This is a genomic window from Actinoplanes sp. NPDC019969 (assembly GCF_055562375.1).
The window spans coordinates 110,943-167,052 of sequence record NZ_JBVHFK010000015.1 but is presented as its reverse complement, the minus strand read 5'-3'; the positions used below and the strand labels follow the sequence as shown (position 1 = coordinate 167,052).

General features: G+C 71.4%; 54 protein-coding genes (2 of these 54 only partly in view). 24 read left to right on the top strand and 30 right to left on the bottom strand.

The window, feature by feature from the left end:
• Positions 1–234, bottom strand: partial view of an MFS transporter gene (locus tag ACZ3II_RS37065; protein WP_465524278.1) — the 5' portion only. Its footprint begins 1,167 nt before the window's first position; the window shows 234 of its 1,401 coding nt (coding positions 1–234); it begins with the start codon at positions 232–234; the stop codon falls past the left edge of the window.
• 42 nt (positions 235–276) lie between these two features.
• The gene (locus tag ACZ3II_RS37060; protein WP_465524276.1) at positions 277–702 is read right to left on the bottom strand and encodes a hypothetical protein; all 426 of its coding nucleotides are present in this window, start codon (positions 700–702) and stop codon (positions 277–279) included.
• Between the two features lie 179 nt (positions 703–881).
• Here ACZ3II_RS37060 and ACZ3II_RS37055 point away from each other — a divergent pair, with 179 nt between their 5' ends.
• Positions 882–1,265, top strand: a complete 384-nt coding sequence (locus ACZ3II_RS37055) for a hypothetical protein (RefSeq protein WP_465524274.1) — start codon at positions 882–884, stop codon at positions 1,263–1,265.
• 211 nt (positions 1,266–1,476) lie between these two features.
• Here ACZ3II_RS37055 and ACZ3II_RS37050 read toward each other — a convergent pair whose 3' ends face one another.
• On the bottom strand, positions 1,477–2,031 hold the full coding sequence (locus ACZ3II_RS37050; protein ID WP_465524272.1) for a CGNR zinc finger domain-containing protein: 555 nt from the start codon (positions 2,029–2,031) through the stop codon (positions 1,477–1,479).
• 69 nt (positions 2,032–2,100) lie between these two features.
• On the opposite strand from ACZ3II_RS37050, the gene ACZ3II_RS37045 reads away from it, so the two are divergent.
• A complete protein-coding gene (locus ACZ3II_RS37045; protein WP_465524270.1) occupies positions 2,101–3,051 on the top strand; it encodes an EamA family transporter in 951 nt (316 codons plus the stop codon).
• Between the two features lie 506 nt (positions 3,052–3,557).
• Here ACZ3II_RS37045 and ACZ3II_RS37040 read toward each other — a convergent pair.
• On the bottom strand, positions 3,558–4,178 hold the full coding sequence (locus tag ACZ3II_RS37040; protein WP_465524268.1) for a TetR/AcrR family transcriptional regulator: 621 nt from the start codon (positions 4,176–4,178) through the stop codon (positions 3,558–3,560).
• A 66-nt stretch (positions 4,179–4,244) separates the two neighbouring features.
• Between ACZ3II_RS37040 and ACZ3II_RS37035 the strand changes: the two genes are divergently transcribed.
• From ACZ3II_RS37035 to ACZ3II_RS37025, 3 genes are all read left to right on the top strand, one after another.
• Positions 4,245–4,718 carry a DUF1453 domain-containing protein gene (locus tag ACZ3II_RS37035; protein WP_465524266.1) on the top strand — a complete coding sequence of 158 codons (474 nt, stop codon included), beginning with the start codon at positions 4,245–4,247 and terminating at the stop codon, positions 4,716–4,718.
• Positions 4,719–4,808: 90 nt separating this feature from the next.
• Positions 4,809–6,413 (top strand): AAA family ATPase, encoded by a 1,605-nt coding sequence (locus ACZ3II_RS37030; RefSeq protein WP_465524264.1) that lies wholly within the window; start codon positions 4,809–4,811, stop codon positions 6,411–6,413.
• A 74-nt stretch (positions 6,414–6,487) separates the two neighbouring features.
• A complete protein-coding gene (locus tag ACZ3II_RS37025) occupies positions 6,488–7,126 on the top strand; it encodes a sensor domain-containing protein (RefSeq protein ID WP_465524262.1) in 639 nt (212 codons plus the stop codon).
• Here ACZ3II_RS37025 and ACZ3II_RS37020 read toward each other — a convergent pair.
• The 3 genes from ACZ3II_RS37020 to ACZ3II_RS37010 all read right to left on the bottom strand — a co-directional run bounded on the left by ACZ3II_RS37020 (position 7,123) and on the right by ACZ3II_RS37010 (position 9,361).
• A complete protein-coding gene (locus tag ACZ3II_RS37020) occupies positions 7,123–8,262 on the bottom strand; it encodes an RNA polymerase sigma factor (protein WP_465524370.1) in 1,140 nt (379 codons plus the stop codon). The two genes, ACZ3II_RS37025 and ACZ3II_RS37020, sit on opposite strands and share 4 nt — an antisense overlap.
• A gap of 60 nt (positions 8,263–8,322) precedes the next feature.
• Complete coding sequence (locus ACZ3II_RS37015) at positions 8,323–8,664, bottom strand: YciI family protein (protein WP_465524260.1); 342 nt, start codon at positions 8,662–8,664, stop codon at positions 8,323–8,325.
• Between the two features lie 175 nt (positions 8,665–8,839).
• The gene (locus ACZ3II_RS37010) at positions 8,840–9,361 is read right to left on the bottom strand and encodes a GNAT family N-acetyltransferase (protein ID WP_465524258.1); all 522 of its coding nucleotides are present in this window, start codon (positions 9,359–9,361) and stop codon (positions 8,840–8,842) included.
• A gap of 113 nt (positions 9,362–9,474) precedes the next feature.
• Between ACZ3II_RS37010 and ACZ3II_RS37005 the strand changes: the two genes are divergently transcribed.
• A complete protein-coding gene (locus ACZ3II_RS37005) occupies positions 9,475–10,050 on the top strand; it encodes a hypothetical protein (protein ID WP_465524256.1) in 576 nt (191 codons plus the stop codon).
• A 184-nt stretch (positions 10,051–10,234) separates the two neighbouring features.
• On the opposite strand, the gene ACZ3II_RS37000 is transcribed toward ACZ3II_RS37005, so the two are convergent.
• The 11 genes from ACZ3II_RS37000 to ACZ3II_RS36950 all read right to left on the bottom strand — a co-directional run bounded on the left by ACZ3II_RS37000 (position 10,235) and on the right by ACZ3II_RS36950 (position 22,135).
• The gene (locus tag ACZ3II_RS37000) at positions 10,235–10,717 is read right to left on the bottom strand and encodes a cupin domain-containing protein (protein WP_465524254.1); all 483 of its coding nucleotides are present in this window, start codon (positions 10,715–10,717) and stop codon (positions 10,235–10,237) included.
• 10 nt (positions 10,718–10,727) lie between these two features.
• Entirely contained in the window at positions 10,728–11,768 is a 1,041-nt protein-coding gene (locus tag ACZ3II_RS36995; protein WP_465524252.1) for an NAD(P)-dependent alcohol dehydrogenase, read from the bottom strand.
• A 5-nt stretch (positions 11,769–11,773) separates the two neighbouring features.
• Positions 11,774–12,241, bottom strand: a complete 468-nt coding sequence (locus tag ACZ3II_RS36990; protein WP_465524250.1) for a DUF4334 domain-containing protein — start codon at positions 12,239–12,241, stop codon at positions 11,774–11,776.
• Positions 12,242–12,314: 73 nt separating this feature from the next.
• Positions 12,315–14,477, bottom strand: a complete 2,163-nt coding sequence (locus ACZ3II_RS36985; RefSeq protein WP_465524248.1) for a rhamnogalacturonan lyase — start codon at positions 14,475–14,477, stop codon at positions 12,315–12,317.
• Between the two features lie 140 nt (positions 14,478–14,617).
• Entirely contained in the window at positions 14,618–15,928 is a 1,311-nt protein-coding gene (locus tag ACZ3II_RS36980) for an ABC transporter substrate-binding protein (protein WP_465524246.1), read from the bottom strand.
• A gap of 10 nt (positions 15,929–15,938) precedes the next feature.
• Complete coding sequence (locus ACZ3II_RS36975; RefSeq protein WP_465524244.1) at positions 15,939–16,838, bottom strand: carbohydrate ABC transporter permease; 900 nt, start codon at positions 16,836–16,838, stop codon at positions 15,939–15,941.
• Positions 16,831–17,757 (bottom strand): carbohydrate ABC transporter permease, encoded by a 927-nt coding sequence (locus tag ACZ3II_RS36970; RefSeq protein ID WP_465524242.1) that lies wholly within the window; start codon positions 17,755–17,757, stop codon positions 16,831–16,833. Before ACZ3II_RS36970 ends, ACZ3II_RS36975 begins: the two co-directional genes overlap by 8 nt.
• Before the next feature lie 831 nt (positions 17,758–18,588).
• Positions 18,589–19,620 carry a maleylpyruvate isomerase family mycothiol-dependent enzyme gene (locus ACZ3II_RS36965; protein WP_465524240.1) on the bottom strand — a complete coding sequence of 344 codons (1,032 nt, stop codon included), beginning with the start codon at positions 19,618–19,620 and terminating at the stop codon, positions 18,589–18,591.
• Positions 19,617–20,213, bottom strand: coding sequence for a sigma-70 family RNA polymerase sigma factor (locus ACZ3II_RS36960; RefSeq protein ID WP_465524238.1), 597 nt, complete (start codon positions 20,211–20,213; stop codon positions 19,617–19,619). The genes ACZ3II_RS36965 and ACZ3II_RS36960 overlap by 4 nt, the downstream gene beginning before the upstream one ends.
• A 28-nt stretch (positions 20,214–20,241) precedes the next feature.
• On the bottom strand, positions 20,242–20,670 hold the full coding sequence (locus ACZ3II_RS36955) for a hypothetical protein (protein ID WP_465524236.1): 429 nt from the start codon (positions 20,668–20,670) through the stop codon (positions 20,242–20,244).
• 52 nt (positions 20,671–20,722) lie between these two features.
• Positions 20,723–22,135 carry a DUF4331 domain-containing protein gene (locus ACZ3II_RS36950; RefSeq protein ID WP_465524234.1) on the bottom strand — a complete coding sequence of 471 codons (1,413 nt, stop codon included), beginning with the start codon at positions 22,133–22,135 and terminating at the stop codon, positions 20,723–20,725.
• A 151-nt stretch (positions 22,136–22,286) separates the two neighbouring features.
• Here ACZ3II_RS36950 and ACZ3II_RS36945 point away from each other — a divergent pair, with 151 nt between their 5' ends.
• The gene (locus ACZ3II_RS36945) at positions 22,287–23,558 is read left to right on the top strand and encodes a tetratricopeptide repeat protein (protein WP_465524232.1); all 1,272 of its coding nucleotides are present in this window, start codon (positions 22,287–22,289) and stop codon (positions 23,556–23,558) included.
• A gap of 201 nt (positions 23,559–23,759) precedes the next feature.
• On the opposite strand, the gene ACZ3II_RS36940 is transcribed toward ACZ3II_RS36945, so the two are convergent.
• On the bottom strand, positions 23,760–24,785 hold the full coding sequence (locus ACZ3II_RS36940; RefSeq protein WP_465524230.1) for a hypothetical protein: 1,026 nt from the start codon (positions 24,783–24,785) through the stop codon (positions 23,760–23,762).
• Positions 24,786–24,878: 93 nt separating this feature from the next.
• On the opposite strand from ACZ3II_RS36940, the gene ACZ3II_RS36935 reads away from it, so the two are divergent.
• From ACZ3II_RS36935 to ACZ3II_RS36920, 4 genes are all read left to right on the top strand, one after another.
• Positions 24,879–25,487 carry a TetR/AcrR family transcriptional regulator gene (locus ACZ3II_RS36935; protein WP_465524228.1) on the top strand — a complete coding sequence of 203 codons (609 nt, stop codon included), beginning with the start codon at positions 24,879–24,881 and terminating at the stop codon, positions 25,485–25,487.
• Positions 25,484–25,990 carry a hypothetical protein gene (locus tag ACZ3II_RS36930; protein ID WP_465524226.1) on the top strand — a complete coding sequence of 169 codons (507 nt, stop codon included), beginning with the start codon at positions 25,484–25,486 and terminating at the stop codon, positions 25,988–25,990. The genes ACZ3II_RS36935 and ACZ3II_RS36930 overlap by 4 nt, the downstream gene beginning before the upstream one ends.
• A 68-nt stretch (positions 25,991–26,058) precedes the next feature.
• The gene (gene ligA / locus ACZ3II_RS36925; RefSeq protein WP_465524224.1) at positions 26,059–28,065 is read left to right on the top strand and encodes an NAD-dependent DNA ligase LigA; all 2,007 of its coding nucleotides are present in this window, start codon (positions 26,059–26,061) and stop codon (positions 28,063–28,065) included.
• A gap of 26 nt (positions 28,066–28,091) precedes the next feature.
• A complete protein-coding gene (locus tag ACZ3II_RS36920; RefSeq protein ID WP_465524222.1) occupies positions 28,092–28,673 on the top strand; it encodes a hypothetical protein in 582 nt (193 codons plus the stop codon).
• Between the two features lie 28 nt (positions 28,674–28,701).
• On the opposite strand, the gene ACZ3II_RS36915 is transcribed toward ACZ3II_RS36920, so the two are convergent.
• Entirely contained in the window at positions 28,702–29,685 is a 984-nt protein-coding gene (locus tag ACZ3II_RS36915) for a DUF2867 domain-containing protein (protein WP_465524220.1), read from the bottom strand.
• 54 nt (positions 29,686–29,739) lie between these two features.
• Between ACZ3II_RS36915 and ACZ3II_RS36910 the strand changes: the two genes are divergently transcribed.
• From ACZ3II_RS36910 to ACZ3II_RS36900, 3 genes are all read left to right on the top strand, one after another.
• A complete protein-coding gene (locus ACZ3II_RS36910) occupies positions 29,740–30,336 on the top strand; it encodes a TetR/AcrR family transcriptional regulator (RefSeq protein WP_465524218.1) in 597 nt (198 codons plus the stop codon).
• 82 nt (positions 30,337–30,418) lie between these two features.
• Positions 30,419–30,649, top strand: coding sequence for a hypothetical protein (locus ACZ3II_RS36905; protein ID WP_465524216.1), 231 nt, complete (start codon positions 30,419–30,421; stop codon positions 30,647–30,649).
• A 90-nt stretch (positions 30,650–30,739) separates the two neighbouring features.
• Positions 30,740–31,669, top strand: coding sequence for an aminoglycoside phosphotransferase family protein (locus ACZ3II_RS36900; protein ID WP_465524214.1), 930 nt, complete (start codon positions 30,740–30,742; stop codon positions 31,667–31,669).
• On the opposite strand, the gene ACZ3II_RS36895 is transcribed toward ACZ3II_RS36900, so the two are convergent.
• The 3 genes from ACZ3II_RS36895 to ACZ3II_RS36885 form a co-directional block, all read right to left on the bottom strand.
• Positions 31,658–32,263: a hypothetical protein gene (locus ACZ3II_RS36895; RefSeq protein WP_465524212.1), complete on the bottom strand. Its 606-nt coding sequence runs from the start codon at positions 32,261–32,263 to the stop codon at positions 31,658–31,660. The genes ACZ3II_RS36900 and ACZ3II_RS36895 overlap by 12 nt on opposite strands.
• 11 nt (positions 32,264–32,274) lie before the next feature.
• Positions 32,275–32,763 carry a SigE family RNA polymerase sigma factor gene (locus ACZ3II_RS36890; protein WP_465524210.1) on the bottom strand — a complete coding sequence of 163 codons (489 nt, stop codon included), beginning with the start codon at positions 32,761–32,763 and terminating at the stop codon, positions 32,275–32,277.
• Between the two features lie 113 nt (positions 32,764–32,876).
• The gene (locus tag ACZ3II_RS36885) at positions 32,877–33,929 is read right to left on the bottom strand and encodes an alpha/beta hydrolase (RefSeq protein ID WP_465524208.1); all 1,053 of its coding nucleotides are present in this window, start codon (positions 33,927–33,929) and stop codon (positions 32,877–32,879) included.
• Between the two features lie 142 nt (positions 33,930–34,071).
• Here ACZ3II_RS36885 and ACZ3II_RS36880 point away from each other — a divergent pair, with 142 nt between their 5' ends.
• Together ACZ3II_RS36880 and ACZ3II_RS36875 are read left to right on the top strand one after the other, a co-directional pair.
• Entirely contained in the window at positions 34,072–35,280 is a 1,209-nt protein-coding gene (locus ACZ3II_RS36880) for a sensor histidine kinase (protein ID WP_465524206.1), read from the top strand.
• A 7-nt stretch (positions 35,281–35,287) separates the two neighbouring features.
• A complete protein-coding gene (locus ACZ3II_RS36875; RefSeq protein WP_465524204.1) occupies positions 35,288–35,932 on the top strand; it encodes a response regulator transcription factor in 645 nt (214 codons plus the stop codon).
• 6 nt (positions 35,933–35,938) lie between these two features.
• On the opposite strand, the gene ACZ3II_RS36870 is transcribed toward ACZ3II_RS36875, so the two are convergent.
• The gene (locus tag ACZ3II_RS36870; protein WP_465524202.1) at positions 35,939–37,705 is read right to left on the bottom strand and encodes a hypothetical protein; all 1,767 of its coding nucleotides are present in this window, start codon (positions 37,703–37,705) and stop codon (positions 35,939–35,941) included.
• A gap of 174 nt (positions 37,706–37,879) precedes the next feature.
• On the opposite strand from ACZ3II_RS36870, the gene ACZ3II_RS36865 reads away from it, so the two are divergent.
• A complete protein-coding gene (locus tag ACZ3II_RS36865) occupies positions 37,880–38,701 on the top strand; it encodes an SAM-dependent methyltransferase (RefSeq protein ID WP_465524200.1) in 822 nt (273 codons plus the stop codon).
• A 215-nt stretch (positions 38,702–38,916) separates the two neighbouring features.
• The gene (locus ACZ3II_RS36860) at positions 38,917–40,695 is read left to right on the top strand and encodes a putative bifunctional diguanylate cyclase/phosphodiesterase (RefSeq protein ID WP_465524198.1); all 1,779 of its coding nucleotides are present in this window, start codon (positions 38,917–38,919) and stop codon (positions 40,693–40,695) included.
• A gap of 41 nt (positions 40,696–40,736) precedes the next feature.
• Here ACZ3II_RS36860 and ACZ3II_RS36855 read toward each other — a convergent pair whose 3' ends face one another.
• Both ACZ3II_RS36855 and ACZ3II_RS36850 read right to left on the bottom strand, forming a co-directional pair.
• Positions 40,737–46,148: an ATP-binding protein gene (locus ACZ3II_RS36855; protein WP_465524196.1), complete on the bottom strand. Its 5,412-nt coding sequence runs from the start codon at positions 46,146–46,148 to the stop codon at positions 40,737–40,739.
• A 168-nt stretch (positions 46,149–46,316) separates the two neighbouring features.
• Positions 46,317–46,769 (bottom strand): hypothetical protein, encoded by a 453-nt coding sequence (locus tag ACZ3II_RS36850; RefSeq protein WP_465524194.1) that lies wholly within the window; start codon positions 46,767–46,769, stop codon positions 46,317–46,319.
• 17 nt (positions 46,770–46,786) lie between these two features.
• On the opposite strand from ACZ3II_RS36850, the gene ACZ3II_RS36845 reads away from it, so the two are divergent.
• The gene (locus tag ACZ3II_RS36845) at positions 46,787–47,554 is read left to right on the top strand and encodes a DUF6183 family protein (RefSeq protein WP_465524192.1); all 768 of its coding nucleotides are present in this window, start codon (positions 46,787–46,789) and stop codon (positions 47,552–47,554) included.
• A gap of 171 nt (positions 47,555–47,725) precedes the next feature.
• Here ACZ3II_RS36845 and ACZ3II_RS36840 read toward each other — a convergent pair whose 3' ends face one another.
• The 4 genes from ACZ3II_RS36840 to ACZ3II_RS36825 form a co-directional block, all read right to left on the bottom strand.
• Entirely contained in the window at positions 47,726–48,061 is a 336-nt protein-coding gene (locus ACZ3II_RS36840) for a hypothetical protein (protein WP_465524190.1), read from the bottom strand.
• 9 nt (positions 48,062–48,070) lie between these two features.
• The gene (locus ACZ3II_RS36835) at positions 48,071–48,766 is read right to left on the bottom strand and encodes a GTP pyrophosphokinase (protein WP_465524188.1); all 696 of its coding nucleotides are present in this window, start codon (positions 48,764–48,766) and stop codon (positions 48,071–48,073) included.
• Between the two features lie 143 nt (positions 48,767–48,909).
• Positions 48,910–49,455, bottom strand: a complete 546-nt coding sequence (locus tag ACZ3II_RS36830; protein WP_465524186.1) for an excalibur calcium-binding domain-containing protein — start codon at positions 49,453–49,455, stop codon at positions 48,910–48,912.
• 274 nt (positions 49,456–49,729) lie between these two features.
• Positions 49,730–50,386, bottom strand: coding sequence for a hypothetical protein (locus ACZ3II_RS36825; RefSeq protein WP_465524184.1), 657 nt, complete (start codon positions 50,384–50,386; stop codon positions 49,730–49,732).
• Positions 50,387–50,463: 77 nt separating this feature from the next.
• Between ACZ3II_RS36825 and ACZ3II_RS36820 the strand changes: the two genes are divergently transcribed.
• From ACZ3II_RS36820 to ACZ3II_RS36800, 5 genes are all read left to right on the top strand, one after another.
• On the top strand, positions 50,464–51,615 hold the full coding sequence (locus tag ACZ3II_RS36820) for a hypothetical protein (RefSeq protein ID WP_465524182.1): 1,152 nt from the start codon (positions 50,464–50,466) through the stop codon (positions 51,613–51,615).
• On the top strand, positions 51,615–52,655 hold the full coding sequence (locus ACZ3II_RS36815) for a hypothetical protein (protein WP_465524180.1): 1,041 nt from the start codon (positions 51,615–51,617) through the stop codon (positions 52,653–52,655). Before ACZ3II_RS36820 ends, ACZ3II_RS36815 begins: the two co-directional genes overlap by 1 nt.
• Positions 52,652–54,151, top strand: coding sequence for a hypothetical protein (locus tag ACZ3II_RS36810; RefSeq protein WP_465524178.1), 1,500 nt, complete (start codon positions 52,652–52,654; stop codon positions 54,149–54,151). Before ACZ3II_RS36815 ends, ACZ3II_RS36810 begins: the two co-directional genes overlap by 4 nt.
• 68 nt (positions 54,152–54,219) lie before the next feature.
• A complete protein-coding gene (locus tag ACZ3II_RS36805) occupies positions 54,220–55,398 on the top strand; it encodes a delta-60 repeat domain-containing protein (RefSeq protein ID WP_465524176.1) in 1,179 nt (392 codons plus the stop codon).
• A gap of 45 nt (positions 55,399–55,443) precedes the next feature.
• Positions 55,444–56,110, top strand: partial view of a polysaccharide deacetylase family protein gene (locus ACZ3II_RS36800; RefSeq protein ID WP_465524174.1) — the 5' portion only. The gene runs 176 nt beyond the window's last position; only the first 667 of its 843 coding nucleotides appear in the window; it begins with the start codon at positions 55,444–55,446; the stop codon falls past the right edge of the window.

Sequence of the window (56,110 nt, the reverse complement as noted above, 5' to 3'; positions counted from 1 at the left end):
CCCGCCGACGAACAGCCACTTGCGGCCGTGCGCGTCACCGAGCCGCCCGGCCGGCACCATGGCCAGCCCGAACGTCAGCGAATACCCCGCGATGATCCACTGCAGGGTGGACGGCCCGGCGCCGAGTTCGGTGCGCAGCGCGGGGATCGCGGTATTGAGACTGGCCTGGTCGATCAGGGTGGTGAACGCGGCGGCGAGACAGACGGCGAGGGCGACAGCGTTCCGGCGGGGCACGGACAGACCCTATCGAGTACGGGCCGTCCCGGACCGTGGTCCTTACCACTGCCCGGACGTACGCCGCCTCCGGCAGGCCGACGGGATCGCGCAGGCGGCGGCACACCCGGCGAACAGCAGGAACATCAGGATCGGCGGCAGATAGCCGAAGACCAGCAGCGGATCGCCCCACCCGGCGGCGAGCGCCCGGTCCTCCACCTCCATCGGCAGATAGATCTGCGGGATCAGGGCGGCGATCACGAACCCGGGACTCGCCGTCGGGAAGAACCACGACGCCAGGCCCACCGGCACCGCGAGCAGGAACCCGGCGGCCCACCACCGCTCGTCGCCGAACTCGGTGTGGTACGAGGTGGGGCCGGCCCGGGTGACCCCGCTCGCGGTCCGCAACGACATGGCGACCAGCGCGGCCGACAGCGCGAAGACGGCCAGAGCAGCGGCGATCGCACCCGGCCGGGCCCAGGATCTCATCCCAGCATGATCATCAATCGGCGTGGCCGTGTCCATGGTCCCCCGTCACCGGCCCCGTACGTCTACCATCCGCGCATGCGTCTCGTCCCCTCCTTCCCGATCGCCGGCCGCCGCACCGGCGAGGAGTTCCCGACCCCGGCCCGTTCGCTGCCGGGCACCCTGTTCACGGCGGGCCGGCGATGAGCCGCAAGGGGGGACTGCTGACCGGCGGCGCCGGCCTCATCGCGGTGTTCCTGGTCGCCGGGATCGTCACCCCCGCCGTCGTCGTCGCCTCGGACGCGACGACGACGCTGCTCCTGTTCGCCCTGGTGGCGTCCATCCCGCTCGGCGTCGCCGGCTTCTCGGCCCTGTCCGCGATCCGCTGGGAACGGCGCGGAGTCAAGACCGCCCCACTGCTGCGCGCGGTACGGGCGTGGGCATTCACCGGCATCGCCCTGTCAGCCGTGGGAGCAGCCGTCGCCTGGGCCGTGACCGCGGGTGGCGTAGGACTCATCCTGACCTGCTGCACCCTGGCCGGCGCAGTGCTGATCGCCGTCCTCGACCGACTCCCGGAACCAGCCTGACCACCCACCGCGGTCCGCCTTACGGGCTCATCCACCCGCACCGCCCGCCTTATGAACCGGCCCGGCAGTCGTCAGCCTCGCGAACCCCGCCGCGGCGGGCCGGATCGGTTGTTGCCCGCTTCGGGCCTGGCTGCGGCGTGCCGGATCGGCCCGGTTGCCTCGCGGGCCCGGAACGGGGCGCCCGACCGGCTGCCGGAGCGGGCGTGACCGGTCAGCCGGGATCTGTCTTGCGGGCCCGGAACGCGATCATGTTGACCCGGTTGCCGCAGCGCACCGAGCAGAACCGTTTGGATCCGTTGCGGGACAGATCCAGGAAGATCCCGATGCAGTCGGCGGCGCCGCAGACCCGCAGGCGTCCGGTCTCGTTCATCCGGATCACGTCGATCAGCGCCAGCGCCGCCTCCACCCGGATCCGTTCGGCCAGCGGCGCGCCCGGCTCGGTGGCGTGAATGTGCCACTCCGACCCGTGGTGCCGGGTCAGGTAGGGCAGCGCCCGAGCCTCCCGCAACATCTCGTTGACGGCGTCCACCGCGGCGTCCGGCTCCAGCGTCCACACCGCCCGGAGCAGCGTCCGGGTCTCGCGAACCGCCGCGAGTTCCGCCGCGTCGCCGTCGATCCGCCCGGAGTACGCGTACCGCCTGAGCAGTTCTCCCAGCTTGCCGACCGTGTCCAACTCGTCGTCGCCGGACCGCGAAGCACCCGGAGCGGTATTGGCGAGCGTCACGACGAAGTCCAGCGCCTCCTCCGTGTCAGGGGCAAAATGCAAGTTGACTCCTTATCCGGGTCGGCCTAGCGTCAGCGCCGAAACGACTTTAGCCCCTGACTGGAGGATGTCGTGAAGTCGCTCTACACCGGGCTGGGGGCCGCGGTGACGTCGGCGGCGACGTTCGCCACGTCCGGCGCCTTCATCAAACCGCTGCTCGAAGCGGGCTGGTCCCCGGCCGCCGCGGTCACCGTCCGTGTTCTCACCGCCGGGGTGCTGCTGCTGCCGCTCGTGTTGTTCTCGCTGCGCGGCCGCTGGGACACGCTGTGGCGGGGCCGCTGGCGGATCGCCGCGATGGGCGCCATCGCGGTCGCGTTCACCCAGGTCACGTACTTCGCGGCGATCCGCCGCATCCCGGTGTCCACGGCCCTGCTGGTGGAATACCTGGCCCCACTCCTGCTGGTCATCTGGGTCGCGGTGACGACCCGGCGACTGCCCCGGCCCGCCGTCCTCCTCGGTTCGGTGCTCGCCATCGGCGGTCTCGTCCTCGTCATCGGGCCGGGCGCGCTGAACGCCGTCGACCCGCTCGGCATCCTGCTGGCCTTCTGCGCCGCGATCGGCTGCGCCGTCTACTTCGTCGTCGCCGCCCGTACCTCTGACGGCCTGCCCCCGGTAGCCCTCGCCGGTCTCGGCCTGCTGCTGGGCGGCCTCACCCTGGCCGTCGCCGGGCTGGTCGGGATCGTGCCGATCAGCATGACGTTCGGCGACGTGGCGCTGTTCGGTTCCCCGGCGCCGTGGTGGGTGCCGCTGACGGTGGTGGCGGTTCTCGGGACCGCGGTCGCGTACGCCACCGGCATCTACGCCTCCGGCAACCTCGGCTCCCGCCTGGCCTCGTTCATCGGCCTGCTCGAGGTGGTGTTCGCGTCATGCCTGGCCTGGCTCGTGGTCGGCGAGTCCCTCACCCTCCTCCAGATGACCGGCGGCCTGCTGATCCTCGCCGGAATCGCCACCATCCCCGCCGAACCGCCGACCTCACCCACCCCCGCAACTCCCCATCCCACCGCTTCCCTCGCCGACCACTGAACGTTCCTCCCCCTTTCCGCCCGTCCTGCCGACTTCTCCTCTCCTTTCGTCGCCCTTCCCTTTCGCCCTTGTGCGATTCGCACCGGCGCTGCCTCCCCAAGACTGTTGATTCTCGCTATCTTGCGGAGGAAATGACGGTTCTCCGCAGCTCAGCGCACAGGAAGGGGCAGAAATTCGATCTTGTACGCCCGGCTCCGGCGCCGAGTCCACAAGATCAGCAGTTGTCCACCTTCGCTTCCTCGACCGGGAAAGACGCCTGGGGATCGCGCCTGAAGCCGGCGGCTCGGCGGGCCAGCTCCCAGCGCGAACGGCGCATCCATGTTCCAAAATCGCGAAAGAGCGCTTGACATGGCCGCCGGGCCGAGGCGAAGTCCACTGACCACCATGTCCACTGGCAATCAGCGCCCTCCCGGCCGGCTCGCGAACGAATCACCGAGTCGGCTATCGAACGCCGATTCGTGACCCCGCTTCGCGAGAAAAGACCTCATCCGCGATGCGAGCCGCTTCTAGACCAAGCTTTTGATGTGGTAGTGCAGGATTTGCCGGAGATCGTCCGGGTGTGGTGACTCGGTAGCGGTTACGGCCTGTAGGGCCAACCCGTCCAACAGGGCGCATAGCCGCCGTGTCTCCCGATCGACCTCCACCTCCGCCGCCAGCCCACCCGCGTCCCGCGCCTCCGCCAGAACCCGGTGAACGATGCCGGCCATCGACTCCCGCAGCGCCCGCGTCTGCGGCTGCAGTTCGGGCCGTGTCCGGGCCGCGATCGCGAAGGTGTGCCGCAGTACCGCCTCCCGGTGCCGCAGCTCGTCCAGCGGCAACCACTCCGCCAGCAATTCCTCGCTCAGTCGCCGCCGCTCCGCCCGCCCTCCGCTCGCATCGAACGTCGCGATGATCGACTGCGCATACGACCGGACCCGCTCGACCACCCGCCGGTTGAGTTCCTCGGCGGCGAAGATGATCAGTTCCTCGTGCCCGTCGAAATAGTGCCGCACCGAGCCGATCGCCAGCCCCGCCTCGTCGGCGACGTTGCGCAGGCTGGCCGCTTCGAGCCCGTGCCGGGCCACCACGGCGAGCACCGCGTCCGCGATCGCTTCCCGCCGCTGTCGCGCATCCACCACCTTAGGCATGTGGACTTTTTTAGCACGTCCATGCGACATTGATTTGGCAGACCCGTGCTAAAAACGGAGGAGTCCATGACCGTACTCATCATCGTGGCCGTGCTGGTGGTCCTCGCCCGGCGCGTCCTCGGCGAACCCCTCAGCGCCCGCGACCTCTGGGTGCCACCGATCGTCCTGACCGGAATCGGGCTGTGGTCGCTGAGCAAGGTGGACGGCTGGGAGTTCCCCGATCTCGCCTGGCTGGTCGGCGGCTCACTGCTCGGCATCGCCCTCGGATACCTGCGCGGCCACTACGTCACCGTGTTCGAGAAGGGCGGCCATCTCTGGCAGCGATACACCGGGCGGACCTTCGCCGCGGTCGGCTTATCACTTGCGGTCATGCTGGGGTTCGGCTTGCTTGCGGCAAAACTGGGGGTACGCCCGGACGCCCGCCCGATCCAACTCGGCATCGGCCTGAGCTTCCTCGGCGAATCGCTCGCTGTCACCCGCCGCGCCCTGGCCCTGGGGACGCCCTTCGCACCCGAGCGATCCGGCATCCTCCGGCGTTGACGAAGATCGATGACCCCGGAGCGACGGCGCCGGTCCGCGGTCACCTAGAGTGGCCGGGTGGAACGGGGATGGCCTGGCCGTGGACCGTGGGTGATCGCGGCCGTGTCGGCGGGCGTCGATGGCAGGTTGGCGGCGGCGGGACTGGCGGCGGCGTCCGAGGTGCCGGTCGCCGCGGTGGTGCTCGGCGGGCCGGCCGGTGACGGCGACCCGATCCGGGCGCATGCCGCCGGCCTGCTGGAGGGCGCCGGCGAGCTGGGGCTCGGCCGGGCGATACAGGTCATCGGGGCGCTGAGCCGGGCGTACGATCTCGTGCTCGTCTCCGGCGCAGCCGGCCTCCTCGTCCCGGTCGGCCCGGAAGGCTGGACGCTCGCCGACCTCGCCGTCGGCCTGAAAGCCCCGGTCGTGATCGTGACCGGCCCCGGCGAGGACGCGGCCAACCACACGACACTCGCGCTCGACGCCCTGGACGGCCGCGGCCTGACCGGCGCTGTCGTCACCATCGGCGACGTCGATCTCCCCGTTCCGGTAGCCGGCCGCATCCCCTTCGACGCACTGAACGGCACCGCACCCACGGCAGAGCCTCCCTCCTCGGCCTCGCCCGCAGCCGGGGCGGCACGGTCAGACCCGCCCGCGGTAGAGGCGGCTTCTGCAGCCCCTGCCGAACCCGCAGGGGTGTCCCCGGCCGCACCCGAAGCGGACACGGTCACGCCAGGCCCGTCCGATTGCGACGAAGCAGCCGAACCCGGCGACAGCGCGGTGTCAGGATCAACCGGTGATCGTTTCGCCGGTGCGGCGGGATGGTTCGACCCGATGTTGCGGGCGACGGCGGACCCCCACTCACCCGACCCTGAGCCCGCCGACACCCGGCCACGTCCGAGGCCTGTCGAGGGCAGACGCGTCGTCGGAGCGCTGCTCGCCATCTTCCTGATCATGATCGTGATGGCGTGCGGTCTCGCCTGGTGCGACGGTGGTGAGAGCGACTACAGCATCACGACCTTCCAGCGGGTGCCGCCCACACCCCGCCCGGATCGGTCGTCGGCCTACGTCGTGCCGGTTCCGACGCGACCGGCGCGACCGTCCACCGACGTCTGTCCCGAGTTCCGCGGCCCGCTCACCCCGGCCCGTCCGAACGCCGTCACCACCGCCCGCGTCACCGCGGCCTGGCAGCGGATCGAGAGGTGGCTGACCCGGTACGCCCCGAAGTCCGCCGCGTCGTTGCGGCCGCCGGCGCCCGTACCGAAAATCGACGATCTTCAGCGGCGCATGTCGGTGACCTTCCCGCCGGACCTGGTGGCCTCGCTGCGCCGGCACGACGGGGTGACCGACATGCGGGGCTTCACCCTGCCGCCGTTCTACCAGCCGATGGCTCTGACCGCGATCTACTCGGACTGGCAGGGCAACTGCGACGTGATGGCCGATTTCCGGTTCCGGGGCGGGGAGGACGACTGGTGGCACCAGCGGTACGTGCCGTTCGGGATGGACGGCAGCGGCGGCAACCTGATCGCCGACCAGCGGCCGGGTGGCCACGGCCGGGTCGGCGACACGGATCCGGAGGCCGGCGCGGACTTCACCGAGTGGCCGGCCTCGGTGGCTGAACTGCTGGAACAGACCGCGACCGCACTGGAGACCGGCCGCCCGTTCCACGGCTTCCGGCGGACGGTACGCGACGGTCTGCTGGACTGGTCCTACAACTAGGTGGTGCTGGCACTACCAACAGACGGGTGCTCGCCGTATCGGTTCGGTCCACGATCCTCAATAGCGTCATGGGCATGACGACGACACTTCTCGAGCCGGCCCTCACTCCCGCACCGGCCGCCCGCATCCTGCCGCGGCTCGCCACCGACAGCCGGTACGTCCTGACCGGGCTTCCGCTGGCCATCGCCGCGATCCTGGTCCCGGTCACCGCCCTGGCGCTCGGCCTCGGCCTGGCGATCCTCTGGCTGGGCGTGCCGATCATGATGTTCGCCCTGATGCAGGCCCGCGGTTTCGCCGCCGCCGAACGCGAGCGGATCGCCGGGGTGCTGGGCCGAGAGATCAAGAACCCTTCCTATCGTACGGTGGAAGCCTCCCGCCTCCCCGCCAAGCTGGTCGCCGTCCTGATCGACGGGCAGATCTGGCGGGACGTGACCCACGCGACCGTCCGGTGGATCCCGAGCACCGTCTCGTGCACCGTCGTCGCGACCTGGTGGGCCGCCGTGATCGGCGGGTTGAGCTGGGGCCTGTGGGGCTGGGCGCTGCCGTCCGGCGACACCGGGCTGCCCGAGCTGCTGGGCTTCGGCGACGCGTACCTCACCAATGTCGTCCTCTACGGCGTGCTCGCCGTCCCGTTCCTGCTCACCCTGCCGGTGGTCGCCCGGAAGGCGGCCCTGATGGAGGCCCGTTTCGCCGAGAAACTGCTGGCCGGCTAGTCGGTCACGAGATCGTCGAGACGGCCGGTGAGGAAGTGCCGCTCCGCCTCGGTCGGCGCGAGTTCCCGCGCCGTGCGATAGCTGTCGGCCGCCTCAGGACCGCGTCCGGCGCGTCGCAGCAGGTCGGCGCGGGTCGCGTGGAAGAGGTGGTACCCATCGAGGCCGCTGATCTGCGCCACCAGGGCGAGCGCGGCTTCCGGCCCGGAGGCCAGGCTCACCGCGACGGCCCGGTTGAGGTCGACGACCGGGCTCGGCGCGACCTGCCGCAGATGGGTGTAGAGGCCGACGATCTGCGGCCAGTCGGTGTCGTCCGGCCCGGCCGCTGTCGCGTGACATGCCGCGATCGCCGCCTGCAGCTGGAACGGCCCGGCCCGGCCCCGGCGCAACGCCCGTTCACAGAGCGCCGCCCCGTCCTCGATCTGCTTCCGGTCCCACCGGGAGCGGTCCTGCTCGTCGAGGGTGAGCAGCGCGCCGGACTCGTCGGTGCGGGACGCCCGGCGCGCCTCCTGCAGCAGCATCAGCGCGAGCAGGCCCAGCGCCTCCGGCTCGTCCGGCATCAGGTCCGCCAGCACCCGTGTGATCCGGACGGCCTCCCGGCACAGTCGTGGATCCCCCGAGTACCCCTCGTTGAACAGCAGGTACAGCACGTGCAGCACGGCCGAGAGCCGCTCCGGCAGCAGGTGCGCGGCCGGCACCCGGAACGGGATGCCCGCCTGCTTGATCCGCTGTTTCGCGCGGAACAGGCGCTGTCCCAGCGTCTTCTCTGGCAGCAGGAACGCCCGCGCGATCTCCGCCGTGCTCAGCCCGGCCACACTGCGCAGCGTCAGCGCCACCTGGGATTCCGTGTTCAGCGCCGGATGACAGCAGGCGAAGATCAGTTCCAGGCGGTCGTCGGGGATCTCGCTGTCCCCGGTGTACGGGGGTGGCGCCGGTTCCATCGCCACCTCCCGCAGCCTGCTCTGTTCCACCCCGGCCCGGCGGATCACGTCGATCGCCCGGCGCCGGGCCGTGGTCGTCAGCCATGCCAGCGGCTGATCGGGCACACCCGAGGACGGCCACGTCCGCAGCGCCTGCGCGAAGGCGTCCTGCGCGCATTCCTCGGCCAGGCTCCAGTCACCGCCGGTGAACCGGATCATCGTGGCGACGATCCGGCCCCACCCGTCGGCGTAGATCTCCGCGATCCGCCCGTCCAATGCCTAGTCCTCGCCCCAGGGCCACACCGGCCGCAGCTCGATCACGCCGGCCCAGGCCATCGGGTGCCGGGCCGCGACCTCGATCGCCTGGTCCAGGTCCGCGCACTCGAGCACGTCGAAGCCGGCGATCAGGTCCTTCGTCTCGGTGTACGGCCCGTCCGTCACGAGCACTTCCCGGTTCCGCACCCGGACCGTCGTCGCCGCACTGCCCGGCCGGGTCCGGTCCCCGGTCAGCCGGATCCCCTTGGCGTCCATCGTCTCGGCCCAGCCGTCGGTCTCCGGGGAGCCGTTGTCGGCGCCCGGCGTGTACTCCGGGTCCACACACACCAGCATCAGGTACCTCATCGTGACACCTCTTCCGTCGTACTGATCATCGTCAACATGCCGTCGCGCTGTCGCCCCGGACACGGCCCGTGGAGAACCGGAACCGTCGCTCATCGCTTCGGCACCTCAATGACGAACGCCCGACGCCCTCTACTACCGATCCCGCAAATCTTTTCCGCACCGATTTCGGTCGCGTCTACGCCAGGTGGCGCCGATACCTCAGTTTCACGACAGCGGTGTCGCCGTCGCCGGTGTGACGGGCGCCGTCGGCGATCCACCCTTGCGCGCGATAGAACTCCCGCGCCCGGACGTTCTCCTCCAGCACCCAGAGGATCGCCGTGGAGAACCCGGCGCCGGTGACGGCCTCGATCACCGCCGCCATCAGCGCGCGGCCCGCCCCGGTACGCCACACCCGCGGAAGCGTGTACATCGAGCCGATCTCCGCCACCCGCGCCGCGTCGACGTCATCGTCCTCACCGGGATAGAACCGGGAGTAGCCGACGATCTCGTCATCCTCCTCGAGCACCAGGGTCGCCGCGCGCGGCCACCGGGAATCGGCGAGCAGTGCGGACCACGTGCTGCGGAAGGCGTCGATGTCCAGGCCGGCCAGGTAGTCGTCCGGCAGCACTCCGCGGAAGGCGGCCCGCCACGACGCGGCTTGAACGCGCGCCAACGCGGGGGCGTCGCCGGGACCCGCCCGGCGGATCTCCCGGGTCATCGACCGCTCCGGCGGCCGGCCGGCCCGGGGAGTGCCGGGACGAGGTCGCGGAGACCGGCCGTCGTGGACTGCGGACATGACCGGCCGAACACCGGCAGACAACGACGAAGATCATGAATACTCACGACGCGATCCTGCCTCACGCCGACCACTCGGATGATCAGGGATTCCGGCCGGGCCACTCGTCGTACGCGCGAGCGGTGACAGCCGTGGCGTCCTCCCTCTCGGTGATCGAGGCGAAGACATCCGGCCGGGCGGTCTCCCGCCAGACCGCGGACCACGCGGGTGATCTCCGGCAGTCGGTACCGGTAGCCGAGCGCCATGTGCGGGTTGACGCGCACCCGCTGCTCCCGGGGATCGACCCCGACCTCCGACCAGGCGTGGATGAACCGGCCGGCGTCGTGCAAGCCCCGGACGATCCTGCCGGCGTCGTCCCGTGCCGGGACGAGCGCGTTGCCGGCGCGGTTGAAGCCCGGCACGTGGCTGAGGTCGTACCAGGTCAGCAGGTTGCCGGAGTGGCGGGTGTCCCAGACGTGACGGGGCAGGTCCGGGTCGACTCTCATGTACCGAGTGGCCGGCTCGTTGTCGGAGTCGCCGCGGTAGGCGTTCGGCGGGCGGGTCCGCAACGGCTCGGTGGTGAGGAAGAGACGGAGTTGCTGGCGACCGCGAGAACCGGGCCGTCGTCGTAGCGGGTGAGAACCGACAGGCGCCGTGGCGAGAGGGCGGTGTGGCCGGTGGACGGGCGGCGGGGCAGGTGCCAGCGCAGCAGGTCCGGGGTGAAGTGCCGGAGATCCTCGTCGAGGCGGGCACCGCGTAGCGGCGGACGGTGCGCCAGCCCCGCACCGCCCCATCAGTGAGGATCACCGGCACAAACTAGTCGAGCCAGATGTTGTCGTGTTCGAGGTAGAAGGCGGTGCGTTCGGAATCGGTCATCTCGTCGAGGTGGGCGAGGCCCTCGAAGTACGCCTCCCGGGGCGCGCCGGGGGAGAAGTGCAGCAGCATCGACGCGGGCGCGCCGGAGCGGTTCTTGAAGCCGTGGATGCCGCCGATCGGCACGTGCACCCAGTCGCCGGGTTCCGCCTCGATCCACCGGTCGCCGTTGTAGATGGACATGACACCGGACAGGATGTAGAACGACTCGCTGATCGTACGGTGGAAATGGGGGTCCGGTCCGGTCTCGCCGGGCCCGCACTCCCAGCGGTACAGGCCGAAGAGTCCCCCGGTGGAGGCCCCGCTCGACAGGTAGTGGACCTTGGTCCCGTTGGGATAGACCAGCTCGGGCTCGGTGCCGGCCGGCCGGTAGAGGGCGCTCTTCTCGCCGGAGTCCCCGTGATACAGCGGCGGTGGATAACTCATGGATACCTGTCTACCCGAAGGTCAGGACCGGTTTCACCACTTTCCCCGCGGCGGCGTCCCGGGCGGCCTGTTCGATGTCGGCGAACGGGTACTCGGTGATCAGTTTCTCCACCGGCAGCCGGCCGAGCCGGTGCAGGTCGACCAGCTGCGGCAGGAACGTCGCGGGCGCCGCGTCGCCTTCGATGACGCCTCGGATACGGATCCCGTGGTGCATCACGGTCATGATGTCGAACTCGGCCCGTCCGCCGAGGCCGACGAGCGCGAGGGTGCCGCGGCGGCGCAGCGCCCCGATGGCTGTGGTGATCACCTCCGGTCGCCCGGTGGTGTCGATGGCGTGATCGGCGCTGGTGAGGGAGGTGTCGGTGGCGCCGAGTTCGTGGGCGAGCGCGAGCCGTGCCGGGTTCGGGTCGACGGCGATCACGGTGCAGCCCAGGGAGACGGCGGCCATCACCGCGCTGAGACCGACGCTGCCGGCGCCGAAGACCGCGACGGTGTCGCCGGGGCGGGGGCGCAGGACGTTGAGGACGGTCCCGGCGCCGGTCTGCACACTGCATCCGAGCGGTGCGGCGAGGACGGGGGAGAGGCTTGCCGGGATGCGTACGATGTTGCTCTCGTACGCCAGGGCATGGCTCGCGAAACTCGACTGCCCGAAGAAGTTGCCGTAGACCCGCTCGTCCCCGGCCCGCAGCCCGCTGCTGCCGTCGGCCCGGGTGCCGCGCATGTTGAGTTCGCTGAGCAGGCAGTACGCCGGATGCCCGCGCCGGCACTGCTCGCACGTGCCGCAGCTGCGGTAGCTGAGCGCGACAGTGTCGCCGACCTTTACGGCAGAGACAGCGGAACCGACCGCCGCCACCACCCCGGCGCCCTCGTGGCCGAAGACCATCGGCAGGGTCCGCGCGGGCCAGCGCTGCCGCATGGCCAGGTCGGTGTGACAGATCCCGGCCGCTGTCATCGCGACGAGCACCTCGTCCGGCCGCGGCTCCTCGATCTCGACGTCCCGGATGGTGAACGGCCCGCCCGCGGTCTCGACCAGGGCGGCCTGGATGCGCACCGGGCTCACTCGCGTTCGAGGACGAAGTAGTAGTGCCGCCCGTCGTCCAGGACGCCCTTGCCGTTCATGACTCCCAGCAGGGTGCCGTCGTCGATGCGTTTGAAGTGGTCGAACACCGGCTGGCCGTCGTACACCATGGTGGCCGTGACCTCGCCGCGGAACTCGACCGGCCACAGGCTCGCGCCGCCCTTCGCGCGGTCCACGTCGTCGAACAGGGCGCCGTCGCCGTCGCGGCAGACCAGCGGCGCGACCTCGGTCAGCGAGTCGAACCGTTTGCCGTGCCAGCGGATCCGTGGCAGGTAGCCCTCGAAGCGGTGCCCGGTGACGAACTCGCCGCCCCGCCACGAGCCGAGGATCTCCTCGGGCCGCACCGGCGGCAGCGCGGCCCACAACTTGTCGAGATCATCGATCGTGGTCGTGCCGTCCGCGGCGCGGATCTCGGCGATTCTGCTGCGAGCGGTTGCGGCGTCCATGGACCCACCCCTCTATTGGCGTGCTGCCAATATAAAATATATGGGCCCCGCCGGGGAGGCGGGGCCCATACCGTCAGCGGGGCACGCGCGACCAGTCGGTGTCCGAGGCCAGATAGAAGCCGGGATACGACGGCTGGTTGTACGTCGTCTGCTGCCGCGCCACCTCCACCCGGTACTGCGGGTCGTGCATCAGCGTGTACATCTTGTGGTTCGTCACCTCGGTACTGGTGTGGATCCGGACCGCCGTGCTGTCCGCGGTCCGGACCAGCAGTTCCTCACGCCAGTCGCCGAGGACGTCGGCGACCAGACCCGGGTTGCCCTTGGTGCCGTTGTTGGTGAGGGTGCCGTCGGCGGTGAGCAGCCGTCCCCGGGTCCAGTCGTCGATCGTCGGCGTCACGGTCTGCGCGCCGTTGACGATCTGTGTGGTGAGGTCGGCCGACCAGCGGATACTGGCGTTCGTACCGGGAATGCTGTTGGTCAGGATCTCGCCCTCGGCGCTGTGCAGGCCGAGCGCCTCGGAGCCGCCGGGCATGCTGGCCCACGACTCGATGCCGGGCGTGGCGGGCAGCACGTCGCCGATCATGCCGCGGCCGGTGTCGCGCCCGGAGTACGTGCCGAACAGGACCTCGCCGGTCTTCGCGTCCCGCATCGCCATGCCGTAGGGCGCGGACGTGCCGCCCTCGTGCACCGTGAAGATCTCCAGGCCCGGCCGCGACGGATCGATATCGGTCACGTGCATGGCGTCGCCGTGACCGAGGCGGGCCTCGTCGCCGGACGGGAGCTTGCCGGACGAGGAGTACAGCAGGTCACCGTCGTGGTCGATGGTGGCCGCGCCGTACACGATCTCCTGCTTGCCGTCACCGTCCACGTCGGCCGCGCTGAGCGAGTGGAAGCCCTGCGTGGTGAGCTTGCCGTACACCGGATCGGTGCCGTCGCGGCCGTGCGGGGAGTCGTTGAACGGGTTCGTCATCGGCGTCCAGCCCGAGTCGACGTACCAGCCCTCCCGCAGCCGGTGACCGTCCCAGCGGTAGGAGACCAGCGTGGTACGGGTGTAGTAGCCCCGCGCGAACACCGCCGACGGGTTCCTGCCGTCCAGATAGGCGACACCGGACAGGAACCGGTCGACCCGGTTGCCCGGCTCGATGCGGGCCATCGCGTAGTCGCCCCACATCAGGCCGTCGTCGGAACGTCCCGGCTTGTAGTCGATGGTCTGCAGCTCACGGCCGGTGGCGCCGTCGAAGACCGTCAGGTACTCCGGGCCGTCGACGATGAACCCCTCGAACGCGCGCAGGTTGTTGCGGGTGGAGCGGGCGGGGGCGTACACGTCCATGAAGTAGTCGGTGAGCTTCGCCGCGTCGTCGTGGGACAGCGGGTACTGGTACTGCGGGGCGATCCCGAGCGCCTGCTCGATCGTCGCGGGCCAGTGACCGGCGACGACCTCGGGATGCTGGTGCCACTTCTGGAAGATGCCCACCACGTGCTGGTAGTAGTCGGCGGCGCTCATCCGGTAGTCGGCGTCCTTCTGGAAGCCGTTCTTGATGTAGCGCTCCTTGCCGTTCCGGATCGTCTTCGTGCCCGGCGCCGTCTTCATCATCATCTCGGCGCGCCCGTCGCCGTCGAAGTCGTAGACCAGGAACTGCGTGTAGTGCGCGCCGGCCCGGACGTTGACGCCCAGGTCGATGCGATGCAGCAGGGTGCCGTCGGCCCGGTAGGTGTCGATGTAGACCGGCCCGGTATAGCCGACCTGCGAGACGTCCTTGGAGTTCGACGGATCCCACTTGACGACGTACTCGTACACGCCGTCGCCGTCCACGTCACCGACACTCAGGTCGTTGGCGGAGTAGGTGTACGTCTCGCCGGACGGGGTCACGCCGTCCGCCGGCTTCCGCAACGGCAACTCGGTGTAGCCGGCGCCCCACGGCGTCACGGTCCTCGAGCCGCTGACCCGGTACTTCGAGGTGGGCGTACCCGCCCGGTCCAGGAAGTTGGTGCTGTCCGTGACCGTCGCGATCTTCTTCCCGTCCCGGTAGACGTGGAAGTCCGCCCCGGTCAGCCCGGTCGCCGACGATCCTCTCACTTCGTTCTTCAGCAGCCGCCAGCTCAGGAACACGCCCTCGCCCGTGGACGCCGCGATCAGCCCGCGGTCCAGGCGTTCCATCCGCGGGCCCTTCTCTCCCGCGAGGGCGGGCGCGGGGGACGCGGTGGCCAGGACGACTGCCGCGACACCTGCTTTCAACCATTTTCCGGTACGGGAACCCATCTGCGCTGTGCCTCTCCCTGGGGATGAACCGGCGCGGGCACCCGTAGTAGCACCCGCGCCGGAGGACAGACGTGCGTGTTGACTTCGGGCGCGTATAGCGGCCGAAGTCAACACACTCACTTGGCCGCGTCGATCTCCGTCTGGAGCTCCTTGATGAACGCCTCGGCCGCCGCCTGCGGGGCCTGCCGCTCGAACAGCACCTCCTCGGTGTGCCGCTTGAGGATCGCCTCGATGCCGCTCGCGCCGTTCGGGGTGACGCGCGGCGCCGGGCCGACCTTCAGCGAGCTGAGGTACTCGGCCGCCGCCTTGTCGGTCTCGCCGAGCTTCGCCGTGACCGCCGTGCGGACTGTGCTGTTGGACGGCAGGCCACGGTCGGTCTGCAGCACGTCACCGGCCTCGGTGGTGTTCAGCAGGAAGTCGACGAACAACGCGGCCTCGGCCGGGTGCTTCGAGCGCGACGACACCGACCAGAACATCGAAGGCTTGAGGTACGGGGCCTCGGCGCTGGACGGCTGACCGTTGCCGGGCAGCTTCAGCAGCTTGAGCTTCTGCCCGCTGGCCGTCGACAGCGAGGTGAGCTGGGTGTTCCACCAGGTGCCGAACGCGGCCGTGTTGGTGGCGGTGCCGGACTGGTCGAGCGGCGCGCTCGCCTTCTCCACGGTCACCGACGGGGCCGGGGCGATGCCCTGCTTCGCCAGTTCGAGAAGGTACTGCCAGTAGGAGGCGAGGACGGCGGGCGGCAGCGACACCTTGCCGGCGTCGTCGTACAGGGTCGCGCCGTTCTGCCGGGCCCAGATGTTCACCCCACCGGTGTCGAAGCCCCACGACTGGACGCCGACGACCTTGCCGCCGCTGGCCTTGGAGACCTCCAGGCCGATCTTCTTCAGGTCGTCCCAGGTCCAGGTGGCGTCGTCCGGCAGGGCGATCTTGTACTGCTCGAGGGCGGAGGTGTTGACGACGATCGAGTACGCGGCGACGCCGGTCGGGACGGCGTACTGCTTGCCGTCGACCTTGCCGGTGTCCAGCGCTGCCGGGTCGAGGGCGTCGGTCTTCAGGTGCTTGTTCGCGGTGCCGAGGTCGAGGAGGGCGCCGCGCTGGGCGTACGACGCGAGGTAGAGCTCGTCCATCTGGATGATGTCGGGGGCGTCGTTGGCGGCGACGGTGGTGGCCAGGCTGTCCCAGTAGCCGTTCCACTCCTTGAACTCGCCGGAGACGGTGATGTTCGGGTATTTCTTGGTGAACAGGTCGATCGCCTGCTGGGTCCGCTTGTGCCGGGCATCCGAGCCCCACCAGGTGAACCGCAGCTTCACGGCCTCCGTGGAGATCTCCCCGCCGGCGTCGCCACCGCTGCTGCCGCAGGCTGCCAGCGTGCTTCCGGCGAGGACACCGGCGCCCAGGGCGAGAGCACTTCTCCGGGTGAATGGCATGGGGTTCTCCTTATTTGATACCGGTGGTGGCGATGCCCTTGACCAGGTAGCGCTGGCCGATGAGGAAGGCGAGGAAGATCGGCAGCAGGGAGACCACGCTCATCGCGAACATGGATCCCCAGCTCGTCGCCACGGTGGCATCCACGAAGGAGCGCAGGGCGACCGGAACGGTGTACATCTCGGGGTCGGTCAGGTAGATCAGCTGGGAGAAGAAGTCGTTCCAGGTCCAGATGAACGTGAAGATCGTGGTGGTGGCCAGGGCCGGCAGCATCAGCGGCAGGATCACCCGCAGGAAGATCCGTGGGTGGCCGGCGCCGTCGATGCGGGCCGCCTCGTCGAGTTCCTTGGGCAGGCCGCGGATGAACTGGACCATCAGGAACACGAAGAACGCGTCGGTGGCCAGCAGTTTCGGCACGATCAACGGCAGGAACGTGTTCACCCAGCCGAGGTTGGAGAACATGATGTACTGCGGCACGATGATCACGTGGATCGGCAGCATGATGGTGCTGAGCATGAGGCCGAACCACAGTCTCTTGCCGGAGAACTCCAGGCGGGCGAAGGCGTACGCGGCCATCGAGCAGGACACCAGGTTGCCGATGATGCAGCCGAGCACGACGATCGCGGAGTTGGCCAGGAAGTGCCCGAACGGTGAGGACAGCGCGTCCCACCCGTCGCTGTAGTTGGACGCCTCGAAACTGTCCAGCACCAGGCCCGGCGAGCGGAAGATCTCGCTGCTGGGGCGGAGTGAGCTGACGACCATCCAGATCACCGGATACAGCATCACGACGGCCAGGGCGATCAGGCCGAGGTGCTTGCCGGCGTCCTTGATCGGCTGCGGCACCGTCCACTTCGGCGGCGGGGCGTCGCCGGTGGTGTCGATCTTCACGACACGGTCCTTGAGGTCAGTCATCGTAGAACACCCACTTCTTGGCGGCCCAGAAGTTGACCGCGGTGAACGCGGCGATGATCAGCAGGAGCAGCCAGGCGAGCGCGGAGGCGTAGCCCATGTCGAAGTTGTTGAAGCCGCGCTGGTAGAGGTAGAGCGTGTAGAACAGGGTGGAGTCCGACGGGCCGCCGGTGCCGTTGGAGACCACGAACGCCTGGGTGAACGACTGGAACGCGTGGATGATCTGCAGGACCAGGTTGAAGAAGATGATCGGTGACAGCAGCGGCATCGTGATCTTGCGGAACTGGGTCCACTTCCCGGCGCCGTCCACGCTGGCGGCCTCGTAGTACATGGCCGGGATCTGCCGCAGCCCGGCCAGGAAGATCACCATCGGGGCGCCGAAGGTCCACACGTTCAGCACGATCAGCGTGGACAGGGCGGTGTCGGGGTCGGAGATCCAGCCGCGGCCCTGGATGCCGAACAGGTCGAGGAGTTGGTTGAGCAGGCCCTCGGCGCCGAAGATCTGCCGCCACAGCACCGCGATCGCCACACTCGAACCCAGCAGGGACGGCAGGTAGAACGCGGAGCGGTAGAACGACAGGCCGCGCAGGCCCCGGTCCAGCAGCATGGCCAGGCCGAGGGCGGCGGCCAATTGCAGGGGTACGGAGATCAGCACGTACTTGAAGGTGACCAGCAGTGAGGCGTGCAGCCGCTCGTCGCCGAGCATGCGGGTCCAGTTCTCCAGGCCGTTGAACTCCGGCGGCTGGAGCAGGTTGTAGTCGGTGAAACCGAGCAGCAGTGACGCCGCCACCGGCCCGGCGGTGATCAGCACCAGCCCGGCGAACCAGGGGAGTAGGAACAGGAAGGCGGCCTTGTTGTCCCGCTTGCGCGGGGGGCTGCCCTTGGCGGCACTGAGGCGCTGGAGTTCGCCGAGGGCGCTCACATGCTCCTCCTTCGCATCGACGAGCTAGAACGAAGCGCTCACCTCGGCGGCTGCCCGGGGTGTTCGGTTCAGCAGGAGGAAAGCGCTTTCCAGGGAGTCTGCATCGATGTGACGAAGTCGTCAACGGTTTCGCCAGGGTAAATTCTGGATCGTTTCAGAAACCAGGACCACACGGCATGCGCCGGATGCACATGATCATTTTTGAACCATTCAATGCCGGTCACGCGCCCCTGCTGAGGCCAGGTGCGCCCGGGTGTGGCACCCGTCATTGACGATCCGAGCGCGGTCGCCGCCCGCTACGTTCTCTCGAAGCCGGACATCTTCTTGATGCTCCTGCCGTTGCATCGGCTCCTCGGCGCGGGGGGATCGCCCAAGATCGAAAAGCTGCCCGAACCTGTGCGTCCGGGTCCGGAATCCCGGCATCTCCTGAACAAGGTCCCGATGCTTGTTGTTCTTGGCCGGAAACCATCGGCACGAACGGCACAAGATCCCGAACGGCGACCGCTCGCGGTGATCAACTGTTCGAGAGCGAGTCGCGGCCGAGCCGTCGGGCCCTTTCGCCCGTGTCTGGGCGGTCGGGCCGTTCCGTCTGCGGCCGTATGGTCAGGCCGTTTCGTCCGCGGCTCGGCGGACGGATCGTTCCGTCTGCGGCCGGGCGGACAGGCCGTTTCATCTGCGGCGGGGCGGTCAGGCCCACCGCTCTGGCTCAAGCCGCCAGGACCTTCAGCCTGCCGTGATCTTGGGCCGCCGGCTCTCGATGCGGGCCATCTCCCCAGCCTTTTCGCCGTCGGCGGCAAACCCTGGCAGGGAGACGTGCGGCCGGGGAGCCACTCACGGCACGGTCGCCATCGACGGCAGGGCGTTCAGGAAGGCGCGCGCCAGGACCGTGTCGCCGGCCAACTCCGCGTTGACCCGGGCGGGATCCAACCGGTCCGCGGCCATGCGGCAGAACTCCACCAGGTCGACCGTCACCTCCGCGGCCGGCCGCGTGGTCGCCGGCACGACCGTGGCCAGGTCGAGCGGCACGGTCCAGACGCCGCCGCCCGGGCCGGTCAGGTGCAGCCGGATCAGCCGGTCGTGTGGTGGGGCGAGGTGCCGGGAGATGACGGCGGGCAGCACCCGTACGGCGAAATCGGTCATCGGATGGATGTGTTCCGGCAGTGGCACGGGGACCGTACGCCCGGTCGCGGCAGCGATGTCCTCGGTGTGGATCCACGTCTCGAAGGCCCGTGCCAGCACCGCGTCCACCAGCGGAAAGGGCCGGCCCATCAGGACTGTCGCGGTGTCCGGGGACGGCAGCCCGGCCAGCGCGTGGCACAGCTCGCCGGCCTGCGTACGCCAAGCGTGCCGGGTCTCCTCGGGGGAGCGCGCCCGTTCCACGCGCAGCACCGCGGCGGTCCGGGCGGCGAGTTTCTGGCCGGGTTCGGCCGGTGGATCGACCGGCAGCCCGATGCCGGCCGAGACCAGTCCGTCGGTGGCGCTGAGATGCGCGACGAGGTCGTGCACGGACAGTTCGCCGTACGCCGCGATCCGTCCCCATTCCGCGCCGGTCAGATCGGACAACAAAAGATCAAGGGCGGCGATCTGGGCGGCGTACGGGGCCGCGAACGGCGCCGTCGGTGTCGCCGGCCGCCGCGAACCGTGGGCCGCCGCGCGCAGCCGGGCCAGCCCGCCGGGCCGGGGCCGCAGCGTGGTGTCGGCGATGCCGGCGGCGGCTTCCCGCAGCTCACGGGCCAGGCTCGTGCAGTCGGGGCAGGTGGCCAGATGGGCCGCGACGAATGCGTCCTCCGCGGGCGAGCAGGCGTCCAGCGCCCACGCCCCGATGAGTGGGACGACCGTCTCGTGGCTGTCCGTGTCGGTCATTTCTCCTCCTCACCGTCGGTCTGGTCGGCCCGCATCGTCGCGGCTAATCGGCGCAGGCCCTCACGTAGCTGGGATTTCGCGGTCCCTTCCGGCAGGCCCAGTTCGGCGGCGACCTCACGATAGGTGCGGCCCTCCAGGTAGGCCAGCGCGATCGGCCGGCTCAGGTGCGCCGGCAGGGAGCGCAGCGCCGTGCTCAGCCGTTCGGCGGTGTCGGCGTCGGTGACCTGGTCGGCGACCGGATCACCGTGGTTCAGCGATCCGGTGTAGAGCCGTCCGTCGAGGGCGGTCCGGCGCTGCGCCTCCTCGCGCCGTACCAGGTCGACCGCGCGCCGGTGGGCCATCATCGCCAGCCAGGCCCGCAGGCTGCCCCTGGCCGGGTCGAACGCCAGCGGGCGCTGCCAGATCGCCAGGAACACCTCCTGGGTGATGTCCTCGGCGGCCCGGCGATCCCGGGTGACCCGGGCGGCGATCGAGTAGACCAGCGACTCGTACCGCTCGTACATCTCGGTGAACGCGCTCTCATCGCCGTACACCAGCCGATCGCGCAGCCGCGCGTCGTCACTGGCTGTGCTGGTGGAACGCTGCTGGGACAAGGCGCTCACCCCCACCGTCGACCTCACCTTAGGCGCTCACGCATGTCTTCTCCAGGACGGAACGGGCTGTCTCCACATCGCTGAGATACCGGGGTTCGGCGGTCCGGCTGTCCAACCGCAGGCGGAGATGACCCACCGTGACGATCACCGCGTCGACCTGCGCGGCCACGCCCGGATCGGCTGCCGTGTCGACCAGGTCCAATCGGTCCTGGATCCGGCGCAGCTCCGCCCGGTCGGCGGCGGAGATCCCGGTGACGTCGCGTCCGTGCGTGAGCCGGGCCAGCGCGAGCACCGCCTCGGCGGCGTCGCGGCAGGCGCCCGGCGCGAACTGCCCGGCCGAGGGCAGAACCAGCGGCGGTTCCGGAGACGGCAGGGGCTGTCGCAGCAGCATCAGACCGGCGGTGACGAGAGCGGCCGCCGTGGTCAGGCCGGCCGCCAGGAGGATGGGACGTTTCACGATGCGCTCCTTTCCCGGTGGCGCCGCGGGCGCGGCGCCACCGGTCGTGGGGTCACTTCTGCTGGTTCACCGCGACCACGTTGGGCAGCGCGACGTACGGGAACGCGTTCCGGAACGGCACGACGTTGGAGTCGACGGCGTCACCGAGCCCGTCGACCGCCGCCGGGTGGTTCGGCAGCAGCACGCCCTCGGCCACCCGCAGGGTGACGTCGGTGACGTCGTCGGCGAGCCGCCTGCCGTTCGGGAATCCGGCGTTGTCGCCGCCGAGCACACCGAGACGGTTCGGGTTCGCCGCCGGCGGGATGGACATGTTCAGCCGCAACTGTTCACTCGGCATGAAGTTCGCCGCGACCGCGTCCTTGTTGAGCCGCTGCGAGTTCAGGTCCACCGCCACCGGGCCGCACGCCTTGCACAGCCCGGTCAGGAACACCTCGACCAGGTCCTGCCGGGGTGTGGCCGGCGACGGGATCTTGTAGATCTGCTGGATCAGGCGGGGCACCTCCGGGTTGGTGACGAACGGCGCGAACTTGGCGTCGTTGCGCGGCGCCGTCGCGTTGAACTCGTCCTTCTTGCCGACCGGGACGACGACCTCGTTCACCAGCGGCATGCCCAGCCGGGACACCTGCTGCCAGCCGCCGTACCGCTGCCGGTTGTTCACCGTGTCCACGACCTCGATGCGCTGCCGGGACGTGGTGGACCAGATGCCGACGACCGGGTTGCGGGCCGCGTCGCCCTTGAGCGCCAGCACGCTCTTGGGCACCTGGATGGCCAGGGTGTTGGTGTTGTAACCCCGTACCGTGTCCTGCCCGACCTCGGAGAAGTCGCCGCCGTACAGCAGGTCGAAGATCCGCAGATCCAGGAAGAACGGGTCGTCGCCCTGCCCGGCGAAGGTCTTCCCGCCGCCCGGCACCGGCGTGATCGCCGCGTCGGCGAGCTGCTGGTAGTTGGGCATCGACGCGTTGCCGACCCGGGACGGCGCGACCTTGCCGTTGCTGATCAGCGTGGTGCTGCCGGCCGCCGTGATCGCCTCCAGCTTGTACGTCTGCCGGAAGTTGAGATCCGCGTCGTCCAGCGAGGTCACCACGCCGGTGTTGTAGAGGAACGTGTTCTTGCTGCGGTAGTTGTCGGTGAACGTCCAGCGGTAGATCAGGTCCGCGCGGGCGTCACCGTCGTTGTCGATGTTGATGTCGTACGCGGCGTCGTTGGCGAACGGGTAGAAGTTCGGACCACCGTTGGGCTCCTCGAACGGGATCCAGTTGGCGATCATCGTGACGGTGTCCGGCGCGTCGGGGCTGACGAACGCGTACACGTCCGTGTTGTCCAGCTGCGGTTCCCCGGCCACCAGCGGGGCTTCCCGGTGACTGGACGCCTGCGTCGCCACCGGGGCCAGCGACGCCACACAGGCCGCCGCGGCCACGGCCGCCACCGCCCCGAACGCCGCTCTGCGTCGTGAACGTTGAAGCACGTGCCTCCTCCTTCACTAGTTGCTGACGCAGGTCCTTCGCGTGCCGCCGGGCTCCGGATGAATCCGGTCGGCTTGGTGACATCGCGTCATCCGGGCGGTCCCGGCGTACGAATCCCTCCTCCGACGACATCCGCGTTATTCAGGAGGCCTCATGCGTCGCATGGTCATGCTCATCGCTTTCTCGGTGCTCGGCGTCGCGCTGGTCGTCGCCGCCGGGGCGCTGCTCATCCCCTGGGGCGACCGTTCCCCGGCCGGTCCGGCCGCCGCCCGCGAGACCGACCCGATCGTGCTGGCGCAGCAACGGCTCCAGCGGCTGCCCGACGACTGGACGACCTGGGCGCAGCTCGGGATGGCGTACGTCCAACGGGCCCGGACCACCGGGGACGCCGCCGACTACACCCACGCCGAGGAGGCGCTCGACCGGTCGCTGGCGATCCGGCCGGAGAACAACGCGGCAGCGCTGACCGGGCTCGGCGCGCTCGCCGCCGCGCACCACGACTTCCCCGGGGCGCTGGAGCACGGCAGGGCGGCGCTGAAGGTGGACCCGTACCGGGCCGCCGCGCTCGGCGTCGTGGCCGACGCGCTCACCGAGCTGGGCCGGTACGACGAGGCGTTCCCGACGGTCCAGCGGATGGTGGATCTCAAACCGGACGCCGCCTCGTACGCGCGGGCCTCGTACTCCTGGGAACTGCGCGGGGAGACCACGCGCGCGACCGAGGCGATGCAACGGGCGCTGGACGCCTCGTACCTGCCCGCCGACAGCGCGTTCGCCCGGCTGCACCTCGGGCAGCTCGCCTTCGGCGCCGGCGACCCGGACACCGCCGAACAGCACTTCACCGAAGGTCTGCGGCTGCTGCCGGGGCATCCGCCGCTGCGGGCGGGCCTGGCCCGGGTACGCGCGGCGCGCGGCGACCTCACCGGAGCGTCCGGCGAGTTCCGGTCGATCGTGGGCACGGTTCTGGAGCCGGCGTACGTGGCCGAACTCGGTGACCTGCTCACCGCCGCCGGGCAGCCGGCCGAGGCGGAACGGGAGTACACCCGGGCGCGGGAGGCGTGGGCGGCCGAGGCGAAGAACGGGCACCCGCCGGAAGCCGACCCGGTCCTGTTCGCCGCGGACCACCGGGATCCGGGGGCCCTCGACGCCGCGCGGCGCCTCTACGACCGCCAGCCCGGTATCGGCGGCGCCGACGCGATGGGGTGGGCGCTGCGGGCGGCGGGCCGTCCCTCGGAAGCGCTGCGGTACGCCGATCAAGCTCTCCGGCTGGGCACCCGTAACGCGCTGGCGCACTTCCACCGCGGCATGATCCTGTCCGACCTGGGCCGGGACGCGGATGCCCGGGTGGAGTTCGAGACGGCCCTGCGGATCAACCCGCACTTCTCCGTCGTGCACGCCCCGGAGGCCCGCGCCGCCCTGAAACGCTGACGACCTCGGCTGTACGGCAGGCGCCTTTCGGGCGGCTGGAGGCAGGCGTGGGGTACGGCTGGCGACCTCGGCTGTACGGCAGGCGCCTTTCGGGCGACTCCGAACAGGCCTGGTGTACGGCTGGCGAACGTGGCCGTACTGCCCGATGTGTGAGGAGGCCGCCCCGATCAGGGGCGGCCTCCTGTCGCGGGGCGGTGGTGCTCAGACCGCCGCCGGGGTGGTCGTCCGGGTGGCCGGCTCGGTGGCAGCCGGAGCCGGGTGGCGGCGGGCACGCAGGCCGGCCGCCAGGCAGAGCAGCGCGCCGACGGCGAGCCAGGACAGCAGCACGACGACCGGCTGGGTGGTGGCGGCGCCGTCGAAGAAGGCGGTCGAGCGCAGCAGTGAACCCCCGGCGCCCGGCGGCAGGAACTGGCCGAGGGCGCCGGACCAGCCGGGCAGCATCTCCGGGGCGGTGGTGACACCGGACAGCGGGTTGCCGACCAGCATCATCAGGGCCGCGCCGAGGCCCAGGCCGGCGACGCCGAGCAGGGATTCCATGCCGAGCAGGGTCAGCGCGGTGGCGCCGATGGTCAGGGCGATCGCGCCGGCGTTGGACCAGTAGCCGCCGCCCAGTGAACCCAGCCAGAACTGCAGGATCGCGGCCATCGCCAGGCCGCCGGTGACCGCGAAGGACAGGGCGGCGACGATCTTGCGGCCGGTGCCCCGGAGCCGGGCGGTGAGCAGGGCGGCGGCCATGATGCCACCGATCACCAGCGGGAGCGCTCCGGCGGCCAGGCCCGCGCCACGGGGGTCGTCGGACGGCCACGCGACGAGGTCCCGTACCGCCGCAGCCGGATTTTGACCCTGGTGTTGGGCCTGGCTGAGGGCGGTGCCGAGCGCGGTCAGGGTCTGCGCGACCGGGGTGCCGGCGGCGGAGGCGGTGATCACCTGCGGGGCGCCGGTGGAGAGGTCGATCGCGCCGTAGACCTCCCGGTCGCGGATCAGCTGCTCGGCGGCCGCGGTGCCGGCGACGGCGGTGATCGTGAAGCCGTCCGGCACGCGCTGCTCGAGGGCGGCGGTGACCTGCTGGACGGCGGGGGCGGGACCGGCGACGGCGATCGGGATGTCGTGCACCGAGGACCGCACGGCAGGCCAGGCGAAGGCGGTGAGCAGCACGCTGATGATGACGGTGAGCAGTCCGACCGTGGCGGCGACCCGCGGCCAGGGTGACGGCTTGTCGCTGGTCATGGGAACTCCTTAAAGAGAACGATTGTTCGTTTTGAAGCGTGCGCGCCGGGCCGGGGTTTGTCAAGAACGAGCGTTCGTTTTAGCGTGGGACGCATGCCACGCGTTTCCGAGTCACATCGGGCGGAGCGCCGCGCCGAGATCGTGACGGCAGCGACCCGCCTCTTCGCCGCCAACGGGTTCCACAACACGTCGATGGCCGGGGTGATCGCCGGTTCCGGGCTGTCCGCCGGCGCTGTGTACAGCTATTTCCGCAGCAAGGAGGAGCTGATCGGGGCGGTCGCCGACCGGGCGATGGCGACCGCGGACGAGGTCTTCGAGGAGTTGCTGGCCGGCGGGAACGCGCCGTCCCCGGCCGCAGCGGTCACCGCCATGATCGACGGGCTCGCCGGGCGGTTCGCGGAGGATCCGGTGACCGGGGTGGATCTGACGCGGATAGCCGTACAGATCTGGTCCGAAGCTTTGCGGAACCCGGACCTCCGCAAGCGCGTCACCCACGTCGTGGAACGCCTGCGTGCGCACTGCGCGGAGATCGTCCGGCGCCGCCAGGAGGCCGGGCTGCTGCCCGGGAACGCCACCCCCGGCCAGGTGGGCGCCGCCATGCTGGGCCTGGTGCAGGGCTACATCCTGCAGCGGCTGCTGATCCCGGCGACCGATGCCGCCTACTATGTGGCCGGTCTGGAGGAACTGCTGGAGGCGCCGTGATCGACCCGTCCCCACCGATCTGGCTGCTCGACGTCGACGGGGTCCTCAACGCGCACCGGGCCGGCTGGTCCGCCCCGCCACGGATCGCACAGGTCTGGTCCGAGGCTGATCAGTACGACTACCGCATCCGTTACGAACCGAAACTGATCAGCGCCATCCGGCGGTTGCACGGCTCCGGGACGGTCGGCGTGACGTGGTGCACCACCTGGTGCAGCGACGCGGCGGCGCTGGAGAAGGGGCTCGGGTTGCCGTCGTTGCCGCGCGCGTTCACCGAGCCGGTGACCATCGAGGCGGCCTGTGCGGCGAAGTGGGCGGCCGCGCAACGCGTGATCGCCTCCGGCCGCCGCCTGATCTGGACCGACGACGTCGAGGTCGCCCATCACGCCGCGGAGTCGTCCGCCTGGGCATCGGAGGGGCGCGCGCTGCTGATCGGCCCCGACGAGAGCCGCGGACTCCGGCCGGACCATCTGCGCCGCATCGCGGAGTTCCTGTCGGCCGGGTGAATTCCCGCTGCGGGTGGCCCGGGCCGGATGCGCGGAATTTTGTCGGACCCCGGCCGTACCCTCTCGGCATGGTCAATCGTTCACCGGAAACCGACACCTTCGCCGATCGCACCGAGTTCGACGAGGCGGTGCAGCGGGCGCGGCACGCCGCCACGGCGTATTACGACACCGGCGACGCCGTGATGACCGACGCCGACTACGACGCGCTCGCCGACCGGATCGCCGCGTCGATCGCGGCGCATCCGGAGTGGGACGACCAGGGCGTCACCACCGCGGTGGCCGCGGGGGCCTCCGCCGGTGGCGACGTCCGGCACCCCACCGCGATGCTGTCCCTCGACAAGATCAAGACGCCGGAGGAGGTCGCGGCGTTCGTCGCCACCCTCGGCGGCGACGCCTGCCTGGTCGAGGTGAAACTCGACGGCCTCGCGATCCGCGCGGAATACGCCGGCGGCAAGCTCGTGCTGGCTGCGCTGCGCGGCGACGGGGCCACCGGCGAGGACGTCACCGCCCAGGTGCGGCGCGGTGTCGCCGGGTTGCCGTCCGAGCTGGCCACGCCTTGGTCCGGTGAGGTGCGCGGCGAGGTCTACATGACCGTCGACGACTTCGAGACCGCCAGCGCCAACCGGGTCGCCGCCGGCGGCAAGGCGTTCGTCAACTCGCGCGGCGCGGTCGCCGGGGCGATCCGCAGCATCGACCGGGCATACGAGGCGCCGATGACGTTCGCGGCCTACGAGATCACCGGCGCCGGCATCGACGCGTCCGGCACCCATCTCGCCCGGATGGACCGCGCCGAGGCGCTCGGCTTCCCGGCGGCGTGCCGGCTGATCCCCGAGGCCGCCGGCGAGTGCGTCACCGCCGAGCAGGTGACCGCGGCGATCGACCTGATCGGCGCCCGCCGGTCCACGCTGGTGTTCCCGATCGACGGCGCCGTCATCAAGGCCGACGCGGAGTCCACCCGGCGGCGCCTCGGCCTGGCCAGCCGCACGCCGTATTGGGCGGTCGCCTTCAAATACCCGCCGGACACCGCGTCGACCGTGCTGCGCGACATCGAGGTGCGTGTCGGCCGGACCGGCCGGATCAGCCTGCGCGCCGTCATCGACCCGGTCCACGTCAGCGGCACCACCGTCACCAAGGCCACCCTGCACAACCCGCAGTGGGTCGCCGAGCAGGGCCTCGCCATCGGGCAGACCGTCGCGGTGTGGCGGGCCGGTGACGTGATCCCCCGGGTCACCTCACCGATCGGCGAGCAGCCGCACGGCCTGACCCCGTGGGTGGCGCCCGAGGTGTGCCCGCAGTGCGGCGAGCCGTGGGACAAGTCGAGCCTGCTGTGGCGCTGCCACACCGCCTCGTGCGCCGCCGCTAACGCCCTGGCCTACTGGTGCAGCCGGGAGGCCCTGGACGTGGACGGCGCCGGCGACTCGTTCTGCGACGCGGTGATCGAGGCCGGGCTGGCCCGTAACGTCGCCGATCTGTACGCGCTGACCGTCGACGACATCGCCGAGCTGCCGGTCGGCAGGACCACGGCGGGCGGCACCGTGATGCTCGGCCGGTCCAACGCCGAGCGGATCATCGCCGGGCTGGAGGCGAGCAAGCAGCAGCCGTTCAACCGGGTCGTCACCGGCCTCGGCATCCGGATGACCGGCCGCAGCGTCGGCCGCTGGCTGGCCGCCCGGTTCAAGTCGATGACCGCGCTGCGCGCCGCCACCGTCGAGGAGATCGCCGAGATCGACAAGATGGGCCTGATCAAGGCGCAGCACGTGGTCGACGGCCTGGTCGCGATGAGTGACGTCATCGACCGCCTCGCCGGTCACGGCCTGACCATGGAGGTCGTCGACGACGGCGGCGCGAAACCGCTGGCCGGCCACACCTACGTGGTGTCCGGGTCGGTGCCCGGCTACACCCGCACGACGGTGAGCGAGCGGATCGAGGCGCTCGGCGGTTCCGCCAGCAGCAGCGTCTCGGCGAAGACGACGGCCCTGGTCACTGCCGAGACCACCACGGCCAAGGCGAAGAAGGCGGCCCAGCTCGGCATCCCGGTCATCGACCCGGAGGAGTTCGCCCGCATGCTCGCCTGACCGCCGCGGCGATCCAGGGTGCGAAGGTGACAGTGGCTGAGGAACGGGGGCGGATCGGCGTCGAGCGGGTGCACAGCGGGAGGGATCGCTTCGGGTCGATCGACGCCGTGGACGGGTCGGCGGGTCATGATGTCCACGTCCGGCGGGGATGCGAAGGCGGGTACGAGGTCACGGTCTGGGCGGAGGACGACCCGGTCGCGGCGGGGTGGACGGATGCCGTGCCGGAGATCGCGGGCACCATGCTGGGGTTGCGGGACGAGGCGCCGATCGAGGAGCTGTGCCGAGGATACCTCGCCCGCGTCGAACCCGGCGAGGCGAACGAGGTTCGGTGGCACCTGCTGATCAGGCACGGTGCGGGCCACCTTGCTCGTCTGGCCGCGGTGGCCGCCGCGGACCCGGTGCTGCGGGCTCTGCGGCCGTGGGTCAGCCACGGGACACTGCACCTGCTTCACCCGCGGGACCGCGTCGGTCATGCGCGATTCGGCCTCGCGGTCCACGGATTCTCCGGCGACCTGATGAGGCTGGGCGTCCCAGGCGCCCCACTCGGTCCCGCCGAAACACTTGATGCCGTGGTGGACAGGGCTGTCGCCGCTGCCGGGAGATGGTAGGTCCCCGGCAACGGCGGCCGGTCGGGGCTCAGGTGTGCTGGGGGAGTGGGGTGATCCGGTGGGCGGTGGGGGCGGTCGCGCGGCGGGCGGCGCGGCGCAGCATCGCCCGGACCACCGCGGGGTGGAAGAGGCGGACCAGGGCCAGGTAGGCGCGACCGGACCGGTTGTGGGCGGTGGCGTGGGTGGAGACGGTCACGATGGTGCCGCCGGGGCCGGGTTCGACCAGGATGGAGGCCCGGAAGTCGAGGTGGCCGGCGTCGGTGCCGAGGAGCAGTTCGCGGCCGTTGCGGTCGAGGGTGCCGAAAGCGGAACGCTCGCCGCGCTCGATGCCGAACGGGGCCACCAGGGCGTTACGCAGGCGCAGCAGGGCGACGACGGCGCTGGGCGGGTCACGGAAGACACGGTCCGCCCACTCCTGCGGGTCGGTGCTGGTGCCGGGTGGGACGCGGACCGAGAAGGCGTCGGCCAGATCGGGCCGGGGCAGCGCGGCGTGCAGCAGGGCCGCGCGGGACGGGACCGGGCCGGAACGGACGCGGCCGTTGGTGACGGCGACGGCGAGCCGGGCGACGAGCGGATAGCGGTACGGCCGCGCGACGGTGCCGGTCAGGGCACGCTCGGCGTTGTCGAGCAGGTGCTCCAGCACGGCGTCGTGGCAGGGGCGGACCACCGTCGGCCAGAGAAGGCGCATCGTGCCGTGGAGGCGGCCGGAGATCCGGTGCCGCAGGACGCACGAGCCGGGACCGTTGTCGACGACCTCGAGCGTGTGGGTGCCGACCAGGCCGATGTGCGGGTGGAAGGTGCACTCCACCAGGCGGCCGGGCCGGTACGCGGTGACGTGGTAACGGATCCCGTCGTGCCCGCCGTCGGCGCCGGCCCCGAGCGGGCGGTCGAAACGAATCGGCGCCCAGGTCGGGCTGGGCCACAGCGGATCGTCGGCGGAAGCCAGGCGGTCCAGCAGGCGGCCGGCTTCGGCGGCGGGAACGGGAAGCACGCGTTCGTGGACGTTCTCCATGCGGATCGCCTTTCCATACGGTGCCGTATGTTTTCCGTACTGTAGCGTATGGACATGTCGCCACGCCGTCCCGATAAGCAGACCGCGACCCGGCTCACAGCCGACGACTGGACACACGCGGCGCTGGAGGCCATCGGCAGGGGAGGCCTCGCGGCCGTCGCCGTCGAACCGCTCGCCGCCCGGCTCGGCGCCACCAAGGGCAGCTTCTACTGGCACTTCGCCAACCGGGACGCGCTCATCGAGGCGGCGCTGCAACGCTGGGAGGCCGACCACACCGAAGCGGTGATCGCGCTGGTCGAGGCCGAGCCGGATCCGCTCGCCCGGCTACGGCTGCTGATCAGCACGGTGATGGAGTCGACAGCGAGCGAACCGGCCGAGTCGATCGAGCTGGCCATGCTCGCGACCGCCGGACATCCGCACGTGGCGCCGGTGCTGGCCCGGGTGACGGAGCGGCGGATCGCGTACACGGCGCAGTTGTTCCTCGCCCTGGGGTCGAGCCGGGTGGAGGCGGAGCGGCGTGCCCTCCTCGCGGTCAGCGCCTATCTCGGGCACGCGCAACTGGCGCATGCCGCGCCGCGGGTGGTTCCGGGCACCGCGGAGGACCGGCGTGCCTATGTGGACCGGCTCATCGAGCTGTTCACCGCGCCGTGACGGCCGGGGCAGGCATGGCGGAACCGCCGCCGGGGTAGACGGACGGGTGCCAGCTTCCGGCTATCCGGGGAGGGAACCCGAGATGTCCTATCCGACCCGCAACCGTTCCGGCGCCCGTATCTGCACCATCATCGGTTTCGTCTGCGCGGTCCTCGCCGTGCTGGTCTATCCCGTCGCCTTCGGATTCCTGGCCGTCGTGCTGGGGCTGGTCGGCGGATTCCTCGGGGACCGTCCCCTCGGCTGGTACGCCGCGGCGGCCGGTGTCGGCGGGGCGGTCCTGGGTCTGCTCCTCGCCGCCGCTGTCCTCGGCTGACCGTTCCGCGGCGCGTTCAACCCGGGAGCACGCGCGTTCCGTTCCGCGGCGCGTACTTCCCGGGAGAACGCGCGCTCTAGGCTGGCGGCCGTGCAGAACGATGGGCGGCCGCTTCTCGCTGACGCCCCGGAGGCGGTACGAGCGGCAGTCGCGGAGATGCTCGGGGAGCCGGTCGTCGCGGAGCATCCGGCGGCTGCCGGGTTCACGCCGTCGATCGCCTCGATCGTGGCCGGGCGGTCGGGTGCGCGGCTGTTCGTCAAAGCGGCTGCTCACGAGATGGGCGCGGCGGTCGAGGCCGGCGCGGTGCTCGCGGATGCGGTCGGAGAGCTGGGCCCGCGCCTGATCGGCTTCGCGATCGTCGGGAGCGGCGATGCCGGCTGGCGGGTGGCCGGGTTCGAGGTGGTGGCGGGGGAGACGGTCGGCCGGTGGACCGCCGCGGATGTCGGTGGGCTGCTGGCGGTGGCCGAGCGGATGCGGGAACGGCTGGATCCCTGCCCGGTCGGGGGCGTCACCCCGTACGCCGAAGATTTCGTGCCCTTGCTGGGGGGCTGGCGGAGCCTCGGCGGGAGACGGCCACCGCCGCACGGGCTGCCGGTGGGGCTGCTCGCCGAGCTGGAGAGCCGCTGGACTGCCGTGCTCGCGCCGGGGACCGCCCTGCACCACGGCGATCTGCGGCGCGACAACGTGATCCGGGAGCCCGGCGGCGGGCTGCGGATCGTCGACTGGACGCATCTGTGGACCGCTCCTGCCTGGATGGATCTGATCCGGCTGCTGCCGGATGTGGCGGCCTGCGGGATCGACCCGGAGGCGGTGCTGCGGCGTTCCTGCTGGCGGGACGTGCCGGACGAGCACGTGAACGTGGCGCTGGCCGGGCTCGCCGGACGTGCCTGGCGGGACTGCGCGCTGCCGGGCGAGCCTCGGCTGCGGCGGATGCAGGCCGAACAGGCGGACTGCCTGCTGGCCTGGCTGTCCGCGCGGCTCGGCGGATGGTCGGCGGCTGTCCGCGGTTCACTCGGGTAGCAGACCGGCCGCGACGGCCCGAAGCTCGTTCTCCGGCACCCGCGTGTTGCCGCCGATCGAGATCACGGTCCCGTCGGGAGCGGTGATCAGGACGTCGTACGCCGTCTGCTTCGTCGTGATGAGCTGCGCCGTCCCGGCAGGCACGGTGAACGTGTCGACCACCTCGGCGCCCGGCGCCTGAGCGCCCAGCAGGTGCTGCGGAAGAACCACAACCCCCCGGTCGAGCGGAAGCGGCCGGAGCACCGTGATCCACAGATAGGATTCGCCGCCGGACTGTTCGAGCCGGCGCATCGACACCGCCGCCTGGTCCGCGGCGCCCGAGGGGGCGGTGACGACGGAGTCGCTGCGTTTCGGGTCGAGCCGGACCCCGGCGGGCAGGTAGGTGATCCGGAAGCGGTCCACGTCGCCCGCCGCCGCACTGGCCGAGGCGGCCGGCAGCGGTGGAGCCGCCGGGGACGGCCAGGCGACGAGCGCGACCCCGGACAAGCCGAGAACCACGCAGCCGGCGGTGACGGTCCGCAGCGTCCGGCGCCGTCGCACACCGTGCCGTACACGGTTCAGGAATTCGTCGGTGACCGGCAGGTCGAAGTCCATCGGCTGCATGCTCAGCTCTCCGTTCGGGGAGTGGTCATTCGTTCGCGCAGGGTGGCCAGGCCGCGGGACAGGTGGGTCCGGACGGTCCCGGGGGCGCAGCCGAGGATCGCGGCGATCTGCTCGTCCGGCTGGTCGGCGAGATAGCGCAGCGCGATCGCGGCCCGCTGCTGCGGTGGCAGCCCGGCGAGGATCTGCCGGATCACGGCGCTGTCGTGCACCGAGTCCAGCGCCGCGTCCTCCCGGGCACGCTCCGGAACCTGTGCCATCGGGACCGGGCGGCGACGGCGCCGCTCGTTCAGGAACAGGTTGACCATGGTGCGCTGGGCGTACCCCACCGGGTTGCCGTCCTTGCGGACCCGGGACCAGGACAGGCCGACCCGGATCAGGGTCTCCTGCGCGAGGTCCTCGGCGGCCTGCGGATCGAGGGTCAGGGCGTTGCCCAGGCGCAGCAGGGCGGGCGCGCTCTGCCGCAGGAACGTCTCGAATCCCGCACCCCTCATACCTATGAATACACGCGGGGCGTCCTGATTCGTTGACAGCCTCCGGAGCGGAAGTTCGCTCGGGGTACGGGGCCGGCCCCACCGGGCGAGCATCTCGAACTCGTCCGCCGCCGTCATCGCGGGTCCCGGCCGGGACGAGCGGCCGCGATGCCGGCGATGGCGTCCAGCGCGGTGGAACCGGGAACGAAGTAGCCGTCGTGGCCCTCGACGTCGTCACACGGCAGCGGCCGCGCCCCGAACCCCGGGTCGGACGGCAGCCGCCCGTGTCCGACGCCGAGCATCCGCAACCCCGGAACCCGCCGGATCCAGTCGCCCGGCGCGGCGCAGGCCCACACCTCGGCGCCGGTGCGCAGACCGGCCCGGCCGGTGACGCCCATCCCGGGACTGCCGATCGCCACCAGGTCGGTGACCTGCGGGCTCAGCGCGGCCGCGGCGAGCCCGGCGACGGTGGAGCCGTAACTGTGGCCGACCACGGCGACCGTCCGGTCCGGCCGCCCGAGCACCAGGCCGTCGACGAACCGGTCGAGCGCGCCGGCGCCGGCGGCCGCCCGGTCCTCGCGCAGGGTGGCGCGGCCCATGCCCTCGGGCGGGTCGTAACCGAGCCAGGCCACCACGGCGGTCCGGGCGCCGGGATCGGTGACGCGGGCCCGCTCGAACACCTGGCGGGCCTGCCAGCCGAGGGCCCGCCGCTGGACGCCGCCGAGCCCGGTGTCGAAGTCCGCCAGCCGGGTGTCCACGCCCGGCACCAGGACCGTCACCCGATCCGCCGTCTCCAGATCGCCGAGGACCTCGGCGATCAGGCCGTCGCCCCGGTCGTCGAAGGCGAGGATCTGCCGGCCGGCCGCCTGCGGGAACCGGAGCCGGTTGGCCGCGTACCGCAGGGGGACGGGGACGCCGTCGAGATTGCCGACGATCTCCGGATAGCGCGCCGCGAGCCCCGCCGCCCGCGCCGGCGGCAGACCGGCGAAGAACGCGGCCACCCGCGCCGGGGTGGCGGTGCGCGGGTCGGGCGGGGACAGCGGCTCGGCGAGCCAGCCGGACAGGCTCACCACACCCGCCGCCGGCGCCGGCAGCGTCGGGCCGAACAGCGACCCGCCGAGCAGGCCGAGTCCGGTGAGGACGGTCGCCAGCACGGCGTGGCGGGACATGACCATGACGTTCGACATGCCATTGAGCCTGGTCACAGGGCCGCTCCGGCACAGTGGTGCAGGCACTCGGACGATGGTGGGGTTATCCGAACCCCCAAGGTGGGGGTGGCACCCTCGCGGCCACCCGGCCGGGCACGAGATGCTGGCCGGGATGAAGACGATGCTCACCGTTTACTTCGGGCCCCGATCGCGGCGCGGGCTGGCATACCTGCTGCTCGTTCTGCCGATCGACCTGCTGAGCGCGATCCTGCTGCTGGTCGGCTCGCTGGCGGGCGCCATCCTGCTGATCACCCCGCTCGGCGCGTGGCTGCTGGCCGCGGTGCTGCGGGCCGCGATCGGCCTGGGCGCGAAACGGCGTGCGCTGTGCTCCTGGCTGCTCGGCGAGCAGATCCCGGACCCGGTGCGGACCGCCGGCGCCCGGGGCGCTTTCGGATGGCGGCGGGCGGTCCTCAGCGATCCGGTCAGCTGGCGGATGCTGGCGTACGTGCTGACCAAACCGCCCGTGGCAGCGCTGTCCCTGGTCCTGGCCGGCGGATGCTATTTCTACAGCCTGACCGCGCTCATCTACTTCCCGTTCCACACCGGCCCGTTCGACAACGAGTCGGTGGCGGTCCTTGTCACCAGCGTGATCCTGCTGCTGCTCGCTCCGTGGGTGCTGCGCGGGGTGCTCACGATGGAGCGGCTGCTGATCCGCGGACTGCTCGGTCCGACCCGGTCCAGCCAGCGGATGCGCGACCTGCGCGACTCGCGCGACCGGGCCGTGATCGACGCCGACGTGAACCTGCGCCGCATCGAGCGCGACCTGCACGACGGCGCCCAGGCGCGGCTGATCGGCGTCGGCATGCACCTGGCGATGGTCCGCGAGCTGGTCACCGCCCAGGCCCCGGCGCAGCAGGTGGTGGCGGCCGTCGACACCGCCCAGAGTTCCCTCGCCACCGCGGTCGCCGAGCTGCGCGATCTGGTGCGCGGCATCCACCCGCCGGTGCTCGACAACGGCCTGGAGGCGGCGCTGGCCACGGTCTCGGCGGGCAGCGCGGTGCCGGTGACGGTGGCGATCGACCTGCCCCGGCGGCCACCGCCGGCGCTGGAGAGCATCGCCTACTTCACCGTCTGCGAGCTGCTCACCAACGCGGGGCGGCACAGTGGGGCGAGCCGGGCTACGATCCGTGTCGATCTTCGTGACGAGGTGCTGGGCCTCCGGGTCGGTGACGACGGGCGCGGCGGCGCCCACCAGCGGGCCGGTGGCGGACTGGCCGGTCTGACCGAGCGGATCCGGGTGGTCGACGGCGAGCTGTCGATCGACAGCCCACCGGGCGGCCCGACCCTCGTCACCGTGGAGATCCCCTGCCCGGCACCGGAGAGGCCCTGAACGACACATGCGCATCGTCATCGCCGAGGACTCCGCGATCCTCCGCGAAGGTCTCGCCCAGTTGCTCACCGTCCGCGGTCACCAGGTGCTGGCCGCCGTCGTGGATGTGCCGGCCCTGTTCGAGGCGGTCGCGGCCGACCCGCCGGACGTCGCGATCGTCGACATCCGCCTGCCGCCGACGCACCGTGACGAGGGGCTGCGGGCAGCGGTCCGGTTGCGCCGGGAGTTCCCCGGCACCGGGGTCATGATCTTCTCGCAGTACGTGGAGACCGCCTTCGTCGCCGAGCTGCTCGCCGGCGGCTCCGAGCGGGTGGGCTATCTGCTGAAGGAACGGGTGGTCCAGCTCGACGACTTCATCGACGCGCTGCACCGGGTCGCGGCCGGCGGCACGGCCCTCGACCCGGACGTGATCACCCAGCTGTTCGGGCGCACCCGGCACCGGGACCTGCTCGCCGAGCTGACGCCACGGGAGCGGGAGGTGCTGGCGCTGATGGCGCAGGGCCGCACCAACACGGCGATCGCCACGGCGATCCGGGTGTCCGAGCGCGCGGTGGAGAAGCACATCGGCAACATCTTCACCAAGTTCGACCTGCCGCCGTCCGACGCCGACCACCGCCGGGTGCTCGCGGTGATCCGCTACCTGCAGAACTGACGCGGCTCAGCGGCGGGTCGCCTCGCGCACGTTGACCAGCAGGACCAGCAGCGCGGAGGCGAAGAAGGTGAACGTCAGCACGTAGAGGCCGTCCAGCCAGAGGAACGCCAGCGCCAGCACGGCGACCGCGGCCAGCAGCAGCCGCAGCATCACGGCCAGCAGCTTGCCGCGGACGAACCCCTCCACCAGCAGCAGCACCAGCAGCAGCGCCAGCGCGGTCTCCTGCCCGGAGAAGGACAGCCCGGAGAACGACCGCGGCGACACCACCGCGCCGATCGCCAGCAGGATCAGCGGCGTGCTCAGCACCGACCACCAGGACCGGGCCCGGCCCAGGAAACCGGCGGTCTGTTCCAGCGGCAGGCGGCGATGCAACAGGTGGGTGTGCGGGTGCTGCGGCGGCACCGGTACGGCGTTCGCCGCGCGATGCAGTTCGTCGGCCAAGCGGGTCCGTTCCATCCGCAGGTCGAGCAGCCGTTGCTCCTGCGGGGCGAGGGCGCGCACCTCGGGCGCCGACGCGGGCAGCCCGGCCGCGGCGACCGTCAGGTCGTGACGCAACTCGGCGATCTCGGCGTCGAGGTCGGCCAGGAGGTCACGATCCTTCTGGGTACGCAGCTCGATGAGCCGCTGTTCCGCCGCGGCGTCCGGGACGACCTTCGCCAGCCCGGCCCAGCCCACCGGATCGGCCCAGGCCTGCCGGACCGTGCCGTCCCTGCCGTACCGGGGCCCGGCCGGCCCGCGTTCCCCGCCGAGCCGGTCGCGGGTGTCGCGCCCCCACAGCCCCCGGTAGTCGCGCACCCACGGCGTCTCGTCGCCGATGACCACCTGATCCCACGACTCGCGCTGTCCCGGCCCGACCGCGCGGCCGTCGCCGCGGGCGTAGTCCACGTACGGGATGCCGACGATCCGCTGGTCCTCCGCCGACCACGGCGCCAGCAGCCGTGCCGACCAGCGCAGCGCGTCGACCAGCCCGCGCAGCCGCGGCGGCCGGACGGTGATCAGGTAGTCGCCGGGCAGGTACGCCCCGGAGTGTGACCCGGCGCCGACGAACACCACCGGATGCCGTCCGCCCTCGATGGTCAGATCCGGGTCGTCCCATCGCCGCCGCAGGTCGTCGCCGACCTCGTCGTGCGCGGAGAACACCACCCAGGACGGCGCCGGCGGCTCGTCGCCGGTGAAGCCGTTGGCGTCGACGAAGACGGTCACCTGCTCCCAGTCGCCCTCGTGCTCGTTGACCCCGCCGAACGCCGAACGCCAGTTGTTGAAGCTGTAGAAGAACCAGTACTGGCAGACGATCCACGGGTCGTCGCGCAGCACCCGCCCGTAGTAGGTGGGCCGGGACGCGTCCAGATGGTCGCGCTGGAGCAGGAACGAGCGGGCCGCGCTGCCGCCCGGGACACTGCCCCGGAACAGCAGCGAGAACCGGTTGAGCGTGTCGACGAGCCGGGCGGTGAGGCCGACCGACGCCAGCCGGCTGGACCTCTTGAGGTGCGGCGGGCGGTCCCGCAGCGGGATGTGCGCGTGTTTCTCGCCGGTCCCGATGCCGGACAGTGAGAAGCCCAGGCCCTGTTCGGCGCCGCCGGCCGCGGCCAGGCTGTCCAGGCGCAGCCGGCCCGGCCGGGCGATCTGCAGCGGGCTGGTGCCGGGCTCGTTGCGCCACAGGCTGGCGTGCCGCACGTAGTGCTCGACCGAGACGGGGAAGAAGTACTCACCCTCGGTGAACCGGGCCACCGGCTCGTATGCGCGCAGCAACCGCAGGTCGTCTCCGCTTCCCACCGCCTGAGATTATCCGGATCGGTCACCTCACCCGCCGGGTGTATGGACGTCAGGTTGGCGGGCGCCTATAGTCATGGGTGCGGGGCCTCGTTCGGTGCAAGTTGCAGGATCAGCCTTCCCTTGGGCCCGGTGGGCATACATAGGATGCGAGGCGGAGCGCGGTGGGGGGTGGCGGTGACGGAGTCGAGCGCGTGGGTGCCGGACGGCGTCGACATCACGGTGCCGAACGCTTCCCGGGTCTACGACTACGCGCTGGGCGGCGTGCACAACTTCACCGTCGACCGCGAGTTCTGGCATCAGACCGAGCAGGCGTTCCCGGAGGCCCGCATGGTCGCCCGCGCCAACCGGGCGTTCCTGGGCCGGGCCGTCCGGTGGCTGATCGAGGAGCGCGGCGTCACCCAGTTCCTGGACATCGGCTCGGGCATCCCGACGCTGGGCAACGTGCACGAGGTCGCGCAGGAGATCGACCCGCGGGCCCGGGTGGTCTATGTCGATGTCGACCCGATAGCGGTGGAGCAGAGCCGCAGCCTGCTGCGCGGCAATCCGCACGCCCGGGCGGTCCGCGGCGACCTGCGCGATCCGGAGGTGTTCCTCGCCGACTCCCGGCTGCTGGAGTTCCTGGACTTCTCCCGGCCGATCGGGGTTCTGATGGTGGCAGTGCTGCATTTCGTGCCGGACACCGCCGGGCCGCGGTCGATCATCGCGCGGATCGGCGCCACGCTGGCGTCCGGCAGTCACCTGGTGCTGTCGCACGCCGGCCCCGATGCGACCGAGCAGGGGCGGGAGCGGCAGGAGCAGGTGCGCGCCCTGTATGAGAAGACGCCCACCCCGCTGGTGATCCGTGACCGAGAGCAACTGCGGGGCCTGATCGACGAGGCGTTCGAGGTGATCGAGCCGGGCGTGGTCACCGCCGAGCAGTGGCGGCCCGACCCGGAGGAGGCCGCCGAGATCCCCCCACAACCGACCGCTTTGGTGGTGGTGGCCCGCCGTGTCTGAGGGTCACCCGAGCGGGTGGATTCTCCCGCCCCCGTAACTTTCTCCGGTGTGATCCGTTCACGGAGCGAGCTGCGCATATCGTACGGGTGATCTTGGAGGTATACCGCAGCGGCGGCGGCGCTTCAACCCGTGGCAGCACTGTGCCCCGAGGAGGCACAGTTTTCGACGGCCCGCCACACAGGGTGCGCGGCCGTCGACTGTGAGGGGACCGCCTCATGACACACGCGGTCAGCAGCGCCGACGATCCGTCACTGAATGCGCTGGCCCAGCGATTGCTGCGGGTGATCGCGGCGGCCGGTTGGCTGCCCGGGCGACGGCACAGACCGCTCACCGCCGTGCGGGACGTCCTGCGGCAACTCGTGTCCGCGGTCGAGGCCGAGCCGTTCGAGCCCGAGCCGGGGCGGCGTGCCGGTGCTCACCTGGTCAAGGTGCGGATGGCGGATCCGCGGGTGCTCGGCGCCGCGGTCCGGCTCCTCGCCGCCCGGCTCCCGGGGCTGTGCCGGGGCGACCGCGAGACGGTCGCCGACCGGGTGCTGCAGGTCCTCGAACAGATGATCAACGGGTTCGGGGCGGCACTGCGCGACACCGCGATGCGGGCAGGTGACGACATGCACCGGGCGATGCGGCTGGCCTGGGAGAACGAGAAGGCGCTGCTGGAGATCGAGCTGCAGCACGCGCGGCTGCACGACCCGGTCACCGGCCTGCCGAACCGCAACTACCTGCGCGAGCAGTTACGCCGGACCCTCGAGACGGCCGGGCCGGCGCAGCGGATCGGGATGGTCCTGCTGCGGGTCGACGACTTCACCGGCCTCAACGACGCGCTCGGCCACGCCCACGGCGACGACATGCTCGCCGCGATCGGCGCCCGGCTGCGGGAACTGGTCCGGGAGTGGACCGGCACGGCCCGGCCCCGGCGGGCGGAACTCGGCGAGGACGGCGGCCGCTACCTGCTCGCCCACCTCGGCGGGGAGCAGTTCGTGCTGGTGGTGACCGGCACCGACACCGACGAGATGCGCAAGATCGCCGAGCGGGCCCGGGAGGTGCTGCGGACCGTGGCGCTGCCGTCGGTCGACGGCTACGAGCTGCGGATCCGCACCACTGCCGGGATCGTCGAGGCGCCCGCCGGCAGCCGGGCCGAGCCGGACGAGTGGCTGCGCGACGCGCACCGGGCGCTGGCCTGGGCACACCGGGACCAGCGGGGCGCGGTGGTGTTCGACGACCGGCGCGCCGATCAGGACATCGTCCGGCACCGGCTGGCCGCCGCGATGCCGGCGGCCCTGGAACGCGGCGAGTTCGAGCCGTACTTCCAGCCGATCGTGGACCTGAGCGACGGCCGGGTGATCGGCGTGGAGGCGCTGGCCCGCTGGTGGCGGCCCGGGATCGGCCTGGTCAACCCGCAGGAGTTCATCACCCCGGCGGAGAAGACCGGCCTGATCGTGCCGCTGGACCACACCATGCTGGAACAGTCCTGCCGCCAGGGCGCCACCTGGCGCGGCCAGGGTCACGACCTGGTGATCAGTGTGAACGTGTCCGGCTTCCACCTCGGCGAACCGGGGCTGATCGCGGCGATCGCCGCGCTGCTCGACGACACCGGACTGCCCGCCGACTGCCTGCAACTGGAGATCACCGAGAGCGCCGGCGTCGAGCAGCACCTCGCCGTGCTGGCGGAACTCGACGACATGGACGTCCGGCTGGCGCTGGACGACTTCGGCACCGGCTACGCGAGTCTCGCCTCGCTGGCGAACCTGCCGGTGTCCACGATCAAACTGGCCGGGAAACTGGTGCGCGCCCTGGACGACGCCGACGACGCGGCCGCCGCCGCGGTCGTCAAACACATGATCAAGCTGTGTCACGAGCTGAACATCACCGTCATCGCCGAGGGCGTCGAGACCGAGCGGCAGGACGAGCAGCTCGGCCGGATGGGCTGCGACCTCGGGCAGGGCTTCCTGTACGGCCGTCCGCACCCGGCCGATGTCATCGCCCGGAAGTTGTAGGAGGCGGTCCACCGCGGCGGACCGCCTCCCGTACGCGTCGCCTAGCTCTTCAGGCCGTGCTCGATCGCCTCGATGATGCGGGGGCGCAGCTCAGCGGTGCTGACGATGGCGTCGACCGAACCGACCTCGACCGCCCGCTGGATGCTGTGCACCCGATCGAACTCGGACGCGACCTCGCCCAGCTTCTCGGCCCGCACCGACGACTGGACCTCGGCGAGGCGGGTGTTCAGCGCGGCCCGCTCGGCGCCGCCGGCCGCCGCGACCTGCGCCTGCAGCTCGGCGACCCGCGGGTCGTTGGCGGTCCGGTTGTTCACCTCGCCGGAGAACACGACGGCCGCCGCGGGGGCGCCGCCGAGCACCGACGCGAACGAGCCCTCGAGGGCCAGAACGGTCATGTTCGGGTTCAGCGCCTTCGAGAAGACCACGAACGCGCCGCCGTGATAGCGGGAGATCACGCAGAACACGATCGGGCCCTGGAAGTTGACGATCGCCCGGCCGATCTCCGCGCCGTACTCCAGCTGCAGGTTCCGCATCGACTCCGGAGAACCGTCGAAGCCGGACAGGTTCGCGAGTACGACCAGCGGACGGTTCCCGGACGCCGCGTTGATCGCCCGTGCCGTCTTCTTCGACGAGCGCGGGAACAGCGTGCCCGCCGTGTAGGTGTCCGGGCCGTCGGTGGGCGGGAACCCCCGGCGGGGCACCGACCGGGACTCGATGCCGAGCAGGCAGACCGGCCGGCCGCCGATGTGCGCGTCCTGCACGACCGAGGTGTCGGCGTCCGCCATGCCCGCCCACCGCTCCAGGACCGGGTGATCCTGATCGGACACGGCACGCATGACCGTACGGATGTCGAAAGCCTTTTTGCGGTCCGGGTTGTGGGTCGCCGAGAAGATCTCGCCGACCGTGGCGAAGTCGCTGCCGGCCACCGTGTGCGGGAACGGGGAGATGTCCCGGTCGGCCGGGTCGGTGGAGAGCGCCGGCCGCGGACCGGTCTCGCCGGGCGCCACGTACGTGTGCTCGTAGTGCGCCATCAGCACGTCCCGGGCCGCCGGCAGCGACGGCGCCCAGTACTGCGCCTGACCGTTCGGGCCCATCACCCGGTCGTAGCCGCCGATGCCGAAGTTGTCCTCGGCCGACACGCCGCCGGAGAAGTCCAGGGACTGCTTGCCGGTCAGCACCATCGCCGAGTCCGGGGTCATCACCAGGACGCCCTTGGTGTGCATGAGCATGGTGGCCTCGGCGTTCCAGTACGGCTGGGCGCCCACGTTGATTCCCGCCACCACGATGTTGATCTCACCGCCGGCCTGGGTGAACGTGACGATCCGCTTGAGCGCGGCGGCCACCCAGTCCATGTTCTCGGTGCCCGACGTCATCGAGATCCGGGCGCCGGCCGACAGTGCGAACCACTCCAGCGGGACCTGCATCGACTCCGCCAGATCCAGGGCCGCGATGACCCGGGCGCACTCCGGCTCGGACAGCGCGCCCAGCGACTTGGTCGGGTCGCCGAGCAGCACCACCCGGGTGATGCCCTCGGGGTACCGGTCGGTCTTCGTGGTGACCACACCCGCCACGATCGCTGCCGCGTTCCTGCCCTTGGGCCGGTCGACGGGCTCGAGGACACCGGACGGCGACAGGTCGTACTCGGTGAAGTCGCCGAGCAGACCGGTCAGCTCGTACGGGTAGACAGTGCCCCGCCGCGCCGCCCGCAGCACCTTCTGCCGGTAGTCGTCGAGCGGCTGCACCGGGTCGGTCGACGGCTCACCCACGTGCAGGTGCGCGCCGTTGCCCGGCTCCAGGGTGATCGTCACCGCCACCTCGGTCAGCTCCCCGCTGGACCGGCGCTGGCGGGCGATGAACTGCACCTCCTCCAGCCCGGCCCCGCTGGCCGTCGGGAGGATGCGCTGGACCAGGGCGTTGAGTTCGTCGATCGACAGTTCGGTGACCGGCCAGACGTACATCATGATCCGGTTGGTGTCGAACCGCTTGTTCTGCGGACGCTGCGCCTGGATGTTGCGGATCGCGTCCAGGGCGAGCGTGACCGCCTCCTCCAGCGCGGGCAGCGCGACCAGGCGGCCGTCCGTCTCGCGCAGCGCGGTCAGGTCGCGGACCTGGTACATCGCGACGAGACGCTCGTCGGAGGGGTTGCTCTTGGCGACCGCTTTGAAGAGGTACATCTCCTCGTCGGTGGAGGGCAGGCGGGTCAGGTCGAAGTCGCGGAGCCGTTCCAGTTGGAGGCGGCGGGCGATCTGCGGGTGGAGGCCACGGATGAGCCGATCTTCCGCAAAATGTCCCGACTTATCCGCACGGAAGGTGAAGTGGTGGTGCATCGTGGCGCCGCTGGTCCCGGCGATCGTCGTGGTGACTCGCCGAACCCCCGGCAGCGACACCTCGGCGAACAAGGAGCTGAGGTGGGCTGCCATCTCATCTGCGGAGGTCGGCTGCGCCTCCCAGGAGACATAAATATCGGAAACGTCCGATTCGCTCCCGGCCAGGGCGGCGAGAGAGGTGGACAAGTCCGAAATGTCAACCGCAGTGGCGGCGATGCGCGTGACCTCAGCGCCGCCCGTGTGGGACGTCGTCATGAACCGGATGTCACCCACGGTCTTGACTGACGGAACCGACAGCCCACGGTTGTCGTAGTACCGGCGGGTCAGGACCTCCAGCAGCGGGATGTGATCCCGCCCCGGCCGCCCGATCCGCTGCCCCAGCAGCCGGACCAGCGGCTCCGAACACGCCACCATGCTCTGGATCCGCTCGGCACGGTCCGCCGCGTCCGGGTGGTGGTCGAGATGCCGCAGGTCGGCGCGCACCGAGGCGTAGACCTCCGCCCGGGTACGCCGGAGCAGCGGCTGCGCGAACCACCGGAACACGATGCCCCGGGCCAGGTCCGACACCGACGGGAACCGGATCTGGGTCGCCTCGATCACGTGCTCCAGGGCGATCCCGGCCCGTTCGGCGAGCGGCTCCTGCGGCGGGTTCCCGGCGATCCACAGGCGCAGGATCTCCGAGACGACGCCGACGTTCGCCGCCGACCGCTGCAGCGCCAGGAAGATCCGGAAGACCGCGTCCTCGAGTTCCGGCGTCCGGTCCAGGCTGGTCACGCCGTAGTGGGCGAGCACCTGGGTGAGCCGCGCCTGGAACTCCGGCGTGACACCGGCCCGCTCCACGTCGAGGCTCTGCAGGTAGGCGTGGAAGTACTCGCGGGGGCTGTGCACCGCGTTGCCCGGCTCGGTCTTCCAGTCGTCGCCGGGCTTGTTGCGGCTGAGTTCGAGAAGGTCGGCGCAGATCGTCAGCAGCTCGATCTCACCGGCGCCGGGCCGGCGGCCGTGCCCCGCGAGGTACGTCTTGACCACGCTCGGGTCGACGTCGTACCCCAGCAGCAGTGCCCGCAGGTCGTCCAGACCGTGGTCGCCCGGCTCACCGGCCGGCAGGTCGATCTCGATCGGCGCGTTCTCCTCCGGAGCGTCGTCCGTGGCGTCGCCGATCGGTTCCAGGCGCATCAGCGGTGCGCCGGTCTCCACCTGGCTGCCGACGGCGACCGGGCATTCCCGGACGCGGGCCTTGAACGGCGCCCGCAGCACGTTCTCCATCTTCATGCTTTCCAGCACGAGGATGGGCGCGCCCGCCTCGACCTCGTCGCCGACGGCGAGGGGGGTGGCGACCACCAGGGCGGGGGCGGGGGAGCGGACCACGCCGCCCTCGTCGCGGCTGACCCGGTGGGTGACGCCGTCGACCTCGATCGTGTGGATCGGGCCGTGCGTGGCGGTGACCAGCCGGAACCGGTGGCCGTTGACGAACATCTGCTGGCTGTGCTCGTCGAACCGCTCGCAGATCACGTCGGCGTGCCCGAACGAGCCGCCGGAGAAGATCCCGACCCGGAACCGGTGCAGGCCCAGCCGGGACACCTGCACCCGGTAGCCGACGCCGCGCAGCTTCAGGTCCAGCGGCCGGCCGGAGTCGTGCTGCACCTGCGGGCGGCCGCCGTGCGCGGTGGTGATCAGCCGCTGCCGGGAGATCTCCTCCTCGTCCTGGTACGCCTCGATGCCGGCGGCGGCCAGGGCGATGCCGGAGTGCCGGTGGCTGATCAGGCGGCCCTCGGCGCGGACCCGGTCGATCCAGCCGGTGTCGGCGGAGCCGTCGACGACCTCGGGCTGGTCGAGCAGGTCCAGGACGAAGCTCTTGTTGGTGGAGCCGCCCTCGATGATGACAGTGGTCTCGGCCATGGCGCGGCGCAGGCGGCCGAGGGCCTCGTCACGGTTCCTGCCGTACGCAATGATCTTGGCGATCATCGAGTCGAAGGCGGCCGGAATGCTGTCGCCCTCGCTGACCCCGGTGTCCACCCGGATGCCCGGACCGGCCGGCAGCGCGAGACGGGCGATGCGGCCCGGCGACGGCGCGAAGTCACGGTCCGGGTCCTCGGCGTTGAGCCGCGCCTCGACCGCGTGACCCTGCTCGGCGGGCGGCGTGCCCTCGAGGCGGCCGCCGGCGGCCACGTGCAGCTGGAGCTTGACCAGGTCGGTGCCGGTGGTGATCTCGGTGATCGGGTGCTCGACCTGCAGTCGCGTGTTGACCTCGAGGAACGCGAACAGCTTCTCGCCCGGGTGGTACAGGAACTCGACGGTGCCCGCGCCCCGGTAGCCGACCGCCAGCGCCAGCCGGACCGCTGATTCCTTCAGCTCGGCCGCCTGCTCCGGCGCCATCACCACCGAGGACGACTCCTCGATGATCTTCTGGTTGCGCCGCTGGACCGAGCAGTCCCGGACGCCCAGCGCCCACGCGCCGCCCTGCCCGTCCGCGATCATCTGCACCTCGACGTGCCGCGCGCCGGTGACCAGGCGCTCCAGGAACACCACGCCCGAGCCGAACGCCCGCAGCGCCTCCTGGCTGGTCCGCTCGTAGGCGTCAGTCAGGTCGGCCGCCGAGTCGACGCGCCGGATGCCGCGCCCGCCACCACCGGCGGTCGCCTTCAGCATCAGCGGGTAGCCGATCTCGTCGCCGGCGCGCAGCGCGTCCTCGAGGGTCGCGACCTCGCCGCGGCTCCACGGCGCGACCGGAACGCCGACCTCCTCGGCGATCAGCTTCGAGCCGATCTTGTCACCGAGCTTGCGCATCGCCTCCGCGCTGGGCCCGACGAACGTCACCCCGATCCGGTCGCACAGCTCCGCGAACACCGGGTCCTCGGCGACGAAACCCCAGCCCACCCAGGCCGCATCCGCGCCGGACTCGCGCATCGCCTGCTCCAGCAGCGCGTGGTTGAGGTAGGGCCGGGCGGCGGCCGGGCCGAGCGGATAGGTCAGATCCGCCTCACGGACGAACGTCGACGTGCGGTCCTCGTCGGTGTAGAGGGCGACCGTCTCGATCCGGGTCCCGGTCTCCGCGGACAGATCCCGCACGGCGTGGATGAGCCGCATGGCGGCTTCCCCACGGTTGATGATCGCGACACGCCTGAACACTTGCCGAGCCTCCCGATAGCCCCGTCCGATTCTCCTCCTCCACCCTCTCGGCTACCGTCCGGTCGAGCCATAAGCCGGATCATGCATGTCGGGCACCGTTGTTTGTAGGAATCCTCCAAACCGCGTTGTCCCCGACGGCCGATTCCGGACGACAGGAGCGTTGCGGGCTCAGTCCCATCCGTTGAACACCGTCTCGCCGACCGTCGTCGCCTTCCACCCGTGGATCTGCCGCCACTCCGCCTTGGTCAGCGCCGACGTGTCGACAGCCGTCAACGGCGACGCCAGCAGTTCCCGGCCCAGCACCGTGAACCCCCGCTCGGTGAAGGCCCCCGCCCAGGCCGGCGGCTTGACGAACTCCCGCGGCTCCAGCCAGGACGCGTCGATGTCGGCCACGAACGCGATCAGCGGGTACCCGGCATGGCACAGGATCCCCGCCCCGGCCACCACCGCGCGGTGATAGCCCCGCGGGTACGCCGCCTCGTCGATCGACTCCACCGCCCCGCCGGACGCCAGCGCCGCCGTGTGACACCCGCCCCGGAACATCCGCACCTCCACCCGCGGCGGCTCCGGGTCGTTCCTGCCCCAGAACCCCGTCACCCCACGCTCCAACCGGAACACCATCCGGCTAGTGTTCCCGCGTGACCGATCCGGACGCCATCGCGTCCGCCCACACCGCCGCCGAACTGGACGTCGTGCGCCCCGGCGAACTGCGGGCCTGCCTGGTCCAGGAACTGGCCCTGCGCGGCGCGGCGGACATGAGGCACACCGGTCCGCCCCATCCGCTCGCCTGGCTGCCGCCGGCCCTGACCGAGATCGAGCGACGGCCCCGCCTGCCCAGCTACAGCATGCGCGGGTCCGGCTGGTCCAGCCCCACCGCGAAGCCGCGGCCGATCGACGGCGACGCCCCGGTTCCCACCTGGCGTGAGAGCACCACCGCTGCCGAGTCCGAGGCGATCAGCGCCGCCGTGGCGAACTGGGCCGAGCACTCCAACGGCCGCATCGAAGCCCGGACGTTCGCCTTCGACGCCGATCTGCCGCCCGCGGCGGTCCGGGGCGCGCTGACCTCCCTCGGCCTGGCGTCGGCGGACGGGCTGACCACCGGGTTCGGGGCCTGCACGGCGGCGGATGCCTGGCACGTGCTGTTCGGGGCGGCGTCGCTGGGCGGCGCCTACAACTCCGGCGAACACGGGGCGTACGGGCGGCTGCTCGCCTGGCGTACGATCGCCGCCCTGACCGGCGCAGCCGGGAACTTCCCCGCCGTGCACGCCGCGACGCAGCGCTCCACCTGGTACTCGTTCGCCGCCACCACCTCCTGGTTTGAACAGGTCGCCTGGGACATCGGCCTGGCCGTCGTCACACCGGACCACCGCCGCCTGGCCGTCCTCGCCGCCACCGACACCGACTGACCCCGGCGCGCGAACCCCACCATCGATGGGCGGTTCGCCGGCAACATCGCCAGCTACGTCATGGACGGCGACGTGGGGTACGCCAACGCCCGCGCCACGGAAATCGAGGACACCATCCTCCGCCTCGACACCTGACCCGCGTCACAGCAGCCGGAGCATGGTATCGATTCATCACTCGCGGAGATTTGTCCCATTGTTCGGGGAAAGCGTCTCGATGGCGAGCAGGATCACGCCCGGCAGGAGGAAGGCGCCGACGCTCGGCAGGCTCAGTGCGGCGGTGAGCGCGAGCAACACGCCGCTCACCAGGGCGGCGCGGCGGCGGTGGCGTCGCTTGACGATCAGCGGTACGGCGGTGAGCGCGACCGGGATCAGCATGAGCGCCGCCACGTCCGCCCCTTGCGAGAGCAGGCTCAAGCCGAGGAGCAGTGAGAACGCCGTCGTGATGCCGAACGCGCCGAGCACCCAGGAGCGATCGTGGGTGGGGTGTCTCATCGCATCGCTGGTCATTGATCGATCTTAGCGGCGCGGTCCGTGGATCTCGCGGTGCAGGCGTTCCATCCGCAGGTCGAGACGGGCGGCGTCCTCGGCGGCGGCGGTCAGTTCGTCCCGCAGCCGCGGCGGCACCACCTCGGGGTCGTGCTTGTAGTAGATCTTGTGTTCGAGGCTCGCCCAGAAGTCCATGGCGACGGTGCGCAGCTGCACCTCGACCGGGACGGCGACGACCCGGTCGGACATGAAGACCGGGATCTCGACGATCAGGTGCAGGCTGCGGTACCCGTTGGTCTTCGGCTTGGCGATGTAGTCCTTGGTGACGACCAGGTTGACGTCGGGCTGGCGGGTCAGCATGTTCGCCACCGTGTAGACGTCGGAGACGAAACTGCACACGATCCGGATGCCGGCGATGTCGCGGATCCGGGCGCGCAGGTCGTCGAAGGTGAGCGGGCAGTTCAGCCGGCGGGCCTTGGCGGTGATGCTGGCCGGCGACTTCAGGCGCGGGTTGACGTGTTCGATCGGGTTGCCGGAGCCGCGGTGGGTGAGTTCCTCGGCCAGGATGGTGATCTTCGTGTTGATCTCCGCCAGGCCGAACTTGTAGACCATCAGGAAGTGATTCAGATCAGTCAGGTGCTGATGCCAGGCCTCGGGATGCTCCCGTCTCGCGAGCTGGCCGGGCTGGTCGGTCGTCACGTCGGTGGTCTCCACTGATCCGTTCATGCAGGCACGCCGCCGGCCCGGGCCGGCGCCGGGCGGGATTCTCCGGGAAGCCGGAGGCGCCCGCCCAGCCGGGCTACCGTATCGGTGCGCCGCAACACGTCACTCACACGGACATGATCCCGCAGATCGGGGCAGAACCGTCGCTACTCGCAGACGACGCCGTCGTTGTCCCGGTCGGTGTACCAGTCGTACTCCGGGTCGCTGCCTTCGTGATACGGACCGTAGCCTGCGGCTTTCGCTTTCGCGCAGGTGCTGAAACGGGGGTCGGTGCCGTCGTCCGCGGGCTCCTCGGTGGCGGCCGGCTCGTCGTCGTCCCCGCTGTCGTTGGCCTCGCAGGCCACGCCGTCACCGTCGCGGTCGAGCGCTTTCCGGTAACCGGGTTCACCCGCACGTAGTTCATGCGGCGCCGCGGCACAGTTCGCGTAATAAACTGATTTAGGCGACTTGGTGGCCTTCTTTGTCGCGGTGGTCGTCGCCTTCGGACCGGGTGTGGCCTTCTTGGTGGCGGTGGTGGTGGTCGGCTTGGGGACGACTCTCGTGAGGCTGGGGCTGCTCTCCGCGCGCACCGGCTGCGTGACGGCCGCCGCGTTCGGGACCGCGTTCGACGGCTGCTGATCCGGCGGATCCGGGGCGAACAGCGCGACCCCGCACAGGCACAACGCCAGCACACCGATGACACCGAGCGTCACCTTGTGCCACGGCTTCCACTTCGATGGCGGAGGCCCCGGCGGCGCGAACGGCGGGGCGACCGGCATCCCCTGAGTCGGGTGCGGCGGCGGGAACGGATTCGGCTGACCCCAGGGATCCTGCGGTGGTGGCAAGTTCACAGCGTGAGCTTGGAGTCACGTGGTCACGCTCGGTACCCGCCGACCGGCTGATCTCCGCGGACGTATGGGCGATACGGGCCCGGTCGTTCCTCGAGTCCGGATCCGCCCGGCCGGCAGCCGGGCGGATCCGGGCGGCTCAGCGGAAGCCGAGGGCGGACAGGACGGAGCGGACCGCCGCCCCGGCCGGGCGCAGGATCTCGTCCATCGTCCAGCGCCAGACGTGGCCGATGGCCCGGAGGACCGGCGCGAACGTGTACCGCCAGACGAACGCGATCGCGATGCCGATCGGGCGCAGCAGGAACCGGTAGAGCTGCCGGAACACCCACGACGTGCCGGTCCAGCCCAGCTCCAGGAACCACAGCAGGGCCCGGCCGACCGGCGCGATCAGCCACTGCCAGAGGAACCGCAGCGACACCGTGAGCGCGATCCCGATCGGCCGCAGCACCCACTGGTGGAACAGCATGGCGGCGGGCACCAGCGCGTGCTCCCACAGCCAGGTCAGCGGCACGGCGAACAGGGCCAGCACGAACGCCAGCACCTTGACCAGCCCCTTGCCGAGCCAGACGGCCGGCGGCACGATCAGCGTCTTCCACACCCAGGACACCGGCACGACGATCGTCCGATGCAGGAGCCACAGCAGCGGCTTCCACACGAACCGGTGGAGGAGATTGCCGACGAACTCGAAGGCCGCGAGGAGCAGACGGAACGGCAGGACCACGACGACCGCGATCGCCCGCACCGGCCACAGCAGCCAGGCGGGAACGGACTCGGATGATTGATCGACCTTCGACACGGCATCAAGGTAGCCGACGCCCTCCAACGGGCTAGTAGTCTGGTGTCAACGTGTGAGATCCCCGCCGGGAGGCATCAGTGCCGCTCGTTTACGTCCACGGCATCGCCAACCGCTCCGGAGCCAGGACGGATCACGCCGCCGCCGTGCGTGACCATCTCTTCCGGGAGTGCCTGCTTCCCGCCTGCGCCGGCCCGCAGACCGTTCACGCGCCGTTCTGGGGCGACCTGGCCGGGCGGCTGCGCTGGGACGGCGCCAGCATCCCCCGGGGTCCCCGGCAGCCGCTGGGCGCCGACGACGAGTACGCGAGCGTCATCGACGATCTCGCCGCCGACGGCCCGGTCGACCCGGACGAGGTGGTCCTCGGCGTGGCCCGCCGGTCGCTGGCCGACGGGATCGACCTGCTCTACACGGCAGGCCTGGCCGCGAGCGCCGGCGTCGGCGAGGAGACGGCGGGCGGCCTCGGCACGGTCGCCGCCCGCCTGGTCACGGCAGCCGGTGCGCAGGGCGACCGCCCGGACTGGCTGGCCGGCATCACCGACGACGACGAGCTGCTGGACCGGCTCGAGGAGCTGACCACGACACCCGCCGCCGGCGGGGACGGGCAGGCGCTGGGTGCGGCAGGCGACGCGTGGGCGGTTCTGCGGCGCGGGGCGTCCCGATTGCGGCGTACGGCTGTCGCGCTCTCCGGCCGCCCGGTGATCGCCGGCGCCCGGCTCGCCGAACGCCGTACCGTCCCGGTGCTGGTCGGTGACGTGCTCGCCTACCTGGCACAGCGCGGCACCCGGGCCGCGCCGGGCCCGATCGTCGCCGAGGTCCTCGCCGCCCTGGACGCGGCGGCCGCCGAGCCGGGCCCGCTGATCGTGGTCGCGCACAGCATGGGCGGCAACATCGTGTACGACATCCTCACCCACTACCGCCCCGTTCTCGCCGTGGACGCGTTCGTCACGGTCGGTTCCCAGGTCGGCCTGTTCGAGGAGCTGAAGCTGTTCCATGCCAGCGCGGACGACGTCCCGGGCGCGGGCGGCGAGCGGGTCGCGGCGCCCGCCGGGGTCCGGCGATGGATCAACGTGGTCGACCGTAACGACCCGCTCGCGTTCCGGGCCGAGCCGATCTTCGAGGGCGCTGACGACTACGACTACCCGTCCGGGTCGGTCTGGGCCCACGGGGCGTACCTTCGCCAGCCGCACTTCCACGCCCGCCTGGGCCGGCGGATCGGGCCGCTGACCTGATGACGGCCCGCCGGATGCACGCCCTGATCGTCGGTGCGAGCCGCTACCCGGCGGCGGCGCGTTCCCGGAACGCCCTGGTCCGCGGGCTGGAGGACGTTCCCGGGGCGGCGGTGAGCGCCCGGTCGGTGGCCGAGTGGCTGACGGCGGGGCAGGCCGGTGACCCGGAGGTGCCGCTGGCGAGCGTCGAGTTGCTCGCCACCCCGGGCGAAGCGACTCTGGACGGGTTCCTCAAAGGCTTCCAGCAGTGGTACGACCGCTGCGACGACCCGTCCGCCGTGGGCCTGTTCTACTTCTGCGGCCACGGGTACGCCCGCAGCGTCCAGCAGCAGATGCTCCTGTTGGAGGACTTCGGCAGTCACCCCGCCAACCCGTTCGTCCACGCGATCGACTTCGAGGAGACCCGCGCGGGGATGCTCGGCAACCGGGCCGGCCTGCTGATCTACCTGCTGGACACGTGCCGGACGGTGCCCGCCGGGGTCGACGGGACGGTACGCCTCAACGGGACCGTGCCCACGATGATCCCCCTGGTGCGCCGGCCGGCGGTCGACGTCGCCGTCTACGCCGCCCGCAGCGGCCGGCAGGCGTTCGCGTACCCCGACCGCCCCACCGATTTCGCCGTGGCGGTCCGTCAGGCGTTCGCCGGTGGCGCGGCGGTCCGGGGCGCCGACGGCACCTGGCGGATCATGGCGGACCGGCTCGGGCCCGCCGTCGCCGCCGTGCTGCCGGAGACCGAGGTGGACGGTTCGCACGGGCCGGCGGTGCTGCGGGCGCTGGCCGGCCCGCCGGAGGTGCCGTTCGACGTCGGCTGCCTGCCCGAGAACGCCCAGCGGACCGCCCGGCTGAGTCTGCGCCGGTCCCGTGACCAGGCCGAGGTGCTGTCCCGGGCGCCGGGCCGGGACCGGTGGACCGGCGCGGTGCGGGCCGGGGTCTACGACGTCCGGGCCGAGTTCGGCGCCGGCGAGTGGACGGACCGGTGCCACGAGGACGAGGTGGTCTTCCCGCCGTCGCGCCGGTTCGATCTGCGGGTCGCGTCCCGATGAGCGAGCTGCTCGTGATCTGGTGCACCGGCGTCGACGCTCCGAGAGACGCCTTCGTCCTGGCCGCCGAGGTGCTGGACGACGAGCTGCGGGTCATCACGAGTACGGCGGTGACCCGGGAGGGCGTCTTCGTCGAGGTGCCGGGCCCCGGCCGCTATCACGTGCGCGGCTGGACCCCGGACGGCTGGTCGTGCACCAGTTCGAGGACCGTTCATCGCCGTGGTCCCTTTCCCGTCCACTTCGACGTCGCGCCGGTTCCCGAAGGTCCGGCTTCCGGCCCTGCCGCGGGAACCCTCGTCGACGACCCGGTGGACGCACCGATCACCGGGGGTGTCGCGTTCCACGGCGGCGTGGTCCGGAGCGATCGACCGGTCGCTCTCGTGAGTGTGCCCGCCGGCGACGGCTGGACCGTCGTGACCCATGTGCCGCCGTCGACACCCCTCGACGTCTTCCCGGCCGGCGGGCTGGAACTGCCGTCCGGCTCGGCGCGGACGCTGCTGAGGTTCCTGCGGCGCGGCGATCTGACCGGCGCCGGAGCCGTCGCCGGGAGTCTGCTCGGTGACCGGCGGCGGACAGCGGTCGAGGACATCGCGATCGGCTACTACCTGCTTCGCCACGACGATCCGCGGGCCGGGGAGTGGGCGGCCCGGCTCGCCGGTGAGTATCCGGGCATCCCTGATCCGTTCCTGCTGCGGTGTGCCGTCGCCTGGCAGCGGGGCCGCGTCCCGGATCGGGCGGAGTCCGCGATCTACGAGCGGGTCGCCCGAGGTGACCTGCCGGTGATCGCGGCCGGCATGCCGATCCTGGCCCGTTGCCTGGCGTGGAACGAACGTTCCGCCCAGGGAACGGCCGTGCCCACGACGATCCGTGACCGTGTCGCCGACCGGATGGCTGCCGCCTGCCCATCGCTGCTGACCGGTTACACCGTCGATGCCGAGGGGCGGGTCCGGCCACCACGGCAGCCGATCGGGCGTCCCGCCGGTCCCGCCGCCGGCCGCCTCACCTACATCTCGGTGGCCGAACCGTGGCGGCTGCCGCGCCTCGATCGTCCCGGGGAGTTGCTGGGCGCCGGCCGCGGCCTCGAGGACGCCGGCGAGCCGAAGCACACCATCGCCTCGCACGTGGCCGAGGAGGGCGGCTGGCGCGCGCGGCAGACGCTGTACTCCGACGACAGCTTGCGCGCCGAGGTGTCCCCACCGGCTACCCGGAGCGGGGACGCCGGCCTGATCCGCCTGTGGATCGGCGGCGTCGACTACCTGCTGCCGGCGAACCCGCGTCGGGTCACGGTGACCGTCAGTGGCCCCGAGCGGTCCGGACCCGTGCTGGTGGAACGCGAGTTGCTCGACGTCGGGCAGCTGTCGGCCGCCGACGCTCCCGCCCTGGTCCGGGGCGCACGCGACGCGGAGTCCCGGCTGCCGATCCTGCTGTTCCTCGCCGGCCTCGACGAGGACCACCCGGTCCGGATCGCGGCGCTGGAGTTGATCAACGACGGCGAATGACCTGATGTTTCACTAATCTTCTTCGCTTTCCCGGACATCGGTGAGCAATCGTCCATATCGTCGCCTTCATGACGCGCAGACTGTGCCTCGCGACCCTGCTCACCGGCGCCCTCACCCTGACCGGCGCGCCGCCCGCCCACGCGGACACCGTTCCGCTGGTCTCGGCGACCCCGGACCGGACCGCCGGCTTCGACGGACCCGTCTACGCCAGCACCCACGTCGGCGACACCGTGTACATCGGCGGCAACTTCACCCACGCGATCGTCGACGGTCAGCGGATCAAGCGGAAGCGGCTCGCCGCCGTCGACGCCCGGACCGGCCGGCTGCTGCCCTGGGCGCCCGCCGCCGACGACGCCATCACGGCCCTCACCGCCGCCGGATCATCACTCTACGTGACCGGAGAGTTCAGCAGCATCGGCGGCCAGTCACGACCCGGCATCGCCGACATCAACCTGGCCACGGGCGCGCTCGGCTCGCTGCGGCACACCGTCAAGGGCACCGGCCACGCCATCGCCACCGTCGGCGGCCGTCTCTTCCTCGGTGGCAGCTTCAGCACGGTCGACGGGCGGCCGGCCCGCAACCTCGCCGCGTTCCGGCTCTCCGACGGGGCGCTGGACCCCGCCTTCGGCGGCGGCACGGACGGAAAAGTGCTGGTGCTGACCCCGTCCGGGTCCCGGCTCTACGTGGGCGGGGCTTTCAAGAGCCTCAGCGGTACGCCGGGATCGGCCCGTCTCGCCGCCCTGCGCGTGAGTGACGGCAAGCCGGACCAGACGTTCCGCCCCACCGTGCCGTACCCGGTGTTCGCCCTGACCACCGCCGCCGATCGGGTCTACGCCGGGCTCGCCGGGGCCGGTGGCCGGGTGGCCGCCTACCGCCCGGACGGCGGGCTGGCCTGGAGCAGTGTCACCGACGGTGACGTCCAGGCGATCACATACCTGAACGGCGCGATCTACGCCGGCGGCCATTTCACCGTGGCGTGCCCGGAGCCGTCGCGGACGGCCACCTCCTGGTGCCCGCGGGAGCAGCGCCGCCAGCCGAAGCTGGGCGCCTGGGATCCGGCGACCGGCCGGCTGCTGAACTGGAATCCGAACAGCAACGGCAAGTGGGGCGTCCTCACCCTGCGGGCGAACCCGAAACTGCGCACGGTCACCGTCGGTGGCGACTTCACGGCCTTCGGCAAGACCGGGAGCACCCGGTTCGCCAAGTTCGGCCTGTGCGCGTACGGCTGTGGGCGCGGTGGCCGCTGACCGCGATGTGGCGGGGGATCGGCCGGGGATGACATCCTCGCCCGCATGTCGTTGCGCGCCGGTCTCGCCGTCCTCGCCGTCCTGGCGCTGTCCGGGTGCGGGGCCGCCCCGCCCGAGCCGGCGGTCCCGCCGGCCCCGGTGACCTCACGTGCCGCCCCGGCCGCTCCGGTCGTCGAGAGGACGTCAGCGCCGGCGAAACCCGGGACGAGCCGGGCCGGGGCGCTGCCGCCGGTGGTCCAGCACGGGCCGCGGGACGCCAGGAGGGTGGCGCTGACGTTCGACGCCGACATGACCGACGCGATGATCGCCCGGTTGCGGCGGGGCGAGGTCACCTCGTACGCCAATCTCCGTCTTCTCGATCTGCTCGAGAAACGGCGGATCCCGGCGACCTTCTTCGTGACCGGGCAGTGGGCCGAGCAGTATCCCGACGTGACCCGCCGGATCGCCGGGAACCCGCTGTTCGAGGTGGCCAACCACAGTTACGAGCACGCGGCGTTCACCGGCGACTGCTACAACCTGCCGCGCGTGAGACCGGCGGAGATGACCGAGGACGTGGCGAAGACGTTCCGGGTGCTGGAGCCGTTCGGCGGGCGGCAGACCCGCTATTTCCGGTTCCCCGGCCTGTGCCACGACCCGGCGGCGCTGCGGGCGCTGGCCCCGCTCGGCGTCACGGTGATCGACGGTGACGTGGTCAGCGGCGACCCGTTCGCTC

Bases quoted from the DNA above. Each gene is read 5' to 3' on its own strand.
- ACZ3II_RS36885 (WP_465524208.1), bottom strand. From the start codon at position 33,929: ATGTCGAACGTCATGGTCATGTCCCGCCACGCCGTGCTGGCGACCGTC.
- ACZ3II_RS36915 (WP_465524220.1), bottom strand. From the start codon at position 29,685: ATGGAGAACGTCCACGAACGCGTGCTTCCCGTTCCCGCCGCCGAAGCC.
- ACZ3II_RS37040 (WP_465524268.1), bottom strand. From the start codon at position 4,178: ATGCCTAAGGTGGTGGATGCGCGACAGCGGCGGGAAGCGATCGCGGAC.
- ACZ3II_RS36905 (WP_465524216.1), top strand. From the start codon at position 30,419: ATGTCCTATCCGACCCGCAACCGTTCCGGCGCCCGTATCTGCACCATC.
- ACZ3II_RS37015 (WP_465524260.1), bottom strand. From the start codon at position 8,664: ATGAGGTACCTGATGCTGGTGTGTGTGGACCCGGAGTACACGCCGGGC.
- ligA (WP_465524224.1), top strand. From the start codon at position 26,059: ATGGTCAATCGTTCACCGGAAACCGACACCTTCGCCGATCGCACCGAG.
- ACZ3II_RS36940 (WP_465524230.1), bottom strand. From the start codon at position 24,785: ATGACCAGCGACAAGCCGTCACCCTGGCCGCGGGTCGCCGCCACGGTC.
- ACZ3II_RS37060 (WP_465524276.1), bottom strand. From the start codon at position 702: ATGAGATCCTGGGCCCGGCCGGGTGCGATCGCCGCTGCTCTGGCCGTC.
- ACZ3II_RS37010 (WP_465524258.1), bottom strand. From the start codon at position 9,361: ATGACCCGGGAGATCCGCCGGGCGGGTCCCGGCGACGCCCCCGCGTTG.
- ACZ3II_RS37055 (WP_465524274.1), top strand. From the start codon at position 882: ATGAGCCGCAAGGGGGGACTGCTGACCGGCGGCGCCGGCCTCATCGCG.
- ACZ3II_RS37000 (WP_465524254.1), bottom strand. From the start codon at position 10,717: ATGAGTTATCCACCGCCGCTGTATCACGGGGACTCCGGCGAGAAGAGC.
- ACZ3II_RS36805 (WP_465524176.1), top strand. From the start codon at position 54,220: ATGACGCGCAGACTGTGCCTCGCGACCCTGCTCACCGGCGCCCTCACC.
- ACZ3II_RS36945 (WP_465524232.1), top strand. From the start codon at position 22,287: ATGCGTCGCATGGTCATGCTCATCGCTTTCTCGGTGCTCGGCGTCGCG.
- ACZ3II_RS36935 (WP_465524228.1), top strand. From the start codon at position 24,879: ATGCCACGCGTTTCCGAGTCACATCGGGCGGAGCGCCGCGCCGAGATC.
- ACZ3II_RS36835 (WP_465524188.1), bottom strand. From the start codon at position 48,766: ATGAACGGATCAGTGGAGACCACCGACGTGACGACCGACCAGCCCGGC.
- ACZ3II_RS36810 (WP_465524178.1), top strand. From the start codon at position 52,652: ATGAGCGAGCTGCTCGTGATCTGGTGCACCGGCGTCGACGCTCCGAGA.
- ACZ3II_RS37035 (WP_465524266.1), top strand. From the start codon at position 4,245: ATGACCGTACTCATCATCGTGGCCGTGCTGGTGGTCCTCGCCCGGCGC.
- ACZ3II_RS36980 (WP_465524246.1), bottom strand. From the start codon at position 15,928: ATGCCATTCACCCGGAGAAGTGCTCTCGCCCTGGGCGCCGGTGTCCTC.
- ACZ3II_RS36880 (WP_465524206.1), top strand. From the start codon at position 34,072: ATGCTCACCGTTTACTTCGGGCCCCGATCGCGGCGCGGGCTGGCATAC.
- ACZ3II_RS36990 (WP_465524250.1), bottom strand. From the start codon at position 12,241: ATGGACGCCGCAACCGCTCGCAGCAGAATCGCCGAGATCCGCGCCGCG.
- ACZ3II_RS36910 (WP_465524218.1), top strand. From the start codon at position 29,740: ATGTCGCCACGCCGTCCCGATAAGCAGACCGCGACCCGGCTCACAGCC.
- ACZ3II_RS36895 (WP_465524212.1), bottom strand. From the start codon at position 32,263: ATGGACTTCGACCTGCCGGTCACCGACGAATTCCTGAACCGTGTACGG.
- ACZ3II_RS37020 (WP_465524370.1), bottom strand. From the start codon at position 8,262: ATGATCCGGTTCACCGGCGGTGACTGGAGCCTGGCCGAGGAATGCGCG.
- ACZ3II_RS36840 (WP_465524190.1), bottom strand. From the start codon at position 48,061: ATGACCAGCGATGCGATGAGACACCCCACCCACGATCGCTCCTGGGTG.
- ACZ3II_RS36890 (WP_465524210.1), bottom strand. From the start codon at position 32,763: ATGAGGGGTGCGGGATTCGAGACGTTCCTGCGGCAGAGCGCGCCCGCC.
- ACZ3II_RS36975 (WP_465524244.1), bottom strand. From the start codon at position 16,838: ATGACTGACCTCAAGGACCGTGTCGTGAAGATCGACACCACCGGCGAC.
- ACZ3II_RS36875 (WP_465524204.1), top strand. From the start codon at position 35,288: ATGCGCATCGTCATCGCCGAGGACTCCGCGATCCTCCGCGAAGGTCTC.
- ACZ3II_RS37025 (WP_465524262.1), top strand. From the start codon at position 6,488: ATGACGACGACACTTCTCGAGCCGGCCCTCACTCCCGCACCGGCCGCC.
- ACZ3II_RS36850 (WP_465524194.1), bottom strand. From the start codon at position 46,769: ATGGTGTTCCGGTTGGAGCGTGGGGTGACGGGGTTCTGGGGCAGGAAC.
- ACZ3II_RS36965 (WP_465524240.1), bottom strand. From the start codon at position 19,620: ATGACCGACACGGACAGCCACGAGACGGTCGTCCCACTCATCGGGGCG.
- ACZ3II_RS36815 (WP_465524180.1), top strand. From the start codon at position 51,615: ATGACGGCCCGCCGGATGCACGCCCTGATCGTCGGTGCGAGCCGCTAC.
- ACZ3II_RS36860 (WP_465524198.1), top strand. From the start codon at position 38,917: ATGACACACGCGGTCAGCAGCGCCGACGATCCGTCACTGAATGCGCTG.
- ACZ3II_RS37005 (WP_465524256.1), top strand. From the start codon at position 9,475: ATGAATACTCACGACGCGATCCTGCCTCACGCCGACCACTCGGATGAT.